This window comes from Paenarthrobacter sp. YJN-5, from assembly GCF_015040095.1.
GTDB lineage: Bacteria > Actinomycetota > Actinomycetes > Actinomycetales > Micrococcaceae > Arthrobacter > Arthrobacter ureafaciens.
Genome location: NZ_CP053544.1, coordinates 3656974 through 3714096, shown reverse-complemented (window position 1 = coordinate 3714096; position 57123 = coordinate 3656974). Strand labels below are relative to the sequence as shown.

Genomic DNA, 57123 nt, shown 5'->3' with positions numbered 1-57123 from the left:
AACGCTGGCGGCGTGCTTAACACATGCAAGTCGAACGATGATCCGGTGCTTGCGCCGGGGATTAGTGGCGAACGGGTGAGTAACACGTGAGTAACCTGCCCTTGACTCTGGGATAAGCCTGGGAAACTGGGTCTAATACCGGATATGACTCCTCATCGCATGGTGGGGGGTGGAAAGCTTTTTGTGGTTTTGGATGGACTCGCGGCCTATCAGCTTGTTGGTGGGGTAATGGCCTACCAAGGCGACGACGGGTAGCCGGCCTGAGAGGGTGACCGGCCACACTGGGACTGAGACACGGCCCAGACTCCTACGGGAGGCAGCAGTGGGGAATATTGCACAATGGGCGAAAGCCTGATGCAGCGACGCCGCGTGAGGGATGACGGCCTTCGGGTTGTAAACCTCTTTCAGTAGGGAAGAAGCCCTCTTTGGGGGTGACGGTACTTGCAGAAGAAGCGCCGGCTAACTACGTGCCAGCAGCCGCGGTAATACGTAGGGCGCAAGCGTTATCCGGAATTATTGGGCGTAAAGAGCTCGTAGGCGGTTTGTCGCGTCTGCTGTGAAAGACCGGGGCTCAACTCCGGTTCTGCAGTGGGTACGGGCAGACTAGAGTGCAGTAGGGGAGACTGGAATTCCTGGTGTAGCGGTGAAATGCGCAGATATCAGGAGGAACACCGATGGCGAAGGCAGGTCTCTGGGCTGTAACTGACGCTGAGGAGCGAAAGCATGGGGAGCGAACAGGATTAGATACCCTGGTAGTCCATGCCGTAAACGTTGGGCACTAGGTGTGGGGGACATTCCACGTTTTCCGCGCCGTAGCTAACGCATTAAGTGCCCCGCCTGGGGAGTACGGCCGCAAGGCTAAAACTCAAAGGAATTGACGGGGGCCCGCACAAGCGGCGGAGCATGCGGATTAATTCGATGCAACGCGAAGAACCTTACCAAGGCTTGACATGGACCGGAAAGACCTGGAAACAGGTGCCCCGCTTGCGGCCGGTTTACAGGTGGTGCATGGTTGTCGTCAGCTCGTGTCGTGAGATGTTGGGTTAAGTCCCGCAACGAGCGCAACCCTCGTTCTATGTTGCCAGCGGTTCGGCCGGGGACTCATAGGAGACTGCCGGGGTCAACTCGGAGGAAGGTGGGGACGACGTCAAATCATCATGCCCCTTATGTCTTGGGCTTCACGCATGCTACAATGGCCGGTACAAAGGGTTGCGATACTGTGAGGTGGAGCTAATCCCAAAAAGCCGGTCTCAGTTCGGATTGGGGTCTGCAACTCGACCCCATGAAGTCGGAGTCGCTAGTAATCGCAGATCAGCAACGCTGCGGTGAATACGTTCCCGGGCCTTGTACACACCGCCCGTCAAGTCACGAAAGTTGGTAACACCCGAAGCCGGTGGCCTAACCCTTGTGGGGGGAGCCGTCGAAGGTGGGACCGGCGATTGGGACTAAGTCGTAACAAGGTAGCCGTACCGGAAGGTGCGGCTGGATCACCTCCTTTCTAAGGAGCTGCTAACGGCGTCCGGGTCTGCCTGCATGGGCGGGTTCCGGGGTTGTCAGTGTTGCCCATTGCGCAGGCGTCTGTTCTGCGGTGGGTGCTCATGGGTGGAATATCAGCAAATCAAGTTTTTTGGCATGGCCTGTTGGTGGTGGTGTCCTGGCGTGAGTACGGCGGCCCTCTTTTCGCACTTTTGTGTGTGGGGGGGTTGTTGGGAAAGCGGTCCGGGGTGTTGGTTGCCGGGTTGTGTTTGGCGCACTGTTGGGTCCTGAGGCAACAGGGCCTTTTTGCAGCAATGCAGGGAATCCTTGGTGTTTCTTGTTGTTCCTGCGGCCGGCACCCCCTCGTGTTTGTGTGGGGTGGGTGTGGTTGACGGGGTTGTTGTTTGAGAACTACATAGTGGACGCGAGCATCTGGACACATGGTCCTGCACTCTTTTGGGGGTGTGGGTTGTGTGTTCTAGCAATTTCTTTGATGAATGAACCTGGCCCTTTTGTGGTCGTGGTTCTCTCGAATTGATTGAGTGCATCAGCCGCAGCCTGTTTGGGTTGTGGTTTTGTGTGGTCAAGTTTTTAAGGGCGCACGGTGGATGCCTTGGCATTAGGAGCCGAAGAAGGACGTAGGAATCTGCGATAAGCCTGGGGGAGTTGATAACCGAGCGGTGATCCCAGGATGTCCGAATGGGGAAACCCCGCACAACGCTGCAAGGTGATTGTGTGACCCGTGCCTGAATTCATAGGGTGCGTGGGGGGAACGCGGGGAAGTGAAACATCTCAGTACCCGCAGGAAGAGAAAACAAGAGTGATTCCGTTAGTAGTGGCGAGCGAACGCGGATGAGGCTAAACCGTTCCATGTGTGATAGCCGGCGGGCGTTGCGTGGGCGGGGTTGTGGGACTTTCCGTGCTGGTTCTGCCGGACCGGTGGGGTGTGGGTGTGCGTATAGGTGAACGGTCTTGAAAGGCCGGCCAGAGAGGGTGTGAGTCCCGTAACCGTAATGTGTGGCACCGCCTTTGGAGAGGATCCCAAGTAGCACGGGGCCCGAGAAATCCCGTGTGAATCTGTCAGGACCACCTGATAAGCCTAAATACTTCCTAATGACCGATAGCGGACCAGTACCGTGAGGGAAAGGTGAAAAGTACCCCGGGAGGGGAGTGAAACAGTACCTGAAACCGTGTGCTTACAATCCGTCAGAGCATCTGCAGCCCTTCGGGGTTGTATGGGTGTGATGGCGTGCCTTTTGAAGAATGAGCCTGCGAGTTAGTGTTACGTCGCGAGGTTAACCCGTGTGGGGAAGCCGTAGCGAAAGCGAGTCTGAACAGGGCGTGTTCAGTGGCGTGATCTAGACCCGAAGCGGAGTGATCTACCCATGGCCAGGTTGAAGCGACGGTAAGACGTCGTGGAGGACCGAACCCACTTCAGTTGAAAATGGAGGGGATGAGCTGTGGGTAGGGGTGAAAGGCCAATCAAACTCCGTGATAGCTGGTTCTCCCCGAAATGCATTTAGGTGCAGCGTTGCGTGTTTCTTGCCGGAGGTAGAGCTACTGGATGGCCGATGGGCCCTACAAGGTTACTGACGTCAGCCAAACTCCGAATGCCGGTAAGTCAGAGCGCAGCAGTGAGACTGTGGGGGATAAGCTTCATAGTCGAGAGGGAAACAGCCCAGACCACCAACTAAGGCCCCTAAGCGTGTGCTAAGTGGGAAAGGATGTGGAGTTGCTTAGACAACCAGGAGGTTGGCTTAGAAGCAGCCATCCTTGAAAGAGTGCGTAATAGCTCACTGGTCAAGTGATTCCGCGCCGACAATGTAGCGGGGCTCAAGTACACCGCCGAAGTTGTGGCATTCACGCATTACCCTAGCCTTCGTGGTTCAGGGGTGTGGATGGGTAGGGGAGCGTCGTGTGGGCGGTGAAGTCGCGGTGTAAACCAGCGGTGGAGCCTACACGAGTGAGAATGCAGGCATGAGTAGCGAAAGACGGGTGAGAAACCCGTCCGCCGAATGATCAAGGGTTCCAGGGTCAAGCTAATCTGCCCTGGGTAAGTCGGGACCTAAGGCGAGGCCGACAGGCGTAGTCGATGGACAACGGGTTGATATTCCCGTACCGGCGAAAAACCGCCCATGTTGAACGGGGGATACTAACCACCGCCGGTCTTTCTTGTTGCGCCACTTGTGGTGTGATGGTTGGGCTGGTGCTGGGACCTGATCCCGGGAGGCAAGCGTATTAACAGGTGTGACGCAGGAAGGTAGCCGGGCCGGGCGATGGTAGCCCCGGTCCAAGGATGTAGGGTCAGGGATAGGCAAATCCGTTCCTGTGTGTTTCGAGCACGATCCTGAGATCTGATGGGACCCCCGCATGGGGGGATCCGGTGATCCTATGCTGCCTAGAAAAGCATCGACGCGAGGTTTTAGCCGCCCGTACCCCAAACCGACACAGGTGATCAGGTAGAGAATACCAAGGCGATCGAGAGAATTATGGTTAAGGAACTCGGCAAAATGCCCCCGTAACTTCGGGAGAAGGGGGGCCTGCCCCGTGATACAGACTTAGCTTTGTGGAGCGGGTGTGGGCCGCAGAGACCAGGGGGAAGCGACTGTTTACTAAAAACACAGGTCCGTGCGAAGTCGCAAGACGATGTATACGGACTGACTCCTGCCCGGTGCTGGAAGGTTAAGAGGACCGGTTAGCCCCTTTGCGGGCGAAGCTGGGAATTTAAGCCCCAGTAAACGGCGGTGGTAACTATAACCATCCTAAGGTAGCGAAATTCCTTGTCGGGTAAGTTCCGACCTGCACGAATGGAGTAACGACTTCCCCGCTGTCTCAACCATAAACTCGGCGAAATTGCAGTACGAGTAAAGATGCTCGTTACGCGCAGCAGGACGGAAAGACCCCGAGACCTTTACTATAGTTTGGTATTGGTGTTCGGAGTGGCTTGTGTAGGATAGGTGGGAGACGTTGAAACCCGGACGCCAGTTCGGGTGGAGTCATCGTTGAAATACCACTCTGGTCACTTTGGACATCTAACTTCGGCCCGTGATCCGGGTCAGGGACAGTGCCTGATGGGTAGTTTAACTGGGGCGGTTGCCTCCTAAAAAGTAACGGAGGCGCCCAAAGGTTCCCTCAGCCTGGTTGGCAATCAGGTGTCGAGTGTAAGTGCACAAGGGAGCTTGACTGTGAGAGAGACATCTCAAGCAGGGACGAAAGTCGGGACTAGTGATCCGGCGGTACATTGTGGAATGGCCGTCGCTCAACGGATAAAAGGTACCTCGGGGATAACAGGCTGATCTTGCCCAAGAGTCCATATCGACGGCATGGTTTGGCACCTCGATGTCGGCTCGTCGCATCCTGGGGCTGGAGTAGGTCCCAAGGGTTGGGCTGTTCGCCCATTAAAGCGGTACGCGAGCTGGGTTTAGAACGTCGTGAGACAGTTCGGTCCCTATCCGCTGCGCGCGCAGGAAATTTGAGAAAGGCTGTCCTTAGTACGAGAGGACCGGGACGGACGAACCTCTGGTGTGTCAGTTGTACTGCCAAGTGCACCGCTGATTAGCTACGTTCGGATGGGATAACCGCTGAAAGCATCTAAGCGGGAAGCTCGCTTCAAGATGAGATTTCCAAACACATTATGTGTGAGAGGCCCCCAGCCAGACCACTGGGTTGATAGGCCGGATGTGGAAGCGAGGACTAAAGACTCGTGAAGCTGACCGGTACTAATAGGCCAACAACTTACACCACACACAACACACTGCACGCGTCCACTATGTGGTTCCCAACCAACAACCCGGGAACAACAACACAACAACACAACTAAACAAGCACCACAGTTGTAACCACACACACTTCCCACCCCCACACAGGGGGACGGGTAACAAGGTTACGGCGGTCATAGCGTGGGGGAAACGCCCGGTCCCATTCCGAACCCGGAAGCTAAGACCCACAGCGCCGATGGTACTGCACCCGGGAGGGTGTGGGAGAGTAGGACACCGCCGGACATAAATTACACAGTGAGCCCCGACCACGACGGTCGGGGCTCACTGCATTTAAAACCCACCCCCGAAAACCACGGGTAGAGTTGGTGGTCATGGAAAGTCTTTTCAGCCACCCCACGCCTGACTCCACACCGGCCAACGCAGGCGGGGAGGACCTGGAGCCGTTGGTGTTCACTACCGTGGTACCCACCACCATTCAGCACGCATTCATGGGATTTACGGACCACCCGCACCTGTGGTGGCCCATGGCCGAACACAGCGTTTACGGGGCAGGCTCGCATGTGGAATTTGAGGAGAATATGATCCTCGAGACAGCCGAGGACGGCCGCACATCGGTCTGGGGCACGATCGACGACTGGCAGCCCCCAATGTCCTTCCACACCAGTTGGTATCCTGCCAGCACCCCGCTCTGGTCTACTGAGCTTCTGGTAGCCTTCAGGGCCGTTGACGGGGGAACCGAAGTGCGCCTGGTGCACGATGGTTGGGAGGGCGCTGAAGACCCCAAAGCTACGCGCGAATCCTACGCTGAAGGATGGCCGGGCGTCCTGGCGAACTACTCACGGTTCATGGGCGGAGCCGTTGCCTAGCGCGGGTGCATCCACGGCCGGGATCAGACGGCTCACTGCCGGGGACTGGCAGCAACTGAAAGCCGTGCGGTTGGAAATGCTGGCCGATACTCCCATGGCGTATATCGAGAGCCTGGATGCGGCGCGGCGGCAAACCGATGCGCAGTGGCAGGAACGGGCCAAGGCGATGTCGGGAGACGGTAGCGTCACCTTGATCGCGGAGGAAAACAACCCCGCCCGCCGGATCAGGGGCCTCATGCGCGTAGCCCTGACGCATCCGCAAAAGTTGGGGAATTCACTGCACGCAGTGTTGATCAGCGTCTACGTGGCACCGGAATACCGGGGGCTGGGCTTGGCTGACGAGCTGCTGGTGGCGTGCTGCGATGCAGCTGCCCATGACTTGGGGGCCCACGTGCTGGAGCTCGGCGTCCACGAGGACAATGCCCGCGCGCTGTCTTTCTATCAACGCCATGGTTTCTCACTGACGGGGGAGTCCAAGCCCTTCCCCCAGGACAAGACCAAACGTGAGCTGACCATGGAGCGCCGCCTGGCTTGATGTAAGCTCGGGAAGCAACACCACCCAAGAGGGCGGCTACCGCGTCTCGCTGGCCTTGGGAACAGCAGTGCTGGTACGCACCACAAGCTTGGTGGGGTGTGCAGTGTCGGCGGGCTCCGGCTCCAGCCCCTTGTTGATGGCACCAAGGAGGGCCCGGACCGCCAGCGCGCCCTGTCCCTTTGCGTCCTGGTCAATCGTGGTCAGGCCCATGACGTTGCCGAGGTCGTGCCCATCAATGCCGATCACCGAAAGATCATCCGGGATGCGAAGACCGAAGTCACGGGCGGCCAGTATGGTGCCTATGGCCATTTCGTCTGACGCCGCGAAGACCGCCGTGGGCCGTTCAGATGAGCCGCCGAGCAATTGCCGCGCGGCGGCGTATGCGCCTTCAATGGTGAAGTCCGCCGCAATGATCCAGTCGGGGCGGACTGTACAGCCGGCGTCGTTCATTGCTTTTTCAAAGCCGCCACGGCGCGTGCCGGGCAGTTTGAAGTCCTGATCGTAGGCCTCGTTGCCGGTCATGTGGGCGATGTTGCGGTGTCCCAGGCCGATCAGGTGGTTTGTGGCCCTTTCAGCAACGGTGAAGTCGTCTATGCGGATGGTGGAGGCGCCAGGCAGAGGACCTCCGATTCCCACGAGCGGCCGGTGAACGGCAAGGAGCTTCTGGATTTCGTCCTCACTGAGCTCCAAGGAAACGGCGATGACCGCGTCCACGCGCTTCCGCAGCAGGAAGTCGTTGAAGACGCTATGACGGTGTGCGGGATTCCCTCCGATGTTGTACAGGGTAAGGTCGTAGCCGGCTTCAAGCAGCGCCGCCGAGGCACCTTCGATCACCGCCGAAAAGAACCAGCGGTCCACCGAGGGCACCACAAGGCCAACGTTGTGGGTGCGGCCGGACGCCAGGCTCGATGCGTGATAGGACAGCACAAAGCCGAGTTCGGAAGCAGCGGCACGGGCGCGTTCGCGACTGGATGCAGAGACATTGCCCTTGCCGCTTAGGGCGCGTGAAACCGTGGCAACGGAGAGCCCTGCCCGTTCGGCCACGTCCTTGATGCCGGTCATGGCGCTCCTCGGTGGAAAAGTTAGCTGGTGATGAGCCAGATGGTCTCTCCCGAGCCTAATGGATCGTTGCGGTCCGCTGCCGAACTGCGAAGCAGCACCTCGCCTTCGGGAAGCGGCATCGGTTCCGTTCCAACATTCATGACCACAAGCGTGCTGCCGTTGAGGTATCCAAGCGAGGTGTGGCTGCAGTAGTCCTCCACCCATGCCAGAGACCCGCGGCCAAGTTGGAGCGTGGAGCGCTGGGCAAGCATTTCCCGGTAGAGGTTAAGGTGCGACGCCGGATCGGCCTGCTGCTTGTCCCTCGCCAGATTGCTCCACGACTCGGGCAATGGGAGCCAAGGATCCCGGCCCGCGCCGAACCCTGCGTGCATCTCTGAAGAACGCCATGGTAGCGGGACCCGGCAGCCATCCCGGCCGATCCGTGCGCCACCGGTGCGGGCGAAGGCTGGATCCTGGCGGAGGCTGCCGGGAATGCTGGTGGAATCCGGGAGGCCAAGTTCTTCGCCCTGGTAGAGGTAGGCGCCACCGGGCAAGCCGAGCATGAACATGGTAGCCGCAGCAGCCCGTCGTCGTCCGAGTTGTTCGTTGGGCTGCGGATCGCTGGGTCCGATGCCGTCGCCGTCGCGGGGCCCTGGCCCGTCGTAACCGAAGCGCGAAGCGTGCCGCACGACGTCGTGGTTGGACAGCACCCAGGTGCTGGGCGCACCGACGGCGTCCAGTGAGACAAGGGAATCGGTGACGATGTGCCGCAGGCGATCCACGTCCAGGCCAGCGTGCAGGAAGGGGAAGTTGAACGCCTGATGCATCTCGTCATGCCTGACCCACTGCGCTAAGCGGGGGAGCGGATCCACGTTGGCCTCGGCGCAGAGGATGCGGTCCGGGCCGTACTCCTCAAGGATGGAGCGCCAGCGGCGGTAGATGTCGTGCAAGGCAGGCTGACCGAACATCGGTGCATCCTGCCCCGGGAAGCCATCCGTGCTGTTTCCGTCCGGGCGTCCACCCCAGTCGGGCAGGCCGGGGGCTTTGACGAGCGCGTGGGCCACGTCCACGCGGAATCCGGAGATGCCCCGGTCCAGCCAGAAACGCAGGACGCGTTCGAACTCAGCATGGACTGCAGGGTTGTGCCAGTTGAAGTCCGGCTGCGACGAGTCGAAGAGGTGCAGGTACCACTGCCCTGGCTGCCGGTCCGGCTCTGTAATGCGTGTCCATGCGGGTCCGCCAAAGTGGGACTGCCAATTGTTGGGCGGCTCGGTCCCCTCCGGTCCCAGGCCGTCGCGGAAGATGAACATGTCCCGTTCGGGACTGTTGGCGGGAGCGGCCTTTGCTGCTTGGAAGGCCACATGCTGATCTGAGCAGTGGTTAGGGACGATGTCTGCAATGACGCGCAACTGCAGCCGGTTCGCCTCGGCAATGAGGGCATCGAAGTCGACCAGTCGACCAAACAGGGGGTCCACATCGCAATAGTCGCTGACGTCGTAGCCGGCATCCCGTTGCGGTGACCTGTAGAACGGCGACAACCATACGGCGTCGACGCCCAACTCCGCGAGCTGCGGGAGCTCGGCTGTGATGCCTGCGAGGTCGCCAATGCCGTCGCCGTTGAGGTCCCGAAACGAGCGCGGATAAATCTGGTAGATGACAGCGGAGCGCCACCATCCGTGTGCCGTGGAGGCGCGGTGGACTGGCGTCAAAGTGGCGAAGGCTGGGTCAACGGCCTCGGCTGTAAGCAAGGAATCAACGGACATGGGGACCATCGTATGAGGGAAACCCAAGAATTGTAAACGCTTCCAATAATTCTCATCCTTTCCGTCCAGTGATCCGACACGCCGGGCGTTCCCGCTTGTCACTGTTGAGGTGTTATGTTTGGAAGCGCTTACAGTTGTGAGCCACATCACCGACGATGCCACGAGGCGCGCAGAGCCTTTCCGTGGAACCAGAATGACGAAAGGGACACCAATGAAGGTGCATAACACCCTCGCGACCCACACCACCCGGCGGGTCTTCGCCACCGGGGCCATCTCCGTTGTTGCTGCCCTGGCGCTGAGCGCGTGTGGTGGCAGCGCTTCCACGGCACCTGCTTCGGAATCAACCAAGCCTGACCTCAAGGCCTCCGGTGCAGGCACCATCACTATGTGGGTGGACGCAGAGCGCTCTCCGGCGTTGAAGGAAATCACCGAGAAGTTCAAGACGGACACCGGCATCGAAGTGAAGCTCGTGGTCAAGGACTTTGCCGCCGTCCGGGATGACTTCATCACCCAGGTCCCCACGGGCAAGGGGCCGGACCTCATCGTCGGACCGCACGACTGGATCGGCAAGTTCGTCCAGAACGGCGTAATCGCACCAGTGGAACTCGGCGACAAAGCTGCCGGGTTCCAGGACTCCTCCATCAAGGCCATGACCTATAACGGCGCGGTCTACGGCGTCCCTTACGCGATCGAAAACATCGCCCTCCTGCGCAACACAAGCATCGTGGACGCCAAAGCCGCCACTTTTGACGAAGTAGTCGCCAACGGTAAGAAGGCCGTGGCAGAAGGCAAAGCCACCTTCCCGTTCCTGGTGGGAATGGACCCCAAGCAGGCCGATCCGTACCATCTGTATCCCTTGCAGGCCTCCATGGGATCGCAGGTCTTCGGCAAGAACGCCGACGGCGGTTACGACGCCAAGCAGTTCCTGATCGGTGACGCTGCAGGCGTCGAATTTGCCAGGAAACTGGCTGTGTGGGGCGACGCCGGGGAGAAGGTCATCAACTCGAACATCACGGGCGACATCGCCAAGGAGAAGTTCTTGGCCGGCGAATCCCCGTACTTCCTGACCGGACCGTGGAACGTTCCGGACGTCCAGAAGAAGGGCATCAAGTTCGCCGTGGATGAGCTGCCCACCGCCGGTGGCGAGGCAGCCCAGCCGTTCATTGGTGTTAGCGGCTTCTTCATCAGCGCCAAGAGCGCCAATGCCCTTGCAACCAACGAATTCGTAACCAACTACCTGACGTCGGAGTCCGCACAGGATTCCATGTACACGGCAGGTGGCCGTCCGCCGGCGCTAAAAGCTTCGTTTGAGAAGGCAGCAAGCGATCCGGTAGTGGAGGCGTTCGGCAAGATCGGCGCCACAGGTGTTCCCATGCCGGCTATTCCGGAAATGAGCGCGGTGTGGGCCGACTGGGGCGCCACGGAGCTCTCCATCATCAAAGGCCAGGCTGACCCTGCTGAAGCCTGGGCCCAAATGGCAGCCAGTATCAAGTCCAAGATCGGCGGCTGACGCCCAACCGGTGACTCCATCATTCTGCACGGGTCGCGCGGCATCGCCGCACGGCCCGTGCAGACGCCACCCTCTTGTCTCCAAGGAACGCCATGCCTAAGCCAGACCTCCGCCGCGAACCGCCAGCGTCCGACGCCGGTGCTCCCGCGACCACACGCCGTCCTGTCGCCTTTGAGGGGCCTATCGCCGCCCGCGGCGAAGCGTCCTTGGGAGGACGGGGTAACTCTTCCGACCAGGGACGGAATCCAAGCAAGGTGAAACGCGGACCCGACTCCCTCAAAGGCACCATCATCAAGATCGTCCTGCTGGGACTTGTTGATGCCCTGGCTGTGTACGTCCTGATGATGCTGTTCCTGAGCCAGTCGTGGGCAGCGCTGTCGGTGTCTTCAGTGGTGGTCCTCGCCATTAACTGGATCTACCTTCGAAAGGGCGGCCTTCCCGCCAAGTACTTGGCTCCGGGCGTCCTGTTCCTTTTGGTCTTTCAGGTGTTGGTGGTGCTCTTCAGCGGTTACATCGCGTTCACCAACTATGGCGATGGTCACAACAGCTCCAAGGACGATGCTATTGCGGCCATCCAGCTGACAGCCCAGAAGCGGGTCCCGGATTCGCCGGCGTACAAGGCATCGGTGCTCACCAAGGGCAATGATTACTACCTGTTGTTCACGGATCCCTCCGGCAAGGCGCTGCTCGGAAGTACCGGGGAACCATTGAAGGACGCCTTCAACGCCGGCAAGGACTCCACGGGCAAAGCCAACTCCCTGCCTGGCTATGAGACGTTGAAGTTCCACGAGATCGTGGCCAATCAGCAGGAAATCCTGAAAATCACTGTCCCGGTGTCCGCCGATCCCGCCGACGGAACCCTGCGCACAGCCGATGGCAGCACGGCCTACCAATTCAAGCCGGCACTGAGCTACGACGCCTCCGCAGATACGTTCACTGACACCGAAACCGGCACGGTCTATCGCGACAACGGTAAAGGCGCGTTCGCCAACGCCGGCGGCGAGACCCTCACCACAGGCTGGAAGATCGACGTCGGCATGGACAACTTTGCGCGGGCCTTCACCGACCCCAGCCTCCGCGGACCACTGCTGGGTGTGATCATCTGGACTTTCACCTTCTCGGTTGCCTCCGTGGCTTTGACGTTCGTCCTTGGCCTGTTCCTGGCTATCACGTTCAACCGCGAAGATCTCCGAGGCAAGAAGGTCTACCGGATCCTGATGATTTTGCCCTACGCGTTCCCGGCGTTCCTGTCCGGATTGGTGTGGTCCGGGATCCTCAACCCTGAATTCGGCTGGCTCAACCAGACATTGCTGGGGGGCGCCAACATCGGGTGGCTCACTGATCCCTTCCTGGCCAAGATCAGCGTGCTGGTGGTGAACCTGTGGCTCGGCTTCCCGTACATGTTCCTGGTGTGCACGGGTGCTCTTCAGTCGTTGCCCACCGAACTGGACGAGGCAGCCCGCATGGACGGAGCGTCGGCATGGCGCGTTTTCCGTTCCATCAAGCTGCCCCTGCTGTTGGTGTCCGTGGCTCCGCTGCTAATCTCCTCCTTCGCCTTCAACTTCAACAACTTCAACGTCATCTACATGCTGACCGGAGGTGGCCCGCGCTTCGCTGACACCGACCGGGACATCGGAGCCACGGACATCCTGATCACGCTCGTCTACAAGGTGGCCTTCGGCCAAGGAACCGGGCGCGATTACGGCCTGGCCAGCGCTCTCGCCATCATCATCTTCATCATCGTGGCCACCATCTCGGCCATCAGCTTCAAGCAAACCAAAGCACTCGAGGACGTGAACTCATGAGCGTACGCACACTCTCCACCACCAAGGAAGCAGCGCTCGACGGCGGACTCTCACCCCTGGCGCCGCACCGCAGGCCGTTTGGGGTTTGGTTCAAGGACAAAGGCTGGCGCCACTTGGTGGGTATTGTCACCACCATCTTCGCGATCTTCCCGCTGCTTTACGTACTCTCCGCGGCGCTGGACTCCAACGGCACCCTGGTGGGGTCCAACGGACTATTCTCCAGATTTGATACAGGCAACTTCGTGGCCCTGTTCAGCGACCCGAGCCGTCCCTTCGGACGATGGTTCGTGAATACGCTGGTGGTAGGCATCGTGACGTCGGCCGCAACAGTGTTCCTGGGTGCAATGGCCGCTTACGCGTTCTCGCGCATGCGCTTCAAGGGCCGCAGGATCGGGCTGCTGTCCCTGCTCTTGTTGCAAATGTTCCCTCAACTGTTGGCCGTCGTCGCAATCTTCTTGCTCCTGAGCGGCATTTCGCAGGTGATCCCTGCACTGGGTCTCGGCAGTCAACTCGGCCTGATCATGGTCTACCTCGGCGGAGCCCTGGGAGTGAATACCTACCTGATGTACGGCTTCTTCAACACGGTTCCGCAGTCCCTGGACGAGGCCGCCAAGCTCGATGGTGCCAGCCATGTGCAGATCTTCTTCGGCATCATTCTCCGCCTGGTCACCCCGATCCTGGCCGTGGTGGGGTTGCTCGCGTTCATCGGTATCTCGAGTGAATTCGTGATCGCAAGTGTTGTCCTCACGGACCCGGACAGCCAGACACTGGCAGTGGGGCTCTACTCGTATGTAGCCCAGCAGCGATCGGAGAACTGGGGTGTCTTCGCAGCCGGCGCCGTCATTGCCGCCATCCCGGTCATGGCTCTGTTTCTGTTCCTGCAGAAGTACATCGTCAGCGGACTCACCGCCGGCTCCGTGAAAGGCTGACCATGCCAATCGCCCTCCCGCACCACGACGGCTCTGCGCTGTACGCACCCGATTCCGCTGCCCTCGGCGAAAGCGTCCGGCTCCGGCTCCGTGTCCCGCAAAGCTGGGGATCGGCGTCGCGCGTTTGGGTACGTTCCATCCAGGACGGCGAGCCGCGCTACAACGCCGCCACCCGGCTCGGCACGGTCGATGGTTGGGACTGGTGGGAGGCATCCGTGCTGGTGGCCAACCCGGTGGCCAAGTACCGCTTCCTGCTGGAAGTTTCGGAATCGCCCGAAGACGGTGCCAGCGTTCCGCGTTTTTGGTCGCTCAACGCGCAAGGCCTCTTCAACCGGGACGTGTCCGATTACGCCGATTTCCGAGTCACATCCTACGCACCGGCTCCGGAATGGCTGCACAAGGCAACCATGTACCAGATATTCCCGGACCGTTTCGCTCGCTCCGCTCAATCTGCCGGGCACCCGGTGCCGGACTGGGCCATCGACTGTGCCTGGGGCACACCCGTGGTGGGGGCCGGACCGGAAACGTCCATCCAGTTCTACGGCGGCGACCTGCCGGGCATCATGGACAAACTTGACCACCTTCAGGGTCTCGGCGTGGACGTCATCTACCTCACGCCGTTCTTCCCTGCCCGCTCCAACCACCGCTACGACGCCTCGACGTTCGACTCCGTGGATCCACTCCTCGGTGGAGACAAAGCATTGGTGGACCTGATTGATGCGGCGCACACACGGGGGATCCGGGTGATCGGGGACCTCACGGCCAACCATTCCGGCGCTGCCCACGAGTGGTTCGCCAAGGCGCTCGCCGACCCGGGCTCTGAGGAGGCAGGCTATTACTATTTCAGTCCGGACCATCATTCCTATGAATCGTGGTGGGGCGTTCCGTCGCTGCCCAAGTTCAACTGGGCCTCGGATGCTTTGCGGCGGCGGTTCGTCCTGGACGAGGATTCAGTGGTGGCCCGTTGGCTGAAGCCGCCCTTCAACCTGGATGGCTGGAGGATCGACGTCGGGAACATGACCGGACGGCTCGGGGCGCAGGACCTCAACCACGAGGTCGCCACGCTGATCGCTCAACGCGTGCGTGAGATCAATCCGGAGGCTGCCCTCCTTGCAGAATCGACGTCCGACGCTGCGCCGGACTTCACGGGCGAACACTGGCAGGGCGCTATGACCTATTCCAATTTCACCCGCCCGCTGTGGTCATGGCTCGCCGGAAATGCCCCGCACGTGAACTTTTTCGGCTCCCCGCAGGCGGGGCCCAACAGGATCGATGCCGAGGACTTCCTGGCCACTCACCAAGACCTCGCGTCGGGATTTAGCTGGGGTGTCCGGAAAAACACCATGAATGCGCTGAACACGCACGACACCGCCCGGGCGGCGACTGTGATGATCGACGGCGGCCAGGAGTTGGGTGCGGTCCTCATGTTCACGTTGCCCGGAGTTCCGGTGGTGTTTGCAGGCGATGAATTCGGTCTCGAAGGGTTCAACGGCGAGGATTCGCGGACCCCGATGCCTTGGGCTGCTGTGGAGGGGGAGTCCGCGACGGGACAGGAGTCTTCGGCAGGAGACGGGGGTCGTCCGCAGCGATTGGTCAAGGATTTCCGGACCCACTACGCGCGTCTTGGCCAGCTTCGCCGCGAGCAACGTGCGCTGGCGGAGGGGAGTGTTCGCTGGATCCATGCCGAAGGTGATGCTGTGGTCTTCATCCGGGAAACCACAGAGTCTTCCGTGCTGGTAATGGCTGCCCGGGACGCGTCCGAGGTGACCCTGGATGCGTCGGTACTGTCCGTCCCTCAGCTCGAGGCGCTTCTGGAACCGCCGCTGCTTCTGGTGGGCGGGATTACCGCCAGGACCGGCCGCGGCAGCGCGGTCACGGGTGATGTTGTGTTGTGCGCCGCGGGGACCTCCGCCGGAGTGTGGGCTCTCCCGGGCACGGCGCTTCCCATGGGCGGCCATGACCTGCGCTGATTAGACTGGGACCACTGAAAACACTGCGAAGACTGCCGATTTGGCGTGTCCGCGGTGCTCAAGTGTGAAGGGACCACCTTGTCGGATGAAACGGCTACGGCCGGAACAGCAGCGGAAAGCATCACGAGCCGGGGGGCCGGCCGCCAACAGTTTGTTGAGGAGTTGAAGGCGGGCCTCCGACCAGGCCAGCTGGCCGAGGACGAGGCGACACTGACGGTCTACTCCGCAGACCAAGGCCCGCTGCTCGAGCGTCACTTGCCACTCGCCGTCGTATGGGCTGAATCGGTGCAGGACGTCCAGCACATTGTCCGTACGTGCTCCGCGTACAGGGTTCCAATCGTTGCACGCGGTGCCGGTACCGGCGTATCGGGCGGAGCCCACGCCACGCGGGGTTGCATCGTCCTCAGCTTGGAACGGATGGACCGGATCCTTGACCTGAACCCGGATGACGAGACCGCCGTCGTCGAACCCGGCGTCATTAACGCGGAGCTGAACGCTGCTGCCGCTGCGCACGGCCTCATGTATGCGCCGGACCCGGCCAGTTACAAGATGTCCACCATTGGCGGCAACGTGGCGACGAACGCCGGCGGCCTGAGGTGTGCAAAGTATGGCGTGACGCGTGATTCTGTTCTTGCCCTGGACGTCGTCATGGCCGACGGCTCCCTCCTGCATACCGGACACCAGACGTTCAAAGGCGTGGCAGGCTATGACCTCACGGCGCTGATGGTGGGCTCTGAAGGCACATTGGGGATAGTGGTGGGCGTGACGGTCCGCCTCAAGTACTTGCCCCACGAGGTCCACACCATTGCGGCTTTCTACCAGGATTTCCGCAGCGCAGCTGCCGGGGTGCTGGCGGTCGGCAAAGCGCGGGTGCAGCCGGCCATCATGGAGTTGCTGGATAACGGAACCTTGGAGCAACTGGACGCACTGCACGGCTCGGACTTGCAGAAGCGCGGGAAGTCGTTGTTGCTGATTCAGACCGACGGCTTTGGGGCGGCCGCTGAGGCGGCCGTGGTCCGGCAGGTCCTTGCCGACGGCGGCGCTGCGGTCACCATGGAAGCCAGCGCGGAAGCGGAAATGCTGGTGGAGCTGCGCCGCAACAGCCGCGGCGTGGAGGTCGACGACGAGTTCCGCGTGGGCGAGGACATTGCCGTTCCGCGCTCGAAGCTGGTGGAGTTCGTCGCATCGCTCGAGACCATGGCCGCCCGCCACCGGGTCCGGCTCAAGGTGGTAGCCCACGCCGGCGACGGCAACCTGCATCCGACGTTCTGGATGGACCGCGTGGACGACGTTACAGACGCCGACGCCTTGGTGCGGCTCAACGCGGCCCTGGATGAGTCCATCCGGGTGGGCCTGGAGATGGGTGGGACCATCACCGGGGAACACGGAGTAGGCCAGTACAAGCTCCGTTGGCTGGGGCTGGAGCAGCCTGAACCTGTGCGTGAACTGCAGCGCAGGATCAAGGAGCTGTTCGACCCGGCAGGGATCCTGAATCCCGGGAAGGCCATTTAGCCATCTAGGCCTTTGGTATTCCAATACTCCCGATCAGCGGTTTCGGTCATGTTTCTCCGCGCTTTATCAGCGGTTTACTTTGACGTCTTTGCGCCCTATTCTATTTTGGTATACCAAAATGCCAATGAGGGGATGGATGTGGGAGAAAAGCGCCGAGCCGTACCGGGACACGGTCCAAGACTGAAGACGGTCATGGTGCTGCTGGCCCTGGTGCTGGTATCCATCAACCTCCGTCCGGCTATCACCACGATCGCCGGAGTCATGAACCAGCTCGAGGGTGCCTTCCAGCTGGGTCCGCAATGGCTGCCCCTCCTGGGCACGCTCCCGGTCCTTGCCTTCGGCGTATCAGGGCCCATCGGGCCTTGGCTGGCCCGGCGTCTCGGCGCTGGGCGCGCCGTGGCAGTCGCCCTGCTGGTTCTGGCTGCGGCGCTCATTGTGCGGGCCACTGTCCCGGTGCTCCTTTTGCCCGGAACCTTCCTGTGCGGCATGGCGATCATGACGGCCAGTGTGTTGGTTCCCCAGATCGTCAAGACCAACCGCGGCACGGGCTGGTGGACGGGCCTGTGCACCATGGGGTTTGGGCTCGGTGCAGCCTTGGGCGCCGGACTCGTCCGGCCCTTGGAGCACGCCTTGGGCGGCAGCCTCAGCTGGGCACTCGCCGTGTGGGCCGTGCCCGCTCTGTTGGGCGCCTTCCTGATACAGCGCTCGGGAGGAGGCCCGACGTCGGCACCGGCCGCAGCGGGCAATGTCACCTCCGCGGGCAATGTCACCTCCCCGGGCAAGGCCACCTCAGCGGGGAATGCCACCTAGGCGGGCAATGCCACCTCAGCGGCTGGGGAAGCTGCGGCGCTGACGCCGGATTCGCCGTCGTCGGCTGTCGCGCCCAACGCTGTCGTGCCCACTGCTGTTGTTCCACTGCGTAAGCAGCGCACGGCCTGGGCTGTGACAGCGTTCTTCGGGTTGCAGGCCATGCTCTACTTCGCCATCACGTCCTGGCTGGCCGTTTTCCTTGTCTCCGAGGGACTCTCCTCCGCGGATGCCGCAGCGTTGTTGGCGTGGTTCAGCCTGGCCGGCCTGCCGGCGAGCCTGCTGGCTCCTGTCCTGGCCGGCAAGCCCAAGGTCCTTCGGATTCTGGGCCCAGGTTTGGGCCTTTCCGTCGCGGTGGCGCTCATTGGTGTGCTGGTAGCTCCGTCCGGGGCCCAGTTCCTCATGGTCGGCGTGCTGGGCGTAGTCCAGAGTGCCGGCTTCGGGCTGGCCATGGCCTTGGTGGTCATCCGATCAGCGGGACCGTTGACAGCCGGCCGGCTCTCCGCGATGAGCCAGGGCTTCGGCTTTGCCCTGGCTTCCCTGGGCCCCCTTGCTGCAGGGCTGCTGCACACCTGGACGGGCGGCTGGGAGGCTCCCTTCCTGGCCATGGCGGGTGAAGCGCTGGTCTTGGCGGCAGCCGGATACCTGGCGATTCGCGGGCCGCTGGTGAGCATTGAAACCCACAAAGCAACCGCGAAGGACAACCCGAGCCAAAGCTCCACACCTGAGCTTGTTCCGTAAAGCTGCTGGTCGCGGCCCGGTGCCCAGCGTATTCTCGGCGTATGAACACACCTGGGACCAACAAACCAAGCTCCGCGACCGAAATCCTTGAAGTGAACGAATGCTGGGAACTCCTGCGGGGAGTTTCCGTGGGCCGGTTAGCCGTGTGGGTGGACGACCACCCGGACATCTTCCCCGTCAACTACAAAGTTGACCACGGAAGCCTGGTGTTCCGTACAGGGGAAGGCACCAAGCTCCACGCCGCACTCAGCGATACTCCGGTGGCCATTGAGGCGGACGGAGTCAACCCTGACACCGGCGTCGCCTGGAGCGTGGTGGCCAAAGGGAGGGCGTCCGCAGTGAAATTGACGCAGGACGTCCTGGATACCATCGGACTCCTGCTGTTCCCATGGGAAGCAGGCCAGAAGGACCAGTTCATCAGGATTACGCCCAACAGCGTGACGGGGCGGCGTTTCAAAGTGACACCTCCCGCGACGTGGTGGACTCCCTTGGACGATGCTCCCACCGCCAGCGCCGAGTAGGTGTCAAAGAACTGCTCAAAACAGCGAACCCGCCCTTATCTGACCCTCCAGCGCTGTGCCGAAGGGAACCAAAAAGGGCGGGTTTGTTGTGTCCTAATGTCCCGGTGTCTGTCCTAACGTCCTAAAGACCTAGACCAGTTCCAGCTGGTCTGCCACCACCTTGCCTGCGTGGATCACGGTCCGGTCCTTGCCGCGATCCATGACGGTTGAAGCTACTGTCTCCCCGTCCACCAGGAGCAGCTCGGCGGGGTCGCCGACGTCGACTCCGGGGCGGTGTGAGGTGTCCTTCAGCCGGGTGGCATTCGGGTCCAGGATGCTGGCCCCGCCGATGGTGGCGATGGCCAGGCAGTGTTCAATCAACTCGTCCCTCCGGAAACCGTGGGTGAACGCGAGCTGCCAGGTGCGGTCCAGCATGTCCGTGTTGCCGTAGGGAGACCAGTAGTCCCGCTGGCCGTCCTCACCGAGGCCCAGGCGAACTCCGGCTTCGGTCAGCAGGGGGATGGGCAACTGGCCCGATGCCGCAGGAGCCACCGAGGCCAAAGACACGTCGAGCTCGGCGAAGGAATCGATGAGCCGGCGGGTGGTGGCCTCGTTGACGCTCCCCAACTGGTAGGCGTGCGACATTGTCACCTTTCCCTGCATGCCCAGCGCCCGGGTACGTTCCAGCACCAGGTCGGTGCTGAAGACGCCGAGTTCTCCGGGCTCGTGAAGGTGGATGTCGATGGGCACCTGGTACTTCTCCGCCAAGCCGAACACAATGTCCAGATGCTTGGCGGGATCGCGGTCCAAGGAGCACGGATCAATGCCACCCATGACGTCGGCACCGGCTTTGAGCGCCTCTTCCATGAGCTCCACTGTGCCCTCCTCCCGAAGCAACCCGGCTTGGGGAAATGCAATGATGTCAACGGAGGCTTGACCTGCGAACCTCTCCTTGGCAGCAGCAACAGCTTCGAAGCGTTCCAGCCGGCAATCCACATCCACCTGGGCATAGGAACGAACCCGGGTGGTTCCGCGGGCAATCATCCGTTCGAGGGTCAGATTGACGCGGTCCTGCAACGGGACCTCGGCGTTGCGCCAGTTCAGGCGGTCGTTCATCATCATGGCCCAGACGCCCGGGCCGCCCGTGTGTTCCCGGAAGGGCAGGCCGATCCGGGTGGAGTCCAGGTGCACGTGGACATCGGAGAAAGAAGGCACAAGGATGCGGTTGCGGCCTTCGATGACCGCTGTACCCTCCGGGATGGCACGAGCAGGGTCATGGGGTTCGACGGCGGTGATCTTGCCGCCCGCTGCGTCCGCTGCGACGCTGACGTCGCTGAGGGCCTGCCCCCAGGGACGGACGGCACGAATCAGGGTGTTCACTGTTTCTCCTTTTGATATGTGGGTCTATTGCATACCCGCAAGCACCGCACGCGCCACGCCTGAGTGGTGGCATGCGGGAGCAGCCGGTGTGGCCGGAGCGGGAATGTCGTTTATGCAGAGCTGACGTTGTTCTTCGGAGAGCGTCTCCATCAAGGGGCATCGCGTCCGGAAGACACAGCCGCTGGGCGGGTTGGCGGGGGAGGGAAGGTCGCCGCGGAGCCGGATCTTCACTTGTTCCCGGGCAGCTTTCGGGTCCGGCAGCGGAACGGCCGACAGCAGCGCCTTGGTGTAGGGGTGCCGGGGATCGCTGAACAACGCATCGCGGGGACCCTGCTCCACGATCTTGCCCAGGTACATCACCGCCACCTCATGGGAGATGTGCCGGACTACGGAGAGATCGTGGGCAATGAAGATGTACGAAACTCCTGTGTCGCGTTGGATCTGCTGCAACAGGTTCACCACCTGTGCCTGGACGGAAACATCCAGCGCCGAAACGGGCTCGTCGCACACGATGACCGAGGGGTTCAGGGAGATCGCGCGCGCGATGCCCACGCGTTGCCGCTGTCCTCCGGAGAACTCATGGGGAAACCGGTTGTAGTGTTCGGGTTTCAGCCCAACCTGGTCCAGGAGCTCCTTGACGCGGTTTTTCAGTCCGCCCGGAGGATTGATTTTTTGGGCGACCATGGGGGCGGCGATAGCCGTTCCCACCGTCTGGCGCGGATTCAAGGAAGCGAACGGATCCTGGAAGATCATTTGGACCTTACGCCGGAAGTCGTAGAGCTCCTGGCCACGCAACTGGCCGATGTCCACGCCGTCGATCATGATCCTGCCCCCGTTGGGGTCCATGAGGCGTGAGACCATCCGGCCGGTCGTCGACTTGCCGCACCCGGACTCGCCCACCAGGCCCAAAGTCCGGCCGCGTCCCAGGCTGAAGGTGACGCCGTCGACGGCTTTGACCGAACGTTTCGCCGCACCCGGCAGGAAACCACCCTTGAGCGGAAAGTGCTTTTGCAGGTTCTCCACCTGCAGGATTGCTTGGTTTTCCATGGCCGTCCTATCGGGCATTTCGAATCGTGAGGAGCTGGGTCTCATCCAAATGGCACCGCTTCCCGTGCCCGTCCTCGACAACCAGCTCCGGCCGCTGCTTGGCGCAGACGCCGTCGCCGGCAAGTTCCGCGTACTGGCACCTTGCGCTGAAGATGCAGCCCTTGGGGAGGTCGAGGAGCGACGGCGGCTGGCCGGGGATCGGGTTCAGCTGTCCGTTGGAACCGGTCAGGGTGGGCATCGAGTTGAGCAGGCCCAGGGTGTAGGGGTGGCGCGTGTCGTAGAAGATCCCGTCCACGGGACCGGATTCCACGCACTGTCCGCCGTACATGACCAGCACGTTGTGGCACACCTCTGCTACTACGCCCAGATCGTGGGTGATGAGGATGAGGGCGGAGTTGGTTTCCTCCTGCAGCTCCAGCATCAGGTCCAGGATTTGTGCCTGCACCGTCACATCCAGCGCGGTGGTCGGCTCATCCGCGATCAGCAGTTCCGGCTCGCAGATCAGGGCCATGGCGATCATGGCGCGCTGCCGCATGCCTCCTGAGAAGTGATGGGGGTATTCATCGAAGCGTTGCTCCGGGCTGGGGATGCCCACCCTGCCCAACATATCCACCGCGGCCGCCCGGGCCTGCTTCTTGCTTGCTTTGTTGTGGACCAGGTAGGCCTCGGCGATCTGGTGGCCCACAGTGTAGAACGGGTGCAGTGCCGAGAGCGGGTCCTGGAAGATCATGCCGATGTTCCGGCCGCGCAGTTGGCGCATTCCTGACTCGGGCAGTGTCACCAGATCCTTGCCTTGGAAGACGGCCTGCCCGGTTACCTGGGCTGATGTGCCTTTGAGGAGACCCATCAACGCCTGACTGGTGACGGATTTGCCGGAACCGGATTCGCCGACGATTCCCAGGGTCTGGCCGCGCTCCAGGCTGAAGTCCATTCCGTTGACGGCGGAGACGAGGCCGTCGTCGGTCGGGAACTTCACGGACAAGTTCCGGACGTCCAGGAATGCGGTGCCGGTCCCGGTGGTACCTGCCGGGGAGCTCAGGGTAGGCGGGGTGTGCGTCATTGGAGCCTCACTCTGGGGTCGATGGCGGCATAGGCGAGGTCCACCACGACGTTGGCGGCGATCACGAAGAACGCGGCAAGCATGGTGATGGCCATGGTGACCGGCAGGTCTCCGGAGATGGCTGCGTGCACCGCGGTGAATCCCAGGCCGGGAACGGAGAAGATCTGCTCCGTGAGTACAGCCCCGCCCAAAAGGAGGCCGATGTCCATGCCCAGCATGGTGACCACAGGGGTAATGCCGGCGCGGGCTCCGTGCTTGAACGTGACGGTGCGGGGAGCGAGGCCTTTGGCACGCGCAGTCCTGATGAAGTCCTCGCCGAACGTTTCGATCATGTTGGTACGGGTCACCCGGATGTAGGAAGCGCTGAAGAGCACCGCCAAAGCTATCCACGGGAGCAGGTAGTTGGCCACCCATGCCCCGGGCCCCTGGGGGCCGAACGGGCTGTTGATCTCGTTGGTGGTGAAGGGCAACAGATGCAGTTGGTTGACGAACAGGAGGAGCAGGAACAGCCCCGTAACGGGGATGGGCAGGGAGACGCCCACGGACGCTGCGCCAACAATGAATTTGTCCAGCGGAGAACCCTTGCGCAGGGCTGCCAGCAGGCCGAGGCCCACGCCGGTGATGGTCCACAGAACCAGCGCGCCGATCGCCATGGAGAAGGTGTAGGGGAGGGAACGGAGGATGATGTCGGCCACGTTCTCATTGGTTTGGAACGATTTGCCCAGGCACGGCCATTCGCAGAGCGTCTGGGCGCCGGGAGCGCCGATCATCCGCGAGCTGAAGAGACCGCGCAGGTAGTCGAAGTACTGGACGAAGAACGGCTGGTCCATGCCGAGTGCGACGCGGGCCTCCGCGACACGTTCGGGCGTGCATTCCTGCCCGCAGGCGGCCGCCGCCGGGTCCGAAGGACCCAATTGAAAAAGACTGAAGGTGATGAAACTGACCGCAAAGAGGAGCAGGACCAAGGATCCGGCGCGGCGAAGAATAAAACTCAACATGGTGGTGGTTGCGGGCCGCCCGCAGTGACGGGCGGCCCGCTTCTCCTTCTGGACTATGCCCGGTTTGTTCCCGGTGCCGAATTAGTGCTCGACGCCGACGATCGAAAGGTCAATGCCGCCGAAGAAGTAGCCGACTTGGGCGTTACGGACGTTTGAGCCAACCACGCTGTTGGTGTGGCTTCGGATGAGGGGCACGATCGGGTAGGTCTTCAGGGCTGTTCCGAATGCTTCTGACCACTTCCTGCCCAGTTCTTCGGACGTTCCGTCGGTGTTCCGGAGCTCGTACATCGTCTTGGAAACGATGGGATCGTAGTACCGCGAGGTGTTCGAGAAGCCGTACGAGGTGCCTTCATTGTCAGGGCCCAGGAAGGGATCGGCGGACGTGCGTACCGAGGCGGGGTCCGCGCCGCCGCACCAACCGGAGCGGCCCAGGTCCGGGAGCTGCTCGCTGGCCATCACCGAGTAATAGTTCGGTGCAGGGATTGCCACCAGTTCGACGTTGATGCCCAGTGCCTTCAAGTTCTGCTGGACCACTGTTCCGGTGTTCTTGTAGGCGTCACGGTTGTTGGCATAGCCGTAGGTCAAGGTTTTGGGGTAGTCCTTGCCCTCGAGGAGTTTCTTGGCCTCTTCCAGCTTGGGCTTGCCCGCAGGGTCGAGTTCCAGTTCTGTCTCCACGTAGCCGCGCATCTTGTCATTCAGCGGGCTCTGCGTCAGTTCGCCGAAGCGGCGCCCGCCGTACTGGACCAGGATGGATTGGCGGTCCAGGGCCAGGGCAATGGCTTTACGGACATCGGGATCCGTAAGCTTCTCCGTATTCAGGCTCAGCACGTCGTTGCAGCCCAAGAGTCCCGAGGCTACGCGGTCCTTGACCTTGGCATCGGCCAGCTTCGCTGAGTCCGACGTTTGCAGCGCGCCGTTGGAATCGAGGGTGATGGCGTTGGGATCGGAATCGGCCAGGAGTTGCTGGCTGATGTGGCCTGCGACGTGGAGAGGGAGAAGCTGAACGTGTCAGGAAGGGCGGAACGGTTGGGGTCTGTCGCAGGATCCCAGTGCGGGTTGCGGACCAGCTTCAGGGACTTGCCGCGGTTGTAGGACTCAACCATGTACGGTCCCGAGGACACCGGATGGTTGGTGTAGTCGAGCTTGGTGTCCTTGGCTTTGGGGACCGGGGCCGTGTTTGAGCGTGAGGCCAGGGCAGGGAACTCTGCGAACGGCTTCTTCAGGTGGAAGACAATCGTGCGCTCGTCGGGCGTTTCCACTGCCTTGAACACAGCGGATGGATCCTTATACGGGCCTTTGTACCCGCCGGCGTCGAGGGCTGCGTTCATCTCCTGCGGCGCCTGGGTAAAGACATCCTGTGCGAAGGTTCGTTCCACGCCGTACTTGATGTCGGCAGAGGTGATGGGCGTGCCGTCCTCGAACTTCACGCCCTCCTTGAGGGTGTAGGTCCAGCTGAGGCCGTCCTCGGAGACCTTCCCCGTATCAGTGGCAAGGTCAGGCACCACTGTGGGCGGCTGGCCGGCGGTTTCCTTCGCCATGGTCAGCGTCCGGTAGTAGAGCTGACCGACGTTGGCGGTCTGGACATAGTTGCTGTTGCCCGGATCCAGGGTTTGGAAGTCGGATGACATCAGGACGTTGATGTTTCCGCCCTTGGTGGTGAATCCCGACTTGACCACAACGGGGGCCAGCTCCGTGACCGATTCCGGCTTGGAGTTGGAAGGTTGGTTCTGCCCTGCGCTGCAGCCTGCGGCGGACATGGCAATCAGCACGGAAAGCGCCAGTGCTTTCGTGGGGGTTTTCATGGTGCTCCTCTGGGAAAGGGTGGGTGAAACGGGGTTAGTGGCGGGATGCTTTGGGGTCCAGGGCGTCGCGCACGGCATCGCCCAGGAGGTTGAAGGCCAGGACAGTGACGATGAGCATCACGCCCGGTACGGCCAGGAACCAGGGATCGCTGAGGTACCAGTTGCCGGATTGTGCGGCGTTCAGCATTTGGCCCCACGACGGCGTGGGGTCCTTGACGCCGACGCCCAGGAAGGAAAGGGCTGCTTCAGCGGAGATATTGGTGGGGATGAGCATCGTTGCGTACACAAGGACGACGCCCATTACGTTGGGGATGATCTGACGGAACAGGACGCTCAGGTGGGAGGCGCCGAATGAACGTGCCGCCTCGACGAATTCGCGCTCGCGGAGGCTCAGGACCTGGCCGCGCACGATCCGGGCGAGGTAGGCCCAGCCGAAGAAGCCAAGGATGATCACGAGGGATGCCATGGGAAGGAAGCTGCCCTCACCCAGCGGCGTATCCCGGAGCCGTGACTGCAGGATGGGTGTCAGCGACAGGACCAGCAGCAGGTGCGGGAATGCAAGGAAGAGATCCATGATGCGGCTGATGATGGCGTCAGTCTTGCCCCCGAAGTAGCCGGCGGCAGCACCCAGGACCGTGCCGAGGATGACTGACACCGCGGTGGACAGCAGCGCGATGGTCAGGGAAACCTGTCCGCCGAACGCAAGGCGGGCGAAGAGGTCGCGGCCCAGGCCGGGCTCGACGCCCAGCCAGTGTTCGGCTGAGGGGTACATGTAGCCGGGCAAGGGAAGGCCGGGTGTTTGGAAATCGTCCAAGACTTCGGGGCTGGTGTTGGAAGTGAAGGGATCGTTCCCGGAGAGGGCGGTCAGCACGGGGGCCAGGAGGGCGAACAGGACGATCGCCACCACCACGCACAGGCTGACGAGCGCAACCTTGCTGCGGCGGATCCTGAGCCAGGCCGTGGCCAGGAGGGAGCGCGCCTCGGCTGGTGCAGCTTTGTCCTCGGGCTTCATTGCCGACGGGAGCGGTGGGCTGCCGGTAGTGGGTTCGACGGATTGTATCTGGGTCAACCGTTTGCTCATTTCAGGAAGGGGAGCTGAGTTTGGGAGGTTTTGTATACCAAAATAGATTAGGGCACAATTATTGCGATGTAAATCACAGATCAGGGCGTTGTTTGGAATACCAGACAGGACTTGTCGAGCAGCAAAGGAGCTTCCATGACAATCACGACCAAAATCACCGCCCGCTACGTAGTGGGCTTCCACGAGGGACAGCACGTACTGCTGGAAAATGCCTGCGTTGTCTACAGCGGTTCAACCATCGACTACGTGGGCTACGAATACCCGGGCTTGGCGGACGAGGAGACGCACCTGGGTAACGCCCTCCTCATGCCCGGCCTGATCGACCTTGACGCCCTCACCGACATAGACCACCTCATCCTGGACAGCTGGGCAGGGCCCGAGCAGGCCGCGGGGCACCAGTGGTCCGAGGACTACTTCCTGAACCACCGGACAGACGTCTTCACGGCATCGGAGCGCCAGGACATCCGGGAGTACGCGCTGATCCAGCTGATCCTGCACGGGATCACCACCTACATGCCCATCGCGTCCGAGGTGCACTCGGAGTGGGCGGAGTCCTATGACGAACTGGTTGGCATGGCAGAGACCAGCAGGCGGTTCGGATTGCGGGGCTACCTGGGCCCGGCGTACCGCTCAGGCGTGAACGTCGTGCCGGCCGATGGCGGGCGAACCGTGATGTTCGACGTCGAACGGGGCCGTGAGGGCTTCGCTGGCGCCTTGCGCTTCCTCGAGTACGCGGCCGGACTGGACGATCCCCTGGTCAACGGTGTGCTGTTGCCCTGCCGGATCGAGACCTTGGACCTCGATCTCCTCAAGGACACTGCCGCAGCCTCGGCCGAACATGGCACGCTGGTGCGCTTGCACTCCCTGCAGGGTCTCGTGGAGCGGGAACTCATCATGCAGTGGTACGGGGTTCCGCCGCTTGAACTCATCGACCAGGCGGGGCTGCTCAACGAGCGCCTGCTGATCCCGCATGCTACGTACATCGACCGCAACCCGGCCGTGTACGGAGAGGACAGGGGAGATCTCCACCGACTGGCTTCGAGCGGGGCCAGTATCATCCACTGCCCGCTCACGTCCATGCGCTACGGGAGCACGCTGGACTCCTTCAACGACTACAAAGCCGCCGGCGTGAACATCTCACTGGGCACCGACTCGTTTCCGCCGGACCTCATCCGGGGCATCGACGCCGGTGTCCAGCTGGCCAAGATCCTCGCCGGAAGGAACGACGCCGGTGACCTCGCCGGATATGTGGACGCGGCAACGCTCGGCGGGGCGCGTGCCTTGGGCCGGAACGACCTGGGGCGGCTCCAACCCGGTGCGCAGGCCGATATGGTTGCGTTCGCGCTCGACGACATCCGTGACGGCGTACACGATGACCCCCTCCGCACCCTGACCCTCAACGGCTCTGCGCGTCAGGCCATCCTCTCGGTGGTAGCCGGGCGCACCATCATGGCAGACGGGCTGATCGAGGGCGTCGACCTCGACTACTGGCGCACGCGGGGGCAGGAACTCTTCGACAAAATGCGTGACGGCTACACGCAGCGCGATACCTTGAAGCGGCCTGCGGACGAGCTGTTTCCACCCGTGTATGCTCGGTTGGAGCGCTGACCGGTGCCGTCCGGCGAACTCGGTTGGGCGCCGGCATGAAGGGGAGTTCCACAGTGGCAGAGGCTGGTCCGGAAAACGGCAACGTCCGCGATGACGAGGCCCGCGCGGAGTACGTATACCAACTGGTGCTCGAAGGCATCGTGTCAGGGTCCTTCGCACAGGGTTCCCGGCTGCGGGAACGTGAACTCTCGGACATGTACAGCGTCTCGCGCATCCCCGTCCGGGAAGCCATTCAGCGGCTGGAACAAGACGGGTTCGTGGCCACCTTCCCGCGCCGCGGCGCGGTGGTACGCCAACTCACCCTGACGGACGTCAACGAGCTCTTCGACGTCCGCCTGTGCTTGGAAACCTTCGCCGCCAAGGAAGCGGCCGCCCGCGTTGCCGAGGGTGGCGACGGCGGCCGCCTCGGGGAACTCATGGAAGCATCCAAGGCTGCCATCGACGAGGACCGTACCGACGACGTCGTCCTCATCAGCGCGGAACTGCACGCGGAGATTGTCCGACTCTCCGGCAACCGCCTCCTGATGGAGTCCGTGAAGCCCCTGTTTGGTCGCATGCGCTGGATCTTCGGCCTGGCGCACAACCGCAGCAACGAACTCCAGCGCGAAGAACACACCCAGCTGTGCAACGCGATCCTCAACGGACGTCCCGAGCTCGCTTACTCGCTGGCCTACTCCCATATAGAACTGGGCCGCGAGCCCGTGTTGGCCGGGCTCGCGGAAACCCTGGAACCATAAGGTGCCCTGAGGGCGCCGTGCGTTCCTTCCAGGACCTCAGTCGTCGGCGTCGGGGTACTCTTCCACCTCGTCGTACCGGCCGGACTCTTCAACTTCCACTTCGAGGATCTTCAGCATCTCGGTGTCCGGGTTCAGCATGATGGCGGCCTCGTCACGGCGGTGCCGCAGGACTGTGTCGATGTAGGACTGCACCGTCTCCGCGAGGGGGATGTGGCGGTCCTGCTTCTGGCTCATGTACCAGCGGTGTTCGAGGACCTCGTGGACCACCTCGGCGGGTTCGAGTTTTCCTGCCAGGTGCCGGGGGATGGACCGCACGATCGGTTCGAAGATCTGGCTGACCCAGGCATGGGCGCTGATTTCCTCGTCCAGTTCGGGGTTGTTGTCGGCACGGAACTGGTCCATGTCATTCAGCAACCTGCGGGCCTGGTTCTCTTGGGCGTCCAGGCCGGTCAAGCGCAGCAACCGGCGCTGGTGGTGCCCAGCGTCCACCACCTTGGGCTGCAGCTGGATCGTGGAACCGTCCGCCGTGGTCTTGATGGCATATTCCTCGACGTCGAAGCCGAGCTCGTTGAGCCTGCGGATACGCGCCGCCACCCGCCAGCGTTCGCCGAGTTCGAAAGACTCCTTCTCCGTCAGCTCGGCCCAGAGGCGACGGTAGCTGTCCATGATCAGTTCACTGGTAGCAACGGGATCCACTTTCTCCTCAATGAGGCCGCCGTCCAAGAGATCCATGAGCTCGCCCGCAATGTTCACCCGGGCAATCTCCAGATCGTACTCGCGTTGGCCCATGGAAAGGTCCGGGTACAGTTCACCGGTTTCAGCGTCCACGAGGTAGGCGGCAAATGCACCGGCGTCGCGGCGGAAGAGGGTGTTGGAGAGCGACACGTCGCCCCAGTAGAAACCGATGAGGTGAAGGCGGACCAGAAGCAGCGCCTGTGCATCGATGAGGCGCGTCAGGGTGTCCTTGCGGAGCATCTGGGAGAACAGTGCGCGGTACGGCATGGAGAACTTCAGATGCCGGGTGACCAGCACGGGGTTCAGCGGTTTGCCGTCCGCCGTCGTCCGGCCGGTGATGACCGCCACCGGCTCAACGCAGGGGACGTCCAGCCGGGCCAGTTTCCGGAGCATGTGGTATTCGTGCCGGGCCACGTGCTCAGAGGTTTCCTTGATGGCTATGACGGAGCCGCCAAGGTGCGCGAACCGGACAATGTGGCGGGAAATACCGCGGGGGAGTGCTGCCAGGAATTCAGCCGGCCAGTCCTCCAAGGCGATGTGCCAGGGAAGGTCCAGCAGTTCAGGATCGGCCGCTGCTGCGGTGATGTTGAGCGAACCGATGACGCTCGCAGGCGGGGTTGAGTCCTGCGCGCTCGCAGCTTCCTTCCGTGGGAGCTTGCCGATCTGCCCGTAGTCGGTAGGTTCGTCGTGCCACTGGGCTCCGTTTTGCTCGCTCATGCCTCAATTGTTCCGTATTCGGTGGTGTTGTTCGGTTCAGTGAAGGGATCGGCCGGTGTGGCGGACCATTCGACGTCGGCAGCCGGCTGGAAGGTGACCCCCTGGTTGGCGAGCCGCTCGCCGATGCCGCCCAGCCGACGTCGGAAGTCACTAAGGCTTCTGGCCTCCTGTGGCGACCACGCCACTTCCGCGAGGGAAACCGCACGCGGGTACAGCAGCCAATAGGCCTGGCGGTTACCGCGGACGGTTTCGGTCCATAGGGGACCTTCGACGCCGAGGATGTGCTGGTCTTCAAGGCCGCCTTGGGCGGGGTTCCACTGGTAGTACTCGGACCACGTGAAGGGGCCGCCGTCAACCCAGGACAGTCCGATGGGGCTGGTGGAATCGTACTTTTGGTCCAGGTACGTCCGGTCGGCAGGAGACATGATGACCTTGGCAGTACCTTGTTCGGCCTTGTTCAGTACTTGCCCGAAGTCTCCGAACCAGTACTGCACCACGCTTCCATCCGGCAGATCCGCTTCGGCCGCCTCGTTCCAGCCCACCACGGTCTTGCCGGTGGCGGCACCGATCCTGGCGAACTCCCGGACCATGGCGAGGTAGTTTTCGTGGCCGGTCACGTGGGCCTCGTCCCCGCCGATGTGAAGGTAGGGGCCGTCGGTGATGGCGGCGACCTGCCCCAAGACCTCGCTGACGAACTCATAGGTGGCGGGAAGGTCCGCGCTCAGCGTGGAGTACCCCACCTCACCCGTGGCGTTCATGGGTTTGGCAACGCCCTCAGGGTTGAGCCGGGGCACGGCTGCCAATGCTGCGTTGACGTGGCCTGGGAGGTCGATCTCGGGAACCACCGTGATGTTGCGGGCGGCGGCGTAGGCCTGGATGTCCCGGTAGTCCTGCTGGGTGTAGAAACCCGTCCGACCGGGCGTGAGGCCAACGCCGGGGTGGTTCACGGCCCCGCCTACTGCCGTGAGGTTGGCGTACTCCAGCCCGGAGGGGTTGTTCTCCGGTTCATGGATCTCGATGCGCCATGCTTGGTCGTCCGTCAGGTGCAGGTGCAAGGCGTTGAACTTGAGCTGCGCCATGACATCAATTTGTTCCTTGACCTCGGCAACGGTGAAGAAACTGCGCGCAACGTCAAGCATCAAACCGCGGTACCGGAAGCGGGGAGCATCTTTGATTTCGACGGCGGGGACCGTCCAGTCGCGTTGCCTGTCCGAGTTCCGCGCGGGCCCGTCCGGCGGGGCTTCGATGGCGGGGTCGAACAACTGGCGGAGGGTCTGGATGCCGTTGAACAGCCCGGCCGGTGTGTCAGCCCGGACCCGTGCGCCTGCGTCGGTGACGGTCAGGGCGTAAGCCTCAGGGCCGCCGTCGAACGTTCTTGTCAGCTCCAGTGCTACATCACCGGGCCGAAAATCGCTGACCAGCGGAAGTTCGTGGCCGGTAGCGCGACGCAGGAATGACGCGAGGTGCCCGGCAACGGGCACGGCGGCGCCGGTTGCGGAGATTCGGGTGGCGCCGCCCAAGGTGAAAGCCCGGCCATCCAGGACGGCGACGTGCACAGGCTTGGGGATGAGGAGTTCCGTGACGTTCATGCCGTTCTCCTTCTGGTCCGTAGCCGCTACGGGGCGGGTTAAAGCGGTAACGGCCCGACGCGGGGGTCGGGCCGTTATCGCTACTTCAGGTGGTGGTGAGCCCACGCCGACAGGGTTCCCTGGCCGAAGCGAAGCGAGGCTAGGGGGTCGGTGGGTGGGCCCACGCCGACAGGGTTCCCTGGCCGAAGCGAAGCGAGGCTAGGGGGTCGGTGGGGATTAGTCGCCCAGGCGGAGGCCGGTCTTGGTGTCGAACAGGTGCACGTGGCCGGACTGCGGACGGACGAAGATGGACTCGCCCTTCATCGGAGGACGGCGGCCGTCAACACGGGCCACGATGTCGTGGCTCTTGCCGTCGAGGGTGGTGTGGCCGTAGACGTAAGCGTCGGCTCCGAGCTCTTCCACTACGTCCACCTCAACCTGGAGGCCTTCGCCCTGAGGAGCGGTCTCGAGGTCTTCCGGACGGGTACCGACCGTGACGGTCTTGCCCGAAGCGTCATCGAGGACATCGTGCGGAACGGGGTAGACCGTGCCGCCGAACTGGACGCCGCCGTCAACAACGGGCAGTTCCAGCAGGTTCATGGCGGGGGAGCCGATGAAGCCTGCAACGAAGACGTTCTGCGGGCGGTCGTACAGGTTGCGCGGGGTGTCGACCTGCTGGAGGAGGCCGTCCTTCAGCACTGCGACGCGGTCGCCCATGGTCATTGCCTCGACCTGGTCGTGCGTCACGTAGACGGTGGTGACGCCGAGGCGGCGGGTCAGGGACGCGATCTGGGTACGGGTCTGGACACGGAGCTTGGCGTCCAGGTTGGACAGCGGTTCGTCCATGAGGAAGACCTGTGGGTTACGGACGATTGCGCGGCCCATGGCAACACGCTGGCGCTGACCACCGGAGAGGGCCTTCGGCTTGCGGTCCAAGTACTGCTCAAGGTCAAGAAGCTTTGCGGCTTCACGGACACGCTCTGCGCGCTCTTCCTTGGAGACGCCGGCGATCTTCAGGGCGAAGCCCATGTTGTCGGCAACAGTCATGTGCGGGTACAACGCGTAGTTCTGGAAAACCATCGCGATGTCGCGGTCCTTCGGCGGAACGTCGGTGACGTCGCGGTCGCCGATCAGGATGCGGCCTGCGTTGACGTCCTCCAAGCCTGCGAGCATGCGCAGGGAAGTGGACTTACCGCAACCGGAGGGTCCAACGAGGACCAGGAATTCGCCATCGGCGATGTCGATGTTCAGCTTATCGACGGCGGGCTTATCAGTGCCCGGGTACAGACGCGTAGCGTTGTCAAAAGTAACTGTTGCCACAGTTATCAATCCCTTCACCGGCAGGTACGTGCCGGACGATCCGTAGTGAATGGTTCTTGTTTTTCAGTTGAAACTCCCCGGCCGGAGCCGAGGAGTCGCCCGTGGCGCCGCACGATGCTGTGCGTCACGTCACATACGAGAGTATGTCAGACTTTTTGACGAACTGTCGAACTGTTACGAAGATCACATGAAATTCTGTTCGCGATTCATGCGGAGCCAACGGCGCGGCGTCGCTCCCGGAGCAGCGCTTCCAGGAGTTCGGCCACATGTACCGGAGCTTCCACCCGGTACGCTGCCTGCGTGAAATCCAGGCCGACCTTGATGCCGACGTCCCCGGGCAGGAGCCTGCCCAGCGCGTCCTCGTCCGTGACGTCGTCACCGGCAAACAGGACCGCGGTGGCTCCGGTGGCCTGGCGGAGGAACTCCACGGCCTCGCCCTTGGACGCTTGGATCACCGAGGTTTCCAGCACGCGTTTGCCGGATTTCAAGTACACCCCCGGACGGTCCTGCAATTCCAGGCGGGCGGCCTGGACGGCGTCCTCGGCCACGTCGTCGTCCGCCAACCTGGTGTGGAGCACCACGCCTGCCGGCTTGTCTTCCAGCAACGTGCCGGGAGCGACGTTGACGATGCCGGCAAGCACCTCGCGCACCGAAGCCAGGCGTTGCCGCTGCTCGTCATCCAGTTCCAGTCCGAGGGATCCTTCTCCCATCCAGACCTCCGCCCCGTGGCTTCCGATCAGAAGCGTCGTTTCCGGCGGGGAAGCGACCGCGCGCAAGCTGTCCAGGGCGCGTCCCGAGATGAGTGCCGTCGTCGTGCGCGGAAGCCCGGCGAGTTGCTCCAAAGCCGCAGCCGACCGGGGAAGCGGGCGGGCGTCCGACGCATGGTCGACGATCGGGGCAAGCGTGCCGTCGAAGTCGAGGGCAACCAGCAGGTGTTCCGTATCGGCGATGCGGCGGACCGCATCGAGCAGCTCCGGCGCCAGGGAGAGGGGGGTCTGCTCAGCTGTCATCGCGCACCACCTTTTCCTTGAGCGCAGCCAGGAAGTCCGCGGACCAGTGGTCGACGTCGTGGTCAAGGATCTGCTTGCGCATCAGCTTCATGCGGCGGCGGGCTTCCTTGGGATCCAGTTTGATGGCCCGCAGGATCGATGACTTCAGCCCGTCGATGTCGTGCGGATTAACCAGCAGGGCCTGCTTCAACTGGTCGGCAGCGCCGGCGAACTCGCTGAGGACCAAGGCTCCGTCATCCTCGGAACGGGCCGTGACGTACTCCTTGGCCACCAGGTTCATGCCATCCCTCAAGGCCGTGACCAGCATGACGTCGGCCGCCAGGTAGAGGGCCACCATCTCTTCCACGGGGTAGCTGTGGTGCAGGTAGCGGACAGCCGTGTTCTGGATGGTGTCGTAGGTGCCGTTGATCCGGCCCACCGTGCCTTCGATTTCTTCCCGCAGGAGGCGGTACTGCTCCACGCGTTCCCGGCTGGGGCTTGCCACCTGGATCAGGGTGGCGTCTTCAACCTTGATGTGCCCGTCGGCCAGGAGTTCCTCGAAGGCCTTCAGCCTGTGCCCGATGCCCTTGGTGTAGTCGAGCCTGTCCACGCCCAGCAGGATGGTCTTGGGATCGCCGAGGTCCTTGCGGATCTGCCGGGCCCGTTCGATGATGTCCGGCCGCGTGGCGAGCTGGCGGATCTGGTCCACGTCGATCGAGATGGGGAACGCCTGGGCGCGGGCAATGTGCGTGACCTGGCCGTCCTGTCCCTTCACGTGGACCTGCTGCTGCTTGACGCTTGCGCCCAGGAAGCGGCGGGCTGACCGCATGAAGTTGCCGGCGTCGCTGGGGCGCTGGAAGCCGAGGAGGTCGGCGCCGAGCAGGCCGTCAATGATCTCGCGCCGCCACGGCAACTGCGCGAAGATTTCCGGCGGCGGGAAAGGAATGTGGTTGAAGAAGCCGATCTTCAAGTCCGGGCGGGCTTCCCGGAGCAGCCTGGGGACAAGCTGCAGCTGGTAATCCTGCACCCACACCGTGGCCCCGTCCGCGGCATGGCGGATGACGGCGTCGGCGAACTTCTTGTTCACCTGGCGGTAGGAGTCCCACCATGTCCGGTGGAATTCCGGCGGCGCGATAACGTCGTGGTAAAGCGGCCAGATGGTGGCATTGGAGAATCCCTCGTAGTAGAGCTCCACTTCGTGGCTGCTCAACTGGACCGGGACGAGGTCCATGCCTTCGTGGCTGAAAGGACGCACTGTCTCGTCCGGGGCGCCGTGCCACCCGACCCATGCACCGTCGGATTTCGTCATCATGGGCGCCAGCGCGGTCACGAGGCCGCCGGGGGAGCGGCGCCAGCCGTCACCGCCGTTAGTGTCGCCGTCGTTGCTGTAACGGTCTACGGGCAGGCGGTTGGACACCACCATGAAATCGAACGTGCTCGCTGTGGGCTTCTGCGTGGGTGAGGCCCTAACGCCCTGTTCCGTCGTGAGTTTTTCGCTTGCCAAATCCTGCATTACTGCCCCCTGGGGTTGCTGTGACTCGCTTCCCAGCCTACCGGCGGAATCTTCAGGGGCGGTTGATCGTTCAACAACCGGGCGGTTGCGTGTGCGGCAAACCTTCAGGTTTGCTCCCGTAAACTGGCCCCGTTGCCACTTCGACATCGAGTAACCACGAGGAATTGATGAGTCCCGCAAACGAACCACGCCTGTCCAAGGCCGAGCGCACAGCCCAGGCCCGCGAACAAGCGCGCAAGATCCGCGAAGAACAGCTTAAGAAGGAGAAGCGCAACAAGCTCCTGATTGGCTGGGGCATCGTGGTTGCCGTCGTGGCGATCCTCGTGATCATCGCACTCGTGGTGGTCCAGAACATCCAGAACAGCGCCCCCATCGCGGACAGCGGCCCCACCCCGGCCAACGGCAACGTCCACGGCGGTGTGACGCTGCTGGCCAACAACGAAGTAGTCAAGTCGGAGCCCGCCACGGTGAACGTGGCCGATGTTCCGGCTCCGCTGACCACCAAGCCGGCTACCGTAGCTGCTCCGGGCGCCGAGGCGGAAGCAGGCAAGCCCGTCAAGGTTGTTGCCTACATCGACTTCATCTGCCCGGTCTGCAAGCGCTTCGAAACCACTTACGGGGAATCGCTGACCAACCTGCGCAACGAAGGCAAGATCTCCCTCGAGTACCGACCGCTTGGTTTCCTGGACCAGCAGTCCACCACCAACTACTCCTCACGCGCCGCGAACGCTGCCGCCTGCGTCGTGAACACCTCGCCGGAGAAGTACGCCGACTTCTTCAACCTCCTGTTCGAGCGCCAGCCGTCCGAAGGCGGTGCAGGCATCTCCGACAAGGACCTTAAGGCCATGGCCACCGAAGTGGGAGCCGCCAGTATCGACTCCTGCGTGGACAACAAGGAGTTCCGCCCGTACGTGAAGGTCGCCACGCAGGAAGCTGCCGCGATCGGCATCACCGGCACGCCTACCGTCTTTGTTGACGGCAAGCAGTGGGACGGGTCCACCGACCTTAACGCCGAGATCCAGGCGGCCATCAGCGCCAAGGGCTGATTCTCAGCCAAGTACGACGGCGGCCGGTTGCCTCTTTCTTGGAGGCGACCGGCCGCTGTTGTCTCCGGGCAGGGCTTGTCCGGCCTCGAATTTCCTTGTGGGGGACGGTCTGGGCTAACCTTGTCTAGCGTTGTTTAGCGCGCCTCCTTAGCTCAGTTGGCCAGAGCACCTGTCTTGTAAACAGGGGGTCGCCGGTTCGAATCCGGCAGGGGGCTCCACTAACCCCTCTTTCCGGCGGACCACCACCGGAAAGAGGGGTTTTCCGTATTCGCGGACAGGCGTCATCATGGCGTGCCGGGCCGTTGCCGCGGCATGCATACTGGCTCTATGCAGACCACTGTGCTGGTGGAAGGTGAAAGCGACAAGGTGGCCGTGGAGACGCTGGCCGCCAAGCTTGGCCATGACCTGGCGGCAGAGGGTGTCACGGTGGTACCCATGGGCGGCGCCACCAGCATCATCCACTTTCTGGACCGTTATGGGCCCAGCGGCGCAGACCATAGGCTCCTGGGGTTGTGCGATGCAGGCGAATCTCCTGGCATTGCCAGGGCGCTGAGCCGTGCGGGCATCGGTCCCGGAACGTTGGCGGAACTTGGGTTCCACGTCTGCCACGAGGACCTGGAAGACGAACTCATCCGTGCCCTTGGAACGGAGAACGTCCTGAATGTCATTGAAGAACAGGGCGAACTGGCATCGTTCCGGCTCCTGCAGCGTCAACCGTCGCTCCGGGACCGCCCGGTGACGGACCAACTGCGGAGATTCTTCGACGGCCGCAGCGGCAACAAGGTCCGTTATGCGAAGTTGTTGGTTGAGGCACTGCCCGACGGCGAGGCGCCACTGCCGCTGGGACTCCTGGTCGCCTCGTTCGCAGCCGGGAACTGAACAGCACACGTCCGTGTGTCCGGGGCTTCGTCGCAACCGCTAACGCCGTTCGCGTCAGTGCTTTCGGGAGCGCGGGGCGGAAACTGGTGCGCCAGGTGTGCGTTGCCGCAACGCGAGCATCGGGAAGAGCAGCACTGAGAGCATCCCGGCGCCGACCAGCGCGGAAGCGATCCCGTTGGAGATCAGGTGGGTGTCCTGCCCGATCCCCGTCACCGCAACGATGATCGGCAAGCCTGTTGCGCCGAACAGGGCAACGGCGCGTTTACCGGCAAAAGTGGAATTCCTTGGCGCCGCAAGCATTGAGGGCAGGCCCCGGACCACCAGCAACAGCATGAGGAACACCGGCATCAGCGCCAGGGTCATGGGGTCTGCGGTCAATGCGCCGAGGTCGAAGTCGATTCCGGTGTCGATGAAGAAAATCGGGACCAGGAAGCCAAACGCAATGGCGTCTACTTTGGCCTCGATGACGCTGCGGTCCTGTTCGGGTGCCCGCGCGATGACCACCTTCCACAGGATCCCGGCAGCAAAGGCACCCAGCAGCATGTCCAGGCCCAGGGTCATGCTCAGCACCACCAGGACGGTGAGGATGAACATGATGGAGCGCGCCGCGAACTGGCTGCTGGTGTGAAGAGTCCTGGTGACCTGCGCGTGCAGGAATTTGTGGCGGGAACGGGAGGCGAGGAAGACTGCAAGGCCGGTCAGGACAATAAAGCCCAGGAGTACTGCCGTGGCCGGACCCAACTGCTTGCCGCTGAAGAACAAGGAGATGGCCACGAGGGGACCGAATTCCCCCACGGCGCCAAGGGCGGTCACCGCGATGCCCAGGGGAGTCCGGGACTCGCCCGCGTCGCGGAGGATGGGCAGCAGCGTGCCCAGCGCCGTGGAGCAGAGGGCGACGCCGATGATGACTGCCGCCTCCAAACCGGGTCCGAGGATGAGGCCCGCGCCGATTCCGGCCGCCAGGGAGATGACCCAGCCGATGCCTGCCCTCATGGCGGGCCGGCCGCGGATGAGGCTGAAGTCGATCTCCGTGCCGGCCACGAAAAACAGCATGGCCAGTCCGAAATCCGCCAAGGTGTCAGTGAATTCCACCGATTGGACCCATCCCAGGACGGCCGGGCCCAGCAGCATGCCCAACAGAATCTCGAAGACCACCAGGGGGACTTTGATGACACGGTCCAACGCCCGGACCAACAAGGGCGCCAGGACTGCAAGGGAAGCGATCACCAGCAGTGACATGCTCAGGCCTTGCATCGGCAGCACCTCCGCCGCGACGAGTCGGGGAACAAACCCAAAGCTACCCGTCGGGTTCCTCCCGGCGCCATAACTGCGTCAACAAAAACCGACGGCGACGCCCCCGCCGTGGGAGCGTCGCCGTCGTCGTGGTCCGCTGTGGCCCACGTAGCGGGGCAGGTTACGGGGTGGGGCTGCCGCCGTTGACATTCAGGGTCTCGCCGACGACGTAGCTGGATTCGGGCGAGGCGAGGAAGACGTAGGCCGGTGCGAGTTCAGCCGGCTGGCCGGCACGGCCCAGGGGAGTGTCCTTCCCGAACTCGGGCAGGGCTTCCTTGGGCTGGCCGCTGCTGACCTGCAGCGGAGTCCAGATGGGTCCCGGTGCCACGGCGTTGACGCGGATGCCCTGGGGAGCCAGCTGCTGGGCGAGGCCCTTGGTGAAGTTGTTGATGCTGGCCTTCGTCGTGGCGTAGTCCACCAGGGTGGGTGACGGGTTGTAGGCCTGAATGGACGTGGTGTTGATGATCGTGGATCCCGCGGGCAGGTGGGGGAGGGCTGCCTTGGTCAGCCAGAACATTGCGTAGACGTTGGTCTTGATGGTGTGGTCGAACTGCTCATCGCTGATTTGCCCGAGTTCTTCCTGCGCCACTTGCTTGCCTGCGTTGTTGACCAGGATGTCGATCCCGCCCAAGGCGGACACTGCTGCGTCCACCACGTCACGGCAGGTTGCCGAATCCTTGAGGTCGCCCGGCACCTTCACGGCCTTGCGGCCGGCTGCCTCGATGATGCCGGCGATGCGTGAGGCATCTTCCTCTTCTTCCGGCAGGTAGGAAAGAACGACGTCGGCACCCTCCCGGGCGAAGGCGATGGCCGTTGCCGCCCCGATGCCGGAATCGGCTCCCGTGACAATTGCCTTGCGGCCCTCCAAACGACCGGTCCCGCGGTAGGTGTCTTCGCCGAGATCGGCCTTGGGGGTGAGTTCCGCATCCAGTCCCGGTTCCGGCTGGTGCTGCTTGGGCGGTGAAATGTGCTCGTATGCTGTGACCGGGTTTCGGAACGTGTACTGATCAGTCATGGTCGGTCCTCCTGGTATTGCGTGGAACACGGACAGGCCTGCAATGAATTACTAAGTAGGCTTATGGTTTTCAGCCTATGCAAGGTCGGGTGTGGTCGCAAGTATGGGATGCGGCCGCTCTCCCCGGAGGGCAGTCAGGCGTGCCGGCGGCTTCTTGCCCTGCGCTGTTCCGTGCGCTGCCTTTCCGCCCACCTGCGATGGTCCATCCACTGGCTAACGATTCCCGTCACCATCAGCGTGAAGCCGAGCAGTCCGAGCGGCGATGGGTGGATGGGGATCCCCAGCAGGATGAGCGCCAAGCCGAGTGCTGCCGCGATGACGTGCAGGGCCTTGGGGGCAGGTGCGGGCTCGGACGGGATGCCCGTTTCAAGTTGTTTGGCCAGCGCGGGGTCCTGGATGAAGAGCTCGCGCTCCAGCTCCTGCAAGACCTTGCGCTCCTGATCCGATAGCGGCATGACGATCCTCCCCGTTCGCAACCTCGTAGCCATGGTGCCAATGTGCGCGTTGACGGCGGCTTCGCGCGCAACAGGATAAGCTAAGCATGCTTATTATTCGGTCCGCAAGCATTGATTGAGTGTTGTGGACATGGTCGCGCTAGGCTGGATTTCCCCCGGCTCAAGCAACGCGGCCGCAGGTACTAGGGTGCGGAGCTTTACACCATGTCGGACGAATCAGCCCTGGCCGCGCTCGCGGCCGGATCCTTCTCGCTGGATGCACTCAGGGATGGGCAACTTGCCGCCATGAGCGCGCTCGCCGAAGGACGCGACGTCCTTGCCGTGATGCCCACCGGATATGGCAAGTCCGCCACCTACCAGGTCGCCGCCTTATACCTGCACCAACAGCAACAGAAACTGCACGGCCGAACCGGGGGACCCGCCGTCGTGGTTTCTCCGTTGATCGCCTTGCAGGAAGACCAGTTGGAGGGCCTCAACAGGCACCTGGGCGAGGGCGCCGCCGTCGCGGTCAACTCGGCCCACAGCGACGCGGACGTGGACGCCGCATGGGACGCGGTGGAGTCCGGGAAGGCGGTCTATCTTTTCCTGGCTCCCGAGCAGTTGGCCAAGCAAGAGACGGTGGAGCGGATCGCGCGGTTGGACCTCACCCTGCTGGTAGTGGACGAGGCCCATTGCGTTTCATCCTGGGGACACGACTTCCGGCCCGACTACCTCAACCTCGGCAACGTCCGTGAAAGCCTGGGGAACCCGCCCGTCGCGGCCCTGACAGCAACGGCTTCCCCGCCCGTGCGGGACGAAATTGTTGAGCGCCTGGGCATGCAGGATCCACTGATCCTGGTCCGGGGCTTCGACCGTCCCAACATCAGCCTGGAAGTAGTCCGCCACCACGAGGACAAGGCCAAACGGAAGGCCGTGCTGTCCCAGGTTGCGTCGTTGACGACGTCGGGACAGAAGGGTTTGGTGTACGCGGCCACCCGCAAGGACACGGAGAAGTACGCGGCCAAGCTGGTGGCGCAGGGAATCCGTGCCGAGGCCTACCACGCAGGCCGTTCCGCCTCCGAGCGCGAACTCATCCACGAGCAGTTCCTGGCCGATGACCTTGATGTAGTGGTTGCCACGACGGCGTTTGGCATGGGCATCGACAAGCCCAACGTCAGGTTCGTGGTGCACGCCGATATCCCCGAGTCCCTCGATGCCTACTACCAGGAGATTGGCCGGGGCGGCAGGGACGGGGACAAGGCGAGGGCAGTGCTGCACTACCGGTCCGAGGACCTCGGCCTGCGCAAGTTCTTCGGCACCCATGCTCCGGACCAGGAGTCCCTCCTCGCCGTGCTGAAGGTCCTGAAGAACGCGGGGGCGCCGGCAACCAAGAAGGTCCTGGCCGAGCTGACCGGGTTCCCGCCGAGGCGCGTTACTGCCTTGGTGAACCAGCTGGAGGAAGCCGACGCGGTGAAGGTGGGCAAGCGCGGCGTCCGGCTTGCCTCCAAAGCGAAGCTGCGGTCCCTGGTGGCCCACGCCGTCGAGCTGGCCGAAGCACGCCAGCGCGTGGACCATTCCCGCCTCACCATGATGCGCGCGTACGCAGAGACCGACAGCTGCCGCCGGCAGTTCCTGCTGGGCTACTTCGGGGAAGAACTGGCAAAGGCCTGCGGAAACTGCGACGTCTGTACAGAAGCCGCCAACCATCCCGACGTGCGGCCCACCGGCAAGGAAACGCCCGACGCCGGCGCCTCGCCTGATCCGTTCCCGTTGCAGTCCGCGGTGATCCACAAGGAATGGGGGCCAGGACTTGTCATGCGGCACGAAGACGACGTCATCACCGTGCTGTTCGAGCACGAAGGATACAAAACCCTGTCCCGCTCGACCGTCATGGAGCACGAACTCCTCAGGCCTGCCTAGGTTTTCAGCTCAAGCATCAAGGCCGGGAGCTGGTCGGCAAGCTCCCGGGCAAGGAATCCCAGCGGGCCCATGGTACTGGCCAGCCTGTCCGCGGCAGCTGCGTGCAAATGGGTCCCCCAGCAGGCAGCCTGGGTGCTGCTGGTACCCCGGGCGCGCAGCCCGGCAATGGCGCCGGCAAGGACATCGCCGCTGCCGGATGTTCCCAGCCCGCCGTAACCCGTGGTGATTTTCCACAGTGCGGATTCCGTTTCCGACGTGCCGGGTGCACCTGCGATGTAGCCCTGGCAACTGACCACGGCGTCGAACTTCCGCGCCACCGCCGCCACATCGGCCTCGAGATCCTCCACGTCCCGGCCCAGCAGGATTCCTGCTTCCGTGGGGTTGGGGGTGAGGATCATGCGGCCCCGCCACGGGTCCAGCCGGTCCTCCAGTTCCGGCAGCGCCCCCAAAGCGAAAGCGTCGAGCACGACGGCGGGACCTTGCGTCGGGGCTTGTCCTCCGCGGTCTTCCTCGCGTTCAAGAAGGCCGAACAGCAAGTCCCGGCTCAACTCCTGGTCATCAAGGCCGGGTCCGATCAGGACGGCATCCGCCCGGTCCAGGTACGAGGAAATGCGGTCCAGGCCTTTTCCGGTGATAGAGCCCTTGGAGTCCTCGGGGAGCCCCACGGCACCACATTCGGGTAACGCCACGCCGAGCTGCACGGACACCGATTCGGCTACTGCCAGCGTCAATTTCCCGGCACCTGCCCGGAGCGCGGATGCGCCCGCGAGGAGGACGGCGCCCGGTGTCGAACGGCCACCCCCGACCACCAGCACGGCACCCCGCGAGTACTTGTCTTCACCGGGCGCGGGCAGGGACCAGTCCCGCAGCAGCGACGGGGTGACCGGCGTCGGGGTGTTAGCGGGGGTGGACACTGGCGTCTCCTGCGTGCTCGGTAACGGAAACGCCCTGCTCGGTGAGGTGGTCAGCTACGTTGAAGCTGTCCAACGTCCAAGGCCCGGCGCCCGATGGTCGCAGGTACCGGGTGATGGAGGCGTTGAGGATCGAGGTTGTGGCCGCCAGGTCCAGGACTTCTTCCTCGGACATACCCTCCAGCACGTACCGGACCAGCATGATCACCGCGTCGTGGCAGACCAGCATCACCCGTTTGCCGCTGTTAAGCGTATTCAGTTCATCCAGCACGGAGCGCAGCCGCAGTGCCACGTCCGCCCAGGATTCGCCGCCCGGCGGACGGTAATACAGTTTGCCCAGCCAGAGCCGCCGCTCGGCCTCCTCCGGGTACCGGGATTCGACCCCCAAGCGGGTCAGTCGGTCCAGGATGCCCAGTTCGCGGTCCCGCAAGCGTTCATCGGACAGGACTTTGACAGGCCAGCCGGCCGTCCGGACGGCGATTTCCGCCGTCTGCCTCGCCCGGGCGTAGGGGGAAGAAACGACGGCGTCGGGACGGTCAGCCTCCGGAATCCTTGCCAGTGCCGTTCCCAGCGCCTTTGCCTGCTCCTGCCCGAGGTCCGACAGGTTCACGTCCGCGTCCCGTGCCGGGACCTCAATGACTTCTGCCCCGGCGAGCCGCGCCTCCGTCGCTGCGACGTTGCCTTCGCTCTCCCCATGCCGGATCAACAGCAGCTCTACGGCACCGGCTTCCTGCACCGCATCTGTCAGCCCGTCGTCGTTCATCCGGAATCACCCCATCAGTGTTGTCTTGCTGATTATCCAGCTGTCCTTCTCCAGTTGTCTGCAGAACACTACACACCGGGTACCCACGGTTTTGGAAGATAAACGCACGACGGCGGGGCTGCCGCGTGCTGCGCTGCTTCCGGAGTGGCCGTGTGCTTCGAGCCGCAGTCAAGCCCTGTTGCCTTCGGCCGGGGTGAAGTAAGTTGCTGGGATGGACGACTCATACCAGGTCATTGTGGTCGGCGGCGGATTCGCAGGTGTTGCGGCAGCCAGGGAACTCGGGCGAAAGGGCGTTCGCGTCCTGCTGATCGACTCAAACAACTACCACCAATTCCAGCCGTTGCTCTACCAGGTGGCCACCTCCCAGATCGGTGTCTCGGCCATAGCCCGCCCGCTCCGGTCCGTGTTCCGGCGCTACAAATCCGTCAAAGTCCTGACCGCGAAAGTCAGTTCAGTGGACACGGCACGGAAGACGGTTACCACCACGGACGGACGGACTCTCCGCGGGCAGATCTTGGTGCTTGCCGTGGGCGCGGTACCCAACTTCTTCAATACTCCAGGTGCCGAGGAATACGCCTATCCGCTGTACTCCGTCACGGATGCCACAAAGCTGGGCACCGGCATCACGCGGCTCCTGGACCAAGCGGACCGCGACGACGGCATGGTGGACGTGGTGGTTGTGGGTGGTGGTCCTACCGGTGTTGAAACTGCCGGGGCGATGGCCGAAAACGTCAAGTACGTGGTCCGCAAATATTTCTCGCCCGAGCTGGCGTCACGGTGCCGCGTGCACTTGGTGGACATGGTCCCGAGCGTACTGAATGCCTTCTCGAAGAAATCCCAGGCCTACGCGGCCGAGCATCTGGGGAAGGTCGGCGTTCAACTCCGCATGGGGGTGGGAGTCACGAAAGTCCGGGCCGACGGGGTTTCCCTTGCTGACGGCACGTTCATTCCGGCGCAAATCGTCGTGTGGGCCGGTGGCCTGAAGGCCGGCGACCTCATCTCCGGATCCGGCCTGGCACAAGGCAGGGGAGGGCGAATCGATGTCCGGCCGGACCTTACCGCGCCGGACGTTGACGGGCTGTACGTCCTCGGCGATGCCGCCAACATCACCGACGACGCCGGAAACAAGCTTCCCCAACTGGGTTCAGTTGCGCAGCAGGCGGGAAAGTGGGCGGCCCACAACATCATTGCCGACCTGAACGGTGGTACCCGCAAGCCTTTCCATTACGTGGACAAGGGCTACATGGCGATGGTTGGCCGCGGCGCGGCGGTGGCCGAGCTGGGGCGGAGGCGTTACCAGTTGCAGGGCACCTTTGCCTTCCTTTCCTGGCTCCTGGTGCACTTGGCGCTGTTGTCCGGAATCCAGCAGAAGGTCAGGGCGCTGTTCTCCTGGCTCAACGGCTACATCCTGCACAGCCCTGCGCAGGTAGTGGTGAGTGGGCCGGTGGACAGGGCCATGGAGGACGAGGATCCCGCCCGCCCGGACACCCCGGAGAAGTTGCCGGTGGGAGAACAACCCGGCACCGGGTTGCCGCCCGCCGGGCAATAAGCTGGAGGTTGAACCCGGAGCGAGGAGCAGCATGTCATTGAAAGACCGTCTCAAGGCAGACGTTGTGGAGCACATGAAAGCCGGCAACAAGACTGCCCTGACCACAGTGCGCAATGTCCTGGGCGAGATCACGACGCGCGAGAAATCCGGCAAGACGCCGGTGGACCTCGACGACGCCCAGGTGACCTCGTTGCTGCAGAAGGAGGCCGCCAAGCGCAGGGACACCGCCCGGATCTACACCGAAGCCGGCGAAAGTGAACGTGCAGCGGCTGAAGTCGCAGAAGCGGAAATCATCGAGGCCTACCTTCCGAAGCCGCTTACCCGTGAGGAAGTCGAGGCGATTGTTGACGAGGAGATTGCCGCTCTCAAGGCCAGCGGGCAGGAACTCTCCATGCGTTCCCTCGGGGCGGTCATGAAACCCGTGACGGCCAAGGTGGCCGGGCGGTTCGACGGCAAGACCGTCAGCGAAATCGTCAGGGCACGCCTGGGCTGACATGCTTGCGGGGGTTGCTGCTCAATTCACGCCCAGCAGCCCCCGCAGCGTGTCAGCGTTCCGCACGGCGTTGCCGCCGCCGTCGTTGTTGAAGTACGCGAACACATCCTTGCCGTCACCGCTCCATTCTCGGATGCGGTCCGCCCACCACCGCATGTCCTCCTCCGTGTAGGAACCGCCGTAAAGGTGCTCCTGGTCCGGACCGTGGAGCCTGACATATACAAATGGCGCCGTGGAGCGCAGGATGCAAGGCAAGTTGGCCCCGCTCATGACGCAGTAGGCGGCTTGGTGGCGCTCAAGGATGGCGTAGACGTCCGGGTGGTCCCAACTGTCGTGGCGGAATTCCACGGAAACCCGGATCCACTCGGGGACGGCGGCCAGGAAGTAGTCCAGGCGGGCGTCGTCGCGGGCGAAATCGGGCGGTAACTGGGCCAGGAGGACTGCCCTTTTGTCACCGAGCTCGTGCCAGCAGCGCGTGATGCGCTCAAGCCACACCTCCGGGGCGTAGAGCTTCTTGCCATGCGTCAGCCCGCGGGGAGCTTTCACGGACATCGCGAACCCGGGTGGAAGCCTCTCACGCCACCCCGCGAAGGTAGTGTCCCGGGGCCAGCGGTAAAAGCTCGCGTTCAGCTCAACCGTGGAGAAGCGTGCAACGTAGGCGTCCAGCCGTTTCGCCGTGGGCAGGCCGGGAGGGTAGAGCACGTCCTTCCAATGGTCGTAGCTCCAGCCCGAAGTGCCAATGTGGATGCCCATGATTGGATGCTAGTGCTTCCGGCAGCACAGTGCCGGGACACGCTGGCGGGACGTTGCAGGGAGTCAGTGCCTGGCGCCGGACCTGGCCATCAGTGCCTGGAGATCCTCGGCCACCTTGAGCTGGCGGGCGGTGCGCGTCGGTGCGGATGCGTGCTCCACGCGGCCCGGCTTCGCCGCCTTGCCGCGGGGCTGGTTGGTGCGGGCTTGGGCGTCCCTTCGGAAGGGAACGTCGCGTCGCGGATCACGTACAGGCGCGTCGACGGTGACGGTGCCCTGCAGGGGGTCGTGGAAGAGTGGCAGATTCATGGGTCCATTCCGGGAAGTCCAGGCCGCGTGGGCAGCCTCAAAGCGCTCGACAGGATATGAAACTTGATCCTTGCATAACCGCATTCGCCATGTTGTGGACAGATGTCCAGCAGTCTTGGCCTTTGATTGTGCAGATGACCATGACGTGCAGGGCGTAATGCCCGCCTGCGTCGTCGATCAGCCCCAGAGTGCCTTCCGGAGAAGCTGCTTCAGGTGGACAACCTCGTCGTCGCACAGGCGTGCTAATTGCTGCTGCTCGCACACATCCAGCTCAGCGCGGATCTTGTTGTGGATGCGCCGTCCTTCCTGCGTGGAGACGATGGCCCGGGAACGCCTGTTCCGTTGGCCGGGGACCCGCTCAACAAGACCCCTGTGTTCGAGGTCGTCCACCAGCCCGGCAACCTGGTTGAGGTCAAGGTCCAGGAACTCGGCAATTTCGCGCTGGGTGGCTTCGAGGCCGCTGCAAGCCAGCGTCAGTACGGAGAAGGACCGTTCCCGCAGCCTAAAGTCGCTGAGGATGCGTTTATTCAGGGCTGACCCGGCCGCGTGCAGCTTTCCAAGCAGCAAGCCCACGTCATTGCCGATTTCCGCGGCCGCCAGGCGCGGCGTGACAACATCGGCGATAAGCGGACCCATGACAACTCCAAAACTAGAAACAACCGCGACCGCTACATTTTTCAACCAGATGCGACGCCCCCATGACCAGGACAAGCATCTCATGACGAGGTGCGTCGCGATCACGACGGGTCGGTTTGGGTCCTCCCTTGACGCTCCCAGGGGCTAACGCCCCTACCGGGCCCACGCGGGATTGGCGCAGTCTGGATTCAACAGCCAAGGAGGTGCGGTGACGGGCAGGAAAAGCGGGCATTTGGACGTTGGCCGCAGCAACCCCCATGAGGACTCCAAGTCCGAACGCGCAGGCACCCTCGCCGTCGTGCTCGGGGCACTTGCCTTGGCTGCCACGGTGTTCACCTACGCGCTGAGCCTCAGCGAAAGCTTCAACCCGCCCGGCTGGGTACGGGCCGTGGGCCTTGTCTGGCTACCCATCTGGTTCTTTGGAACCGGTTTCGCCTATGCGGCTGCCCGCAAGGGGGCGGGACGCCGCCGCGGCGCCCTGGGGCTCGTCCTTGCAGGCGTCGGATTCGCGGCTTTCGTGGTTCTCTTGTTCATTGCCGGATGATTGTTTCCACTGAAAACCATCCCGGAAACAATCGGTAATCAGTCAAATCCCCGTTAACTTTTTTCAACCGGCAGTGCTTATTGGTCAAAAGGCAACTAGCATAAGCAACGTCTCATGCCAATGAGCGCAGTCGACTCAACTAATAAGCGGGGGATCTACCAATGAGTTACCAACCACAACCACAAACGCAGCCCTATGCCGCGCAAGCCGGAGAACCGCCGCTTTGGGCACCGTATTACGGGGCGCCCATCGGTGCGGCTGTTAAGCGCTTCTTCAAGAAATACACCGTCTTTACGGGCCGCGCGAGCCGCAGCGAATACTGGTGGTGGGCACTGATCGCTGCAGTGGTCAACTTCGTGCTGCAGCTGCTGACCACGATTCTGGGAGCGACCGGAGCCACCATGGCCGCCGACGGAACAGCTGTTCCTGGCCCGGGAGCGATCATCGGCTTCATCCTGTGGGGTATTTGGGGGCTTGCCACCATCATCCCGTCCATCGCCTTGGGGGTACGCCGCCTCCACGACGCCAACTTCAGCGGTTGGCTCCTGCTCCTGGTCCTGGTTCCCTTCCTCGGAGCCTTGGCCATCCTGGTATTCACGCTGCTGCCTTCCAACCCGGCGGGCCAGCGTTTCGACGTTCCCGGCAGCGTCTAGCTACAAAGTGCAGGGAGAGGGGCGGGCCATTACGGGCCGCCCCTCTTTCGCGTTTCGAGTCTTTCGCGTTTCAAGCCCCGGCCCGCAGCGCCTCGTGGCATGCTGTGCACAGATACCGGCAAGGCCCCCAACAACGAGGAGTGTCATGGCCCATTTCCCGGCAAGCAACATCAAGCGTTGTGCCGTCATAGGCGGCGGCATCATCGGCGTCGCAGTGGCGCGGGAACTGGCCATGAAACTTGACGCCCACATCACTGTTTATGAGAAGGAAGACCGGCTCGCCGCACACCAGACCGGGCACAACTCGGGGGTGGTCCACGCGGGCCTTTACTACGAGCCCGGTGGGCTGAAAGCCACCCTCTGCCGCAGGGGCGTGGAACTGCTCCGGGACTTCTGTGCCACCAAGAACCTTCCTTACGAAGCATGTGGAAAGCTCGTCATCGCCCAGACCGCGGAGGAATCACAACGGCTCGAGGCCATCTTTGCCCGGGCTACCGCAAACAAGGTTCCGGGTGTTCGGATGCTGGCAGGTGGGCAGATCGCCGGGGTGGAGCCGAACGCCGTCGGGCTTTCTGCCGTGCACTCACCGGAAACGGCGATCGTGGACTACCGCGCAATCACGAACGCGCTCGCCGACGACGTACGCGCGGCGGGTGGTGATATCCGCCTTGGACAGGAAGTCACCTCGATTGAGCAGAGGGGAAGGGGTGCGGTGGTCCGGACGAAGTCAGGGGCGGACCACTACGACCTGGTGGTGGCCTGCGCCGGTCTCCAGTCGGACCGGCTGGCGGCGGCTACGGGCGAAGGCCGGTCGCCCAGGATCGTGCCGTTCTTCGGCCAGTATTTCCTGCTCGGCGAGGAAGCCCGGCACAAGGTCAACGGCCTCATCTACCCTGTACCGGATCCAAAACACCCTTTCCTTGGCGTCCATCTGACCAAGCGCATTGACGGAGAAATGATGTTGGGACCCAATGCTTTCATTTCCTTCGGCAGGGAATCGTATTCCTGGAAGGACATCGACGTAAGGGACATCCTCAATTACACCCTCTTCCCCGGCTTCTGGAATTTTGCCCGGCAGAACATTCCCTCCGCGGTCCGTGAATTCCAGACGGTGGTCAGCCGCAGGAAGTTCGTCAAGGAGGCCGTGCGCTTTGTGCCTTCCTTGGAAGGCGCGTCGGTGCGGACCGGAACCCGCGGTGTGCGGGCCCAAGCGATGAACAGCGATGGCTCGCTGGTGGACGACTTCGTGATTGCCCGGCGACGGGACACCGTCCTGGTGCGGAATGCCCCCTCGCCCGGGGCAACCTCGTCCATGGCCATTGCCGAGTACATCGTGCAGCAGGCGCTGCAGGGGCATTGATGCAGGCCGGATAAACACGGCAATGTCGTGTTCGGCACACTATTCGGATATTCCTTGGGCTTTGCCCTAAACTGCTGCACTGAGGTGCCGGAATGGCACTGTGCAGCAACGAAAGCGAACCCTCATGGCTACTGATTACGACGCCCCGCGCAAGACTGAAGACGAGTCTCCCGGCGAATCGCTTGAGGCCCTTCAGGCGTCCCGTGGGACCAGCGCCCAGACTGCAGTGATCGACCTCGATGAGAACGATACTGCCGAAGGTATTGACCTTCCGGGCGCCGATCTTTCCAGTGAAGAGCTGACCGTTGTAGTAGTTCCGGAGCAATCCGACGAGTTTACGTGCGGCTCTTGTTTCCTGGTCCGTCACCGGTCCCAGATTGCCTTGGAAAAGAACGGCTTGAAGTACTGCAAGGATTGCGAAGGCTGACCCCGGGGACCAGCCAACGAGCCCCGTCACGCCCTTCCGGCGGACGGGGTTTTTTGTTTGTGATCCACGGTTACGAATTTGCCGCCGGTGGCCTTCAATACGGTGCCAAAGGGACACGCGGCACGGTGCAGAATGACGTTTCCGTGACCGACCCGGGCTTCCTCTAACGGTTGAATGCCGATGCGGAAACAACCCGCTCAAAAGCCCGCCGCAACTTCTACGCTTGAGGTATCCAACCCGCCTTTAAGGAGGCAAAAAATGAGGAAAATCGGGGCCGGGTTTGCTGCCGCAATAATGGCGGCGGGGCTCGGCCTGGCAGGGTCGGGGGTGGCCTCGGCGGCATCACCGTACTGTGGAATTATGTGGGGTTCCCTGGCCAAGGCCGACCCCGACATGAGTTCCGCACATGTCACCAACGTGCGGACAGGGCAGCAGGCCTGCTACGACAGGTTGGTGATCGACCTGACCGGCAATGTGGCCGGCTACTCAGTGCAGTACGTCCCCGTGGTGATCCAGGACGGTTCCGGGTTCCAGATCCCGACCCTTGGCGGTGCCGACCTCCAGATCACGGTAACCGCGCCTTCCTATGACCAGAACGGCCAGTCGACCTACTCGCCGGCGGCCAAGGCGGAACTGTCCAATGTGTCCGGTTACCAAACCTTCCGGCAGGTGGTCTATGCGGGCAGCTTCGAGGGCTACACGAGCATCGGGCTGGGGGTCCGTGCCCGGCTTCCGTTCAGGGTGTTCACTTTGGACGGGCCCGACGGCGGTTCGCGCCTGGTGGTGGACGTGGCGCACCACTGGTAACCCTCGCCGAAAACCAAACCCCCGCCAAAACGCGGGAAAGCTGCGGGTTCGCAGGGAAGTTTCCCAACGAACCAGCAGCTTTCCGGCGAAATCGGCGAGCCGAACTCGGGGGACCTACCTACTCCGGGACCACCAGGGCGGGAGTGTCCTTGCGGATGGTCTCCCCGCGGAAGAACCCTGGACGTATGCGGGACATGATCAGCATGACCACTGCTCCCGAGGCCAGGATGCCGACGCCCAGGATGAACACGAGTCCCACGCCGAAGATTTCCGAACCGCTGCCGAACTCCGGGGCCCAGCTGTCTACCGCGGTCTGGATGAACACCACGAACAGGCCCACGCCACCCAGCAGCGGGCATACGAGGCGCAGGAAGAAGTTCCGTGCGCTGCTGAAAACACTGTGGCGGAAGTACCACACACAAGCGATCGCGGTCAGTCCGTAGTAGAAGCAGATCATGAGGCCCAGCGCCAGGATGGTGTCGTTGAGTACGTTCTCGCTGATCACGTGCATCACCGCGTAGAAGCCCGCGGACAGGATGCCGGCAGCGATGGTGGCGTAGCCCGGCGTCGAGAACTTCCTGCTCAGGTGCGTGAAGCGTTCCGGCAGTGCGCCGTAGTGGCCCATGGCCAGGAGGCTGCGCGAAGGTGATGTGAAGGTGGACTGAAGTGAGGCTGCAGAACTGGACAGGACTGCCAGGGACATCAGGATCGCGAACGGTCCCATCACCGGCGAGGCCAAGGCCGTGAAGACGTTGGCGTGGTTTTCTTCGTTGTTCAAGCCGATTCCGGTGTCCCCGACGCCGGCGAACATCATGGTGGCGATGGTCACCAGCAGGTAGATGCCCAGCACCACCACTGCTGTCAGGGTTCCTGCTGCGCCTGCGGTCTTCTTGCCGTTGGCGGTTTCCTCGTTGACGGTGAGGCACACATCCCAGCCCCAGTAAACAAAGATCGAGAGGGAGATGCCTGCTGCGATCTGGCCGAACGTCTCAATCTTGGTGACGTCGAACCAGTCCCAGCTGAACGGGATGGCGGTAGGGGAGGTTGACCAGTTCGCGAAGGCCATCCCAACGAAGAGGCCAAGGGCCAGCAACTGGAAACCCACCAGTCCGTACTGGACGATCTTGGTGGTGTGCAGGCCACGGTAGCTGACCCACACGGCCAGCGCTACGAACACGAGGCACGTGAGCACATTGAGCAGCTTGTTCGACGCGAGGTCGGCAATCTCCGGGTTTCCCGCCAACTGGGACAAGAACAGGTAGAAGAAGTCCACGGCCACGCCCGCGAGGTTGGACAGCACAATGATGTTGGCCGCGAGCAGCCCCCAGCCGCCCATCCAGCCCACCCATGGGCCGAATGCCTTGGTGACCCAGGTGAACGTGGTCCCGCTGTCCGGGGAGTCTGCGTTGAGCTCCCTGTAGGCGAGTGATACCAGGATCATCGGGATGAACCCGATGAGGAAGATGGCGGGAAGCTGCAGGCCGACTGTGCTGATGGTGGGGCCCAGAGCCCCGGTCAACGTGTAGGCGGGTGCAATGGTGGAGATGCCAAGAACGACGACGGCGAGGAGCCCCAACTGCCCCGTCTTCAGTCCCTTGCCGCTGATGTTGTGCGACGTTGCAGCGTCGGTTGCGCCGCTGTGGATTGTCTGGCTCATGAAAGGCCCTTTCTAGATGGCCGAAGGCTGTTGCTGCGTAATGCAGTGGATGCCGCCGCCCCGGGCGAAAAGCTCCCGCGCGTCAACACTGACCACGCGGCGGCCGGGGTAGGCATCAGAGAGGATGCGGAGTGCTTTCTCGTCCATGGGGTCGTTGAAGCTGCAGGCGATGACCCCGCCGTTGACCGCGAGGTGGTTGATGTAGCTGTAGTCCACGTAACCCTCGTCGTCGGTCAGTGTTTCCGGTGCCGGAACTTCAATGATGTTCCATTCCCGGCCGGCTGCGTCATGGGTGGTGCGCAGGAAATCGATGATCTGCCGGGAGACTTCATAGTCAGGGTGGTCCGGGTTCTGCTGTGAGTGGACCAACAACGTTCCCGGGCTTGGGATGGCGGCAACGATGTCCACGTGGCCTCGGGTGCCGAACTTCTCCGAGTCGCGGGTGAGTCCGCGGGGAAGCCACACCACGTGGGTTGCGCCGATGGTACGCGCCAGCTCCTGTTCGATGTCTGCCTTGGTCAGGCCCGGGTTGCGGCCCTGATCCAATTGGACAGTCTCGGTCGCCAGGACCGTTCCCTCTCCGTCGACCTGGATGCCGCCGCCCTCGTTTACGATGCCCGAGGGAACACGCTGTACGTTGGCACGGCTGGCTACGTAGTCGGCGATCAGGGAGTCCTTGTCCCACGCAGCCCAATCCTGGCCGCCCCAACCGTTGAAGATCCAATCCACGGCACCCAACTGCCTGTTGGCGTCGAGCACGAAGGACGGGCCGATGTCCCGCATCCAGGCATCGTTCAGTTCCGCGGTCAGTACCTCGACGCGAGGGTCCAGGTAGCGCGCGGCTGTTTCGACGTCGTCGGGCGCTACCACCATGGTGACCGGTTCGAACTCTAGGATGGCGTTCGCAACCGCGGCCCATGTTGACCGGGCAGCGTGTGCTTCTTCCTCCGTCCCGCCCAACGTGTACCCGCCGGTGGGAAACGCCATCCATACCCGGTCCTGCGGGGCGGTCTCGGAGGGCATGCGCCAGGTGCTCATGCGGGAACTGCCTGGGGTTGGGCGCCGAGCGGAGCGTCGTGGTTGACGGGTTCGGTCAGGCGGCCGTAGGTTTCCGGGCGTCGGGTGGCCAGGAACGGGAAGAGCGTGAGCCAGTCCTTGCGCTGGTCGAGGTCAAGGTCGGCAACGAGCACGGCGGACTCATCCCGCGGCGCCTGCACCAGAATGCGCCCGTAGGGATCGGAGATGAAGGACGAACCGTAGAAGTTCAGGGTGCCTTCGCTGCCGTGGCGGTTGGGGGCGACCATGAACAGGCCGTTGGCGATTCCGTTGCCCACGATGACCTGCTGCCACAGGGGCTGGGTGTCGAAGTCCGGGTGGTCCGGTTCCGAGCCGATGGCCGTGGGGTAGACCAGGATTTCCGCGCCGCCCAGCGAATACAGGCGTGCGAGTTCCGGGAACCATTCATCCCAGCACGTGGGCATGCCCAGGCGTGCTCCACCGAGTTCGGCCGGAGCATGGACGGCGTACGCGTCATCGGCGTCGGGGCCCTTCCGGAAGAACTTGTCCTCGTAGTAGCCGGCCGTCACCGGGATGTGCAGCTTGTGCGTGCGGGCCACCAGTTCCCCGGCGGGGGAGACCAGAATGGCGGTGTTCAAGCCCAGGCCGTCGTCGGTGCCGTCCGGGTTTTCGGCGCGCTGGTAGAGGGAAGCATGAACGGAGACCCCGAACTTACGGGCTGCCTCTGCTGCGAAGGTGAACGTGGGGCCGGTGAGCAGGTCCTCGGCGATGTCGGACGGGCGGACCCCTGCGGCTGGATTGTTGGCCGGGCGGGTATCGGCCGGGTAGCGGGACAGGGTCAGCTCGGGCAGGAAGACGACTGCGGCTCCCAGCTTGGCTGCGCGTTCGATGCCCTCGTTCAATTCGGCGCGCAGGACGGCATCGTCCGCGTGCCAACGGTGCTGGACGACGCCCACCCGCAGGGGAGTGCGGGTGGAGGGCTCGGTGCGCGCCAGGGAAGTCGGGGCTTCGAGGCGGGTAATTTCAATCATGATGGCATGTTCTCCGGTGAGACGACTGTCACTAAATGAATAGCGTTCATTTAGTATGGCGGTAGACGTCCCGGAGCGCAAGGGTTTAAATGAACCCCGTTCTTTTATGACCGGCGCGGAGTCGGGGTTGTTGGGCGCGAGATGACATTTAATGCCAATGCTGGGGGCGAACATTGGCATTAACTGCCATCTCGCGGGCGGGTCAGGGCCTCAGCGCTTCGGTTTGGCCCTCAGGTGGATGCGCTCGCCTTGTTGTCCGAACAGGGTCAGGAGTTCCACCGGCTGGCTTGTGGCGCTTGCGAACCAATGCGGCGTGCGGGTGTCGAATTCCGCGGCCTCGCCGGCTTTGAGGACGAAGTCGTTCTCTCCAAGGATCAGCCTGAGTTTCCCGTTGAGGATGTACATCCAGTCATATCCCTCGTGGGACTGCGGATTGGGCACCTCGTTTCCGCTGGCGCCGGGGAGGATCATCTTGAATGCCTGGATCCCGCCCGGCCGTCGAGTCAGCGGCAGGGCGGTGCCCCACTCGTGGACATGCGGCTTGAGGTGTACGCGCGGGTCGCCGGTCTCCGGGGCGTCAATGAGTTCCTCAAGCGGGACTTGGTGGAGCCTGGCGAGGGGAAGGAGTAATTCCAGCGTCGGTTTCCGTTGGCCCGACTCGAGGCGCGAGAGCGTACTCACCGAAATGCCGGTTGCCTCCGAGGCCTCCGCGAGCGTGACGTTGCGCTGGGTGCGGAGGGCCCTGAGGCGGGGTCCCACTGAGCCGAGTAGCTTGCTGAAATCCGGGTCCATGAACAGTAGTTTGCCATTGCAGCAAACTATCTTGCCAGTCCGGGGTGGTCTCGAAACCATTGATAAAGAGTGTTCAAGCCCTAGGATCTCCACAACACGTCGAAGACCGGGGCCTGCAGTGGATGGGACGGAAGCGTGGAAGAGCAATACGACGTCGTTGTGATCGGGGGTGGCGCGGCAGGGCTGAGCGCCGCTGTCACTCTGGGGCGGGCCCTTCGCTCTGTCCTCGTCATTGACGCGGGGGAGCCGCGAAATGCACCGGCGGCCGGAGTCCATGGATTCCTCTCGCGTGACGGCATGAATCCGAAGGAATTGTTGGCCGTTGGCCGCGAAGAGGTCCGAAAATACGGCGGTGATGTGGTTAGCGGGACGGCCGTGGCGGCGCGTTCGACGGCGGAGCCCGGCGCAGGAGCGGAACCCGCCTTCGCGGTGGAACTGGCGGATGGGCGGCGTGTGGCATCCAGGCGCTTGCTGGTGGCCACAGGGTTGAGCGATGTGCTCCCGGACATCGGGGCCATCCATGAACGCTGGGGCCGGGATGTCCTCCATTGCCCGTACTGCCATGGCTGGGAAGTCCGGAACACGAAGATAGGCATCCTGGGCACGGGGCCGATGTCCATTCACCAGACCCTGCTGTTCCGGCAGTGGAGCCCAAATATCACACTGTTCCTCAACGACGTCCTGAAGCCTAGCGATGAAGAGTGGGAGCAGTTGGCCGCCCGCTCCGTCTCCGTAGTGGAGGGAAAAGTGAATTCCTTGGTGGTCCGGGACGATGTCCTGACCGGCGTGGTCCTCGAATCCGGCAAGGAATTTCCGGTGGATGCGGCTGTTGTTGCTCCGCAGTTGGAAGCCCGGAGCGCCGTCCTCGAATCGTTGGGCATCAGGTCAGTCCGGCACCCAAGCGGCATTGGTCACTATGTGGAGTCGAACGGACCCGCCGGAGCAACGGAAGTCCCGGGGGTTTGGGTGGCCGGAAACATCACGGATCCCACCGGGCAGGTCATGGCATCGGCCGCCGCAGGAAACATGGCCGGCGCCGTGATCAACGCCGATCTCATGATGGCTGAAACCAAGGCAGCAACGGAATCCCGGCGACTCCAGACGGCGG

The 57123-nt window shown here is 62.9% G+C and carries 49 protein-coding genes, 1 tRNA gene and 3 rRNA genes (2 of these 53 cut by a window edge); 27 read left to right on the top strand and 26 right to left on the bottom strand.

Features of this window, described 5'->3' with window-relative positions; genetic code table 11:
- From HMI59_RS17210 to HMI59_RS17190, 5 genes are all read left to right on the top strand, one after another.
- Positions 1-1498: ribosomal RNA gene (locus tag HMI59_RS17210) — 16S ribosomal RNA — on the top strand; it begins 31 nt to the left of the window's first position.
- Between the two features lie 559 nt (positions 1499-2057).
- A 23S ribosomal RNA gene (locus HMI59_RS17205) occupies positions 2058-5220 on the top strand.
- 140 nt (positions 5221-5360) lie between these two features.
- A 5S ribosomal RNA gene (rrf, locus tag HMI59_RS17200) occupies positions 5361-5477 on the top strand.
- The 16S, 23S and 5S rRNA genes sit together here, the layout of an rRNA operon.
- A gap of 89 nt (positions 5478-5566) precedes the next feature.
- Entirely contained in the window at positions 5567-6061 is a 495-nt protein-coding gene (locus tag HMI59_RS17195; RefSeq protein WP_193591988.1) for an SRPBCC domain-containing protein, read from the top strand.
- Positions 6054-6596 carry a GNAT family N-acetyltransferase gene (locus tag HMI59_RS17190; protein WP_227471435.1) on the top strand — a complete coding sequence of 181 codons (543 nt, stop codon included), beginning with the start codon at positions 6054-6056 and terminating at the stop codon, positions 6594-6596. Before HMI59_RS17195 ends, HMI59_RS17190 begins: the two co-directional genes overlap by 8 nt.
- A 36-nt stretch (positions 6597-6632) precedes the next feature.
- Here the strand turns inward: HMI59_RS17190 and HMI59_RS17185 are convergent, their stop codons facing one another.
- Positions 6633-7658, bottom strand: coding sequence for a LacI family DNA-binding transcriptional regulator (locus tag HMI59_RS17185; RefSeq protein ID WP_193591986.1), 1026 nt, complete (start codon positions 7656-7658; stop codon positions 6633-6635).
- Between the two features lie 20 nt (positions 7659-7678).
- Complete coding sequence (locus HMI59_RS17180; protein ID WP_193591985.1) at positions 7679-9400, bottom strand: glycoside hydrolase family 13 protein; 1722 nt, start codon at positions 9398-9400, stop codon at positions 7679-7681.
- Positions 9401-9611: 211 nt separating this feature from the next.
- Between HMI59_RS17180 and HMI59_RS17175 the strand changes: the two genes are divergently transcribed.
- From HMI59_RS17175 to HMI59_RS17145, 8 genes are all read left to right on the top strand, one after another.
- Positions 9612-10910, top strand: a complete 1299-nt coding sequence (locus tag HMI59_RS17175; RefSeq protein ID WP_193591984.1) for a maltose ABC transporter substrate-binding protein — start codon at positions 9612-9614, stop codon at positions 10908-10910.
- A gap of 92 nt (positions 10911-11002) precedes the next feature.
- Positions 11003-12715 (top strand): ABC transporter permease subunit, encoded by a 1713-nt coding sequence (locus HMI59_RS17170; RefSeq protein ID WP_193591983.1) that lies wholly within the window; start codon positions 11003-11005, stop codon positions 12713-12715.
- Entirely contained in the window at positions 12712-13644 is a 933-nt protein-coding gene (locus HMI59_RS17165) for a sugar ABC transporter permease (RefSeq protein WP_193591982.1), read from the top strand. Before HMI59_RS17170 ends, HMI59_RS17165 begins: the two co-directional genes overlap by 4 nt.
- Before the next feature lie 2 nt (positions 13645-13646).
- Positions 13647-15614 (top strand): glycoside hydrolase family 13 protein, encoded by a 1968-nt coding sequence (locus HMI59_RS17160; RefSeq protein WP_193591981.1) that lies wholly within the window; start codon positions 13647-13649, stop codon positions 15612-15614.
- Between the two features lie 78 nt (positions 15615-15692).
- Positions 15693-17126, top strand: coding sequence for an FAD-binding oxidoreductase (locus tag HMI59_RS17155; RefSeq protein WP_227471434.1), 1434 nt, complete (start codon positions 15693-15695; stop codon positions 17124-17126).
- 192 nt (positions 17127-17318) lie between these two features.
- On the top strand, positions 17319-17936 hold the full coding sequence (locus tag HMI59_RS25760; RefSeq protein ID WP_227471433.1) for a hypothetical protein: 618 nt from the start codon (positions 17319-17321) through the stop codon (positions 17934-17936).
- Positions 17937-18020: 84 nt separating this feature from the next.
- Positions 18021-18674, top strand: a complete 654-nt coding sequence (locus tag HMI59_RS25755) for a hypothetical protein (RefSeq protein WP_227471432.1) — start codon at positions 18021-18023, stop codon at positions 18672-18674.
- Positions 18675-18715: 41 nt separating this feature from the next.
- Positions 18716-19195 (top strand): pyridoxamine 5'-phosphate oxidase family protein, encoded by a 480-nt coding sequence (locus tag HMI59_RS17145; RefSeq protein ID WP_166185672.1) that lies wholly within the window; start codon positions 18716-18718, stop codon positions 19193-19195.
- A 129-nt stretch (positions 19196-19324) separates the two neighbouring features.
- On the opposite strand, the gene HMI59_RS17140 is transcribed toward HMI59_RS17145, so the two are convergent.
- The 7 genes from HMI59_RS17140 to HMI59_RS17115 form a co-directional block, all read right to left on the bottom strand.
- Positions 19325-20554 (bottom strand): amidohydrolase family protein, encoded by a 1230-nt coding sequence (locus HMI59_RS17140; RefSeq protein ID WP_193591980.1) that lies wholly within the window; start codon positions 20552-20554, stop codon positions 19325-19327.
- Positions 20555-20578: 24 nt separating this feature from the next.
- Positions 20579-21601 (bottom strand): ABC transporter ATP-binding protein, encoded by a 1023-nt coding sequence (locus HMI59_RS17135; protein ID WP_193591979.1) that lies wholly within the window; start codon positions 21599-21601, stop codon positions 20579-20581.
- Between the two features lie 7 nt (positions 21602-21608).
- Positions 21609-22661: an ABC transporter ATP-binding protein gene (locus tag HMI59_RS17130; protein ID WP_193591978.1), complete on the bottom strand. Its 1053-nt coding sequence runs from the start codon at positions 22659-22661 to the stop codon at positions 21609-21611.
- The gene (locus HMI59_RS17125) at positions 22658-23659 is read right to left on the bottom strand and encodes an ABC transporter permease (RefSeq protein WP_193591977.1); all 1002 of its coding nucleotides are present in this window, start codon (positions 23657-23659) and stop codon (positions 22658-22660) included. Before HMI59_RS17125 ends, HMI59_RS17130 begins: the two co-directional genes overlap by 4 nt.
- 81 nt (positions 23660-23740) lie before the next feature.
- Positions 23741-24544, bottom strand: coding sequence for an ABC transporter substrate-binding protein (locus HMI59_RS25990; protein WP_255527680.1), 804 nt, complete (start codon positions 24542-24544; stop codon positions 23741-23743).
- Complete coding sequence (locus HMI59_RS25985) at positions 24514-25461, bottom strand: ABC transporter substrate-binding protein (protein WP_255527620.1); 948 nt, start codon at positions 25459-25461, stop codon at positions 24514-24516. The genes HMI59_RS25990 and HMI59_RS25985 overlap by 31 nt, the downstream gene beginning before the upstream one ends.
- Before the next feature lie 34 nt (positions 25462-25495).
- A complete protein-coding gene (locus HMI59_RS17115; RefSeq protein ID WP_227471431.1) occupies positions 25496-26530 on the bottom strand; it encodes an ABC transporter permease in 1035 nt (344 codons plus the stop codon).
- A gap of 147 nt (positions 26531-26677) precedes the next feature.
- Between HMI59_RS17115 and HMI59_RS17110 the strand changes: the two genes are divergently transcribed.
- Together HMI59_RS17110 and HMI59_RS17105 are read left to right on the top strand one after the other, a co-directional pair.
- Entirely contained in the window at positions 26678-28150 is a 1473-nt protein-coding gene (locus HMI59_RS17110) for a chlorohydrolase family protein (RefSeq protein WP_227471430.1), read from the top strand.
- Positions 28151-28185: 35 nt separating this feature from the next.
- A complete protein-coding gene (locus tag HMI59_RS17105) occupies positions 28186-28887 on the top strand; it encodes a GntR family transcriptional regulator (protein WP_227471429.1) in 702 nt (233 codons plus the stop codon).
- A 36-nt stretch (positions 28888-28923) separates the two neighbouring features.
- On the opposite strand, the gene HMI59_RS17100 is transcribed toward HMI59_RS17105, so the two are convergent.
- The 5 genes from HMI59_RS17100 to HMI59_RS17080 all read right to left on the bottom strand — a co-directional run bounded on the left by HMI59_RS17100 (position 28924) and on the right by HMI59_RS17080 (position 35729).
- Entirely contained in the window at positions 28924-30339 is a 1416-nt protein-coding gene (locus HMI59_RS17100) for a DUF4032 domain-containing protein (protein WP_021473763.1), read from the bottom strand.
- Positions 30336-31928: a beta-N-acetylhexosaminidase gene (locus tag HMI59_RS17095; RefSeq protein ID WP_193591976.1), complete on the bottom strand. Its 1593-nt coding sequence runs from the start codon at positions 31926-31928 to the stop codon at positions 30336-30338. Before HMI59_RS17095 ends, HMI59_RS17100 begins: the two co-directional genes overlap by 4 nt.
- A gap of 216 nt (positions 31929-32144) precedes the next feature.
- Positions 32145-33227 carry an ABC transporter ATP-binding protein gene (locus HMI59_RS17090; RefSeq protein WP_021473761.1) on the bottom strand — a complete coding sequence of 361 codons (1083 nt, stop codon included), beginning with the start codon at positions 33225-33227 and terminating at the stop codon, positions 32145-32147.
- Positions 33228-33433: 206 nt separating this feature from the next.
- Positions 33434-34237 carry a trehalose-phosphatase gene (gene otsB, locus HMI59_RS17085; RefSeq protein ID WP_021473760.1) on the bottom strand — a complete coding sequence of 268 codons (804 nt, stop codon included), beginning with the start codon at positions 34235-34237 and terminating at the stop codon, positions 33434-33436.
- The gene (locus HMI59_RS17080) at positions 34227-35729 is read right to left on the bottom strand and encodes a trehalose-6-phosphate synthase (RefSeq protein WP_021473759.1); all 1503 of its coding nucleotides are present in this window, start codon (positions 35727-35729) and stop codon (positions 34227-34229) included. The genes otsB and HMI59_RS17080 overlap by 11 nt, the downstream gene beginning before the upstream one ends.
- 167 nt (positions 35730-35896) lie before the next feature.
- Here HMI59_RS17080 and HMI59_RS17075 point away from each other — a divergent pair, with 167 nt between their 5' ends.
- The 3 genes from HMI59_RS17075 (at position 35897) to HMI59_RS17065 (ending at position 37654) form a co-directional block, all read left to right on the top strand.
- Positions 35897-36775 (top strand): thioredoxin domain-containing protein, encoded by an 879-nt coding sequence (locus HMI59_RS17075; RefSeq protein ID WP_193591975.1) that lies wholly within the window; start codon positions 35897-35899, stop codon positions 36773-36775.
- 141 nt (positions 36776-36916) lie between these two features.
- Positions 36917-36993 (top strand) — tRNA-Thr (locus tag HMI59_RS17070).
- 109 nt (positions 36994-37102) lie between these two features.
- Positions 37103-37654: a TOPRIM nucleotidyl transferase/hydrolase domain-containing protein gene (locus HMI59_RS17065; RefSeq protein WP_193591974.1), complete on the top strand. Its 552-nt coding sequence runs from the start codon at positions 37103-37105 to the stop codon at positions 37652-37654.
- 54 nt (positions 37655-37708) lie between these two features.
- Here the strand turns inward: HMI59_RS17065 and HMI59_RS17060 are convergent, their stop codons facing one another.
- The 3 genes from HMI59_RS17060 to HMI59_RS17050 form a co-directional block, all read right to left on the bottom strand.
- Positions 37709-38893: a cation:proton antiporter gene (locus HMI59_RS17060; protein ID WP_227471428.1), complete on the bottom strand. Its 1185-nt coding sequence runs from the start codon at positions 38891-38893 to the stop codon at positions 37709-37711.
- A 175-nt stretch (positions 38894-39068) separates the two neighbouring features.
- Entirely contained in the window at positions 39069-39962 is an 894-nt protein-coding gene (locus HMI59_RS17055; protein ID WP_021473755.1) for a glucose 1-dehydrogenase, read from the bottom strand.
- Positions 39963-40096: 134 nt separating this feature from the next.
- A complete protein-coding gene (locus tag HMI59_RS17050) occupies positions 40097-40417 on the bottom strand; it encodes a DUF3040 domain-containing protein (protein WP_193591972.1) in 321 nt (106 codons plus the stop codon).
- Positions 40418-40621: 204 nt separating this feature from the next.
- Between HMI59_RS17050 and HMI59_RS17045 the strand changes: the two genes are divergently transcribed.
- A complete protein-coding gene (locus HMI59_RS17045) occupies positions 40622-42316 on the top strand; it encodes an ATP-dependent DNA helicase RecQ (protein ID WP_193591971.1) in 1695 nt (564 codons plus the stop codon).
- Here HMI59_RS17045 and HMI59_RS17040 read toward each other — a convergent pair.
- Positions 42313-43230, bottom strand: a complete 918-nt coding sequence (locus HMI59_RS17040) for an NAD(P)H-hydrate dehydratase (protein WP_193591970.1) — start codon at positions 43228-43230, stop codon at positions 42313-42315. The two genes, HMI59_RS17045 and HMI59_RS17040, sit on opposite strands and share 4 nt — an antisense overlap.
- On the bottom strand, positions 43214-43990 hold the full coding sequence (locus tag HMI59_RS17035; RefSeq protein WP_062095307.1) for a histidine phosphatase family protein: 777 nt from the start codon (positions 43988-43990) through the stop codon (positions 43214-43216). The genes HMI59_RS17040 and HMI59_RS17035 overlap by 17 nt, the downstream gene beginning before the upstream one ends.
- A gap of 211 nt (positions 43991-44201) precedes the next feature.
- Here HMI59_RS17035 and HMI59_RS17030 point away from each other — a divergent pair, with 211 nt between their 5' ends.
- Both HMI59_RS17030 and HMI59_RS17025 read left to right on the top strand, forming a co-directional pair.
- Positions 44202-45539: an NAD(P)/FAD-dependent oxidoreductase gene (locus HMI59_RS17030; RefSeq protein WP_193591969.1), complete on the top strand. Its 1338-nt coding sequence runs from the start codon at positions 44202-44204 to the stop codon at positions 45537-45539.
- A 31-nt stretch (positions 45540-45570) separates the two neighbouring features.
- On the top strand, positions 45571-46032 hold the full coding sequence (locus HMI59_RS17025; RefSeq protein ID WP_193591968.1) for a GatB/YqeY domain-containing protein: 462 nt from the start codon (positions 45571-45573) through the stop codon (positions 46030-46032).
- A gap of 21 nt (positions 46033-46053) precedes the next feature.
- Here HMI59_RS17025 and HMI59_RS17020 read toward each other — a convergent pair whose 3' ends face one another.
- The 3 genes from HMI59_RS17020 to HMI59_RS17010 form a co-directional block, all read right to left on the bottom strand.
- Positions 46054-46785, bottom strand: coding sequence for a DUF72 domain-containing protein (locus HMI59_RS17020; RefSeq protein ID WP_021473748.1), 732 nt, complete (start codon positions 46783-46785; stop codon positions 46054-46056).
- A 63-nt stretch (positions 46786-46848) separates the two neighbouring features.
- Entirely contained in the window at positions 46849-47091 is a 243-nt protein-coding gene (locus HMI59_RS17015; RefSeq protein ID WP_193591967.1) for a hypothetical protein, read from the bottom strand.
- A gap of 177 nt (positions 47092-47268) precedes the next feature.
- Positions 47269-47727: a MarR family winged helix-turn-helix transcriptional regulator gene (locus tag HMI59_RS17010; protein WP_021473746.1), complete on the bottom strand. Its 459-nt coding sequence runs from the start codon at positions 47725-47727 to the stop codon at positions 47269-47271.
- Positions 47728-47935: 208 nt separating this feature from the next.
- On the opposite strand from HMI59_RS17010, the gene HMI59_RS17005 reads away from it, so the two are divergent.
- The 5 genes from HMI59_RS17005 to HMI59_RS16985 all read left to right on the top strand — a co-directional run bounded on the left by HMI59_RS17005 (position 47936) and on the right by HMI59_RS16985 (position 51518).
- On the top strand, positions 47936-48271 hold the full coding sequence (locus HMI59_RS17005; protein WP_193591966.1) for a hypothetical protein: 336 nt from the start codon (positions 47936-47938) through the stop codon (positions 48269-48271).
- 161 nt (positions 48272-48432) lie between these two features.
- Complete coding sequence (locus HMI59_RS17000) at positions 48433-48924, top strand: DUF805 domain-containing protein (protein WP_062095315.1); 492 nt, start codon at positions 48433-48435, stop codon at positions 48922-48924.
- A gap of 145 nt (positions 48925-49069) precedes the next feature.
- Positions 49070-50284 carry an L-2-hydroxyglutarate oxidase gene (gene lhgO, locus HMI59_RS16995; RefSeq protein ID WP_193591965.1) on the top strand — a complete coding sequence of 405 codons (1215 nt, stop codon included), beginning with the start codon at positions 49070-49072 and terminating at the stop codon, positions 50282-50284.
- Between the two features lie 124 nt (positions 50285-50408).
- Positions 50409-50711 carry a DUF4193 domain-containing protein gene (locus HMI59_RS16990; RefSeq protein WP_166185733.1) on the top strand — a complete coding sequence of 101 codons (303 nt, stop codon included), beginning with the start codon at positions 50409-50411 and terminating at the stop codon, positions 50709-50711.
- Positions 50712-50969: 258 nt separating this feature from the next.
- A complete protein-coding gene (locus tag HMI59_RS16985; protein WP_193591964.1) occupies positions 50970-51518 on the top strand; it encodes a hypothetical protein in 549 nt (182 codons plus the stop codon).
- Between the two features lie 118 nt (positions 51519-51636).
- Here HMI59_RS16985 and HMI59_RS16980 read toward each other — a convergent pair whose 3' ends face one another.
- The 4 genes from HMI59_RS16980 to HMI59_RS16965 form a co-directional block, all read right to left on the bottom strand.
- Positions 51637-53175, bottom strand: coding sequence for an APC family permease (locus tag HMI59_RS16980; RefSeq protein WP_193591963.1), 1539 nt, complete (start codon positions 53173-53175; stop codon positions 51637-51639).
- 12 nt (positions 53176-53187) lie between these two features.
- A complete protein-coding gene (locus HMI59_RS16975) occupies positions 53188-54213 on the bottom strand; it encodes an agmatine/peptidylarginine deiminase (RefSeq protein ID WP_193591962.1) in 1026 nt (341 codons plus the stop codon).
- Positions 54210-55223 (bottom strand): nitrilase-related carbon-nitrogen hydrolase, encoded by a 1014-nt coding sequence (locus HMI59_RS16970; RefSeq protein ID WP_193591961.1) that lies wholly within the window; start codon positions 55221-55223, stop codon positions 54210-54212. Before HMI59_RS16970 ends, HMI59_RS16975 begins: the two co-directional genes overlap by 4 nt.
- 210 nt (positions 55224-55433) lie before the next feature.
- Positions 55434-56015: a helix-turn-helix domain-containing protein gene (locus tag HMI59_RS16965; protein ID WP_021473735.1), complete on the bottom strand. Its 582-nt coding sequence runs from the start codon at positions 56013-56015 to the stop codon at positions 55434-55436.
- Between the two features lie 135 nt (positions 56016-56150).
- On the opposite strand from HMI59_RS16965, the gene HMI59_RS16960 reads away from it, so the two are divergent.
- Positions 56151-57123, top strand: the 5' portion of a protein-coding gene (locus HMI59_RS16960) for an NAD(P)/FAD-dependent oxidoreductase (protein ID WP_193591960.1). Its footprint extends 23 nt past the window's final position; the window shows 973 of its 996 coding nt (coding positions 1-973); it begins with the start codon at positions 56151-56153; the stop codon falls past the right edge of the window.

Bases quoted from the DNA above. Each gene is read 5' to 3' on its own strand.
- lhgO (WP_193591965.1), top strand. From the start codon at position 49,070: ATGGCCCATTTCCCGGCAAGCAACATCAAGCGTTGTGCCGTCATAGGC.
- HMI59_RS17195 (WP_193591988.1), top strand. From the start codon at position 5,567: ATGGAAAGTCTTTTCAGCCACCCCACGCCTGACTCCACACCGGCCAAC.
- HMI59_RS17095 (WP_193591976.1), bottom strand. From the start codon at position 31,928: ATGAACGTCACGGAACTCCTCATCCCCAAGCCTGTGCACGTCGCCGTC.
- HMI59_RS17030 (WP_193591969.1), top strand. From the start codon at position 44,202: ATGGACGACTCATACCAGGTCATTGTGGTCGGCGGCGGATTCGCAGGT.
- HMI59_RS16990 (WP_166185733.1), top strand. From the start codon at position 50,409: ATGGCTACTGATTACGACGCCCCGCGCAAGACTGAAGACGAGTCTCCC.
- HMI59_RS17165 (WP_193591982.1), top strand. From the start codon at position 12,712: ATGAGCGTACGCACACTCTCCACCACCAAGGAAGCAGCGCTCGACGGC.
- HMI59_RS16985 (WP_193591964.1), top strand. From the start codon at position 50,970: ATGAGGAAAATCGGGGCCGGGTTTGCTGCCGCAATAATGGCGGCGGGG.
- HMI59_RS17075 (WP_193591975.1), top strand. From the start codon at position 35,897: ATGAGTCCCGCAAACGAACCACGCCTGTCCAAGGCCGAGCGCACAGCC.
- HMI59_RS16965 (WP_021473735.1), bottom strand. From the start codon at position 56,015: ATGGACCCGGATTTCAGCAAGCTACTCGGCTCAGTGGGACCCCGCCTC.
- HMI59_RS17180 (WP_193591985.1), bottom strand. From the start codon at position 9,400: ATGTCCGTTGATTCCTTGCTTACAGCCGAGGCCGTTGACCCAGCCTTC.
- HMI59_RS17160 (WP_193591981.1), top strand. From the start codon at position 13,647: ATGCCAATCGCCCTCCCGCACCACGACGGCTCTGCGCTGTACGCACCC.
- HMI59_RS16980 (WP_193591963.1), bottom strand. From the start codon at position 53,175: ATGAGCCAGACAATCCACAGCGGCGCAACCGACGCTGCAACGTCGCAC.
- HMI59_RS17015 (WP_193591967.1), bottom strand. From the start codon at position 47,091: ATGAATCTGCCACTCTTCCACGACCCCCTGCAGGGCACCGTCACCGTC.
- HMI59_RS17110 (WP_227471430.1), top strand. From the start codon at position 26,678: ATGACAATCACGACCAAAATCACCGCCCGCTACGTAGTGGGCTTCCAC.
- HMI59_RS17055 (WP_021473755.1), bottom strand. From the start codon at position 39,962: ATGACTGATCAGTACACGTTCCGAAACCCGGTCACAGCATACGAGCAC.
- HMI59_RS17020 (WP_021473748.1), bottom strand. From the start codon at position 46,785: ATGGGCATCCACATTGGCACTTCGGGCTGGAGCTACGACCATTGGAAG.
- HMI59_RS17130 (WP_193591978.1), bottom strand. From the start codon at position 22,661: ATGACGCACACCCCGCCTACCCTGAGCTCCCCGGCAGGTACCACCGGG.
- HMI59_RS17175 (WP_193591984.1), top strand. From the start codon at position 9,612: ATGAAGGTGCATAACACCCTCGCGACCCACACCACCCGGCGGGTCTTC.
- HMI59_RS16970 (WP_193591961.1), bottom strand. From the start codon at position 55,223: ATGATTGAAATTACCCGCCTCGAAGCCCCGACTTCCCTGGCGCGCACC.
- otsB (WP_021473760.1), bottom strand. From the start codon at position 34,237: ATGACAGCTGAGCAGACCCCCCTCTCCCTGGCGCCGGAGCTGCTCGAT.
- HMI59_RS17170 (WP_193591983.1), top strand. From the start codon at position 11,003: ATGCCTAAGCCAGACCTCCGCCGCGAACCGCCAGCGTCCGACGCCGGT.
- HMI59_RS17125 (WP_193591977.1), bottom strand. From the start codon at position 23,659: ATGTTGAGTTTTATTCTTCGCCGCGCCGGATCCTTGGTCCTGCTCCTC.
- HMI59_RS17080 (WP_021473759.1), bottom strand. From the start codon at position 35,729: ATGCAGGATTTGGCAAGCGAAAAACTCACGACGGAACAGGGCGTTAGG.
- HMI59_RS25985 (WP_255527620.1), bottom strand. From the start codon at position 25,461: ATGAAAACCCCCACGAAAGCACTGGCGCTTTCCGTGCTGATTGCCATG.
- HMI59_RS16975 (WP_193591962.1), bottom strand. From the start codon at position 54,213: ATGAGCACCTGGCGCATGCCCTCCGAGACCGCCCCGCAGGACCGGGTA.
- HMI59_RS17010 (WP_021473746.1), bottom strand. From the start codon at position 47,727: ATGGGTCCGCTTATCGCCGATGTTGTCACGCCGCGCCTGGCGGCCGCG.
- HMI59_RS17145 (WP_166185672.1), top strand. From the start codon at position 18,716: ATGAACACACCTGGGACCAACAAACCAAGCTCCGCGACCGAAATCCTT.
- HMI59_RS17100 (WP_021473763.1), bottom strand. From the start codon at position 30,339: ATGAGCGAGCAAAACGGAGCCCAGTGGCACGACGAACCTACCGACTAC.
- HMI59_RS17185 (WP_193591986.1), bottom strand. From the start codon at position 7,658: ATGACCGGCATCAAGGACGTGGCCGAACGGGCAGGGCTCTCCGTTGCC.
- HMI59_RS17135 (WP_193591979.1), bottom strand. From the start codon at position 21,601: ATGGAAAACCAAGCAATCCTGCAGGTGGAGAACCTGCAAAAGCACTTT.
- HMI59_RS17045 (WP_193591971.1), top strand. From the start codon at position 40,622: ATGTCGGACGAATCAGCCCTGGCCGCGCTCGCGGCCGGATCCTTCTCG.
- HMI59_RS17000 (WP_062095315.1), top strand. From the start codon at position 48,433: ATGAGTTACCAACCACAACCACAAACGCAGCCCTATGCCGCGCAAGCC.
- HMI59_RS25760 (WP_227471433.1), top strand. From the start codon at position 17,319: ATGGTGCTGCTGGCCCTGGTGCTGGTATCCATCAACCTCCGTCCGGCT.
- HMI59_RS17065 (WP_193591974.1), top strand. From the start codon at position 37,103: ATGCAGACCACTGTGCTGGTGGAAGGTGAAAGCGACAAGGTGGCCGTG.
- HMI59_RS17035 (WP_062095307.1), bottom strand. From the start codon at position 43,990: ATGAACGACGACGGGCTGACAGATGCGGTGCAGGAAGCCGGTGCCGTA.
- HMI59_RS17105 (WP_227471429.1), top strand. From the start codon at position 28,186: ATGAAGGGGAGTTCCACAGTGGCAGAGGCTGGTCCGGAAAACGGCAAC.
- HMI59_RS17050 (WP_193591972.1), bottom strand. From the start codon at position 40,417: ATGCCGCTATCGGATCAGGAGCGCAAGGTCTTGCAGGAGCTGGAGCGC.
- HMI59_RS17025 (WP_193591968.1), top strand. From the start codon at position 45,571: ATGTCATTGAAAGACCGTCTCAAGGCAGACGTTGTGGAGCACATGAAA.
- HMI59_RS17060 (WP_227471428.1), bottom strand. From the start codon at position 38,893: ATGTCACTGCTGGTGATCGCTTCCCTTGCAGTCCTGGCGCCCTTGTTG.